Genomic DNA, 56,225 nt, shown 5'->3' on the forward strand with positions numbered 1-56,225 from the left:
CGGCGGCCAGGCCCGCGCGCTCGCGCGCCAGGACCTGCGCGAAATGATCTTTCAACCCATCACCCTGCCAGCCGCCTTCATCACGGTCATTCTGCCCCGCGCTGGACGAATTCGTCCAGTTTGAGCGCCGCCGGTGGCGTGCGAAATCCTCGGAACAGTTGATACGGTCTGCCTGAACCCATGGCATACAACTCCGCCGAAACCCGTAGGCGCCTGCTCGAAGCGGCCATCGAGGAGTTCAGCGCGCATGGGATCGCCGGCGCACGTGTCGAGACGATCGCTCGCCGGGCACGCGCGAACAAGCAGGCGATCTACCAGTACTTCGGCAGCAAGGAGCGGCTCTTCCTCGCGGCGTTCGAGGACCGGATGCTCGCCCTCCAGCAGACCATCCATTTCGACGAGTCGGACCTGGCGGAATACGCCGGGCGGGTGTTCGACGCGTACGCCGATTCACCCCAGACCTGGCGGATCACTTTCTGGGCGCAGCTCGAGCGGGGCCTGAACCATCTGCACATCCCGGCCCTGGACGCCGCCTCCCAGGAACACGCCGCGCGCATCCTGCAGGCCCAGCAGGTGGGCAGGATCACCCGCCGGTACACGCCGGAGACGATCCTCGCGTTGAGCCGCAGCCTGGCCCTCACCTGGCAGGTGCACCCCGCAGAGCGCGACGCGATCACGGCGCAGGAACGCGGGAAGCGTCGCGAGGTGGTCGTCGCCTCGATGCGGGCGCTGCTCGACGACGACGCCCACGACTGAAGCGGGTGGCCGTCGGCGCGGACCCGCCTTGACATCCACGCTCCCGGGTCGCTTGGCTTGATCTCGAAATCATCCATCCGGATGTTTTCGTATCGGCACGACGAAGGACGGGATCGATGAGCGACGAGAAGATGGAACCGGCGGCGGAGATGCCCCGGATGGGCGACGGAATGACGCCGCACATGGACGGCTCGGAGCACGCCATGGGCGAGCACACCATGGAGGAACACGCCATGGGCGAGCACGGCATGGACGAGCACGCCATGGGCACTGACGACATGGCGATGGGCGGCAAGGCCGAGAAGCCGGACGCCGAGGAACTGCCCGACTGACCCGCCGGGTCTGCGGCGACCGGCGCGCGAGCGCGCTCGACCCGGTCGCCGCGGGTGGCGACTACCGCTCGAGCTCGATGGCCGTCATACCCCGCAGGCTGAGCCAGGTTCTGCCGTCTCCGCGCACGACCGTGGCGAGCACCTCGTGGCAGGCCCGGCATCGCGCCACCCAGCCGGCCGCGTCCGGATAGACGAGAGCCATGGCGAGTGCGGCGACGTCGCCGCAGTTCGCGCACCGCGACCTGGCCGTGGTGGGCTCCACCGTGAGCAGTTCGCTGAGCACGCCCGACATCGCATTGCCGTCGATGTGGGTCATCTTCATCCTCCGTACCGCTCGGCGCGCAGGCGCTTCGGGTCGTGCCCGAGCTCGAGCGCCCAATTCAGGACCCCCTCGACGAAGGGGGTCGCACCGCAGACGTAGACCGTCGGTTCCTGCTCGGCGGGGGTCAGCGCCGCAGCGAACCGCTCCCGCGTGATCCGTCCGGCCGGCGTGGTCGAGCCGGGAGGCGCCTCGCGCGTGTAGACGTACTCGGTGCTCAGCAGGCCGGCGGATTCCGCCGCGGCCAGCTCCTCGCGGAAGAAGACGTCGGCCGGGCTGCGGATCGAGTACAGCATCCGGAACGGCGCGGCGTCGCCCGCCTGCACGTGGGTGCGGATGATCGACACCATCGGCACGACGCCCGAGCCGCCGGCGATGAGCTGGACGGGCCGCACCGGTTCGGCGGACGCCGAGGGCTGCCAGACGAACCACCCGCCGAGGGGGCCGTGCACCTCCACCTCATCACCCACCGCCAGGACGTCGTTCAGGTACGGCGACACCTCCCCGTCCGGGAGGCGATCGACGGCGAGCTGGATGACGCCGCCCTCGCCGGCGGACGCCAGCGAGTACGACCGGCTGGCCTGATAGCCGTCATCGGCCGTGAGTCGCACGTCGACATGCTGGCCACCTAGGCTGCCGGGCCATCCGGGCACGTCGAGGGTGATCCGGCGAGAACGGGGCGTCTCCTGCTGCACGCCGACGACGGTGCCGACCCGCCAGGCGACGCGCCGCTCGGTCGCCGGGCTGGAGGTGAGGCTCACCAGTACCGCTCTTCCTTCCACGGGTCGCCGTGGATGCTGTACCCGTTGCTCTCCCAGAACCCGGGCTGCTCGCGCTCCATCATCCGCAGACCCCGCACCCACTTGGCGCTCTTCCAGAAGTACAGGTGCGGCACCAGAAGCCGGGCCGGGCCGCCGTGCTCGGCGGTCAGCGGCCGGCCGTCGGCTTCGAACGCGATCCACGCCCGCCCGTCCAGGAGCTCGTCGAGCGGGATGTTGGTCGTGTAGCCGCCGTAGCTGTGGGCCATCACGTAGTCGGATGACGTCGTGACCTGCGCGAAGATCTTGTCGAGCGAGACGCCGCGCCAGTTCATTCCGAGCCGAGACCAGTGCGTGACGCAGTGGATGTCGATCTCGATGTCGTCGACCCCGAGCGCGTGCATCTCGTCCCAGCTCCATCGGGACGTCTGCCCCTTCTCGGTCTCGACGCTGAACTCCCACTCGTCCGGCTGCACCGGGGGTGTGGGGCCGGCCGTCAGCACGGGCCAACCGGACACGAGCGTCTGGCCGGGGGGAAGCCGCGAGTCGGCGCCGCCGCGCGGGCGGCCCGCGAATCCTCGATTGACCGGAGCCATGAACGATCCTTCCGGTGTCGGTCCGGCTGTTTCAACCAGACGGGTGAATTCGAGGCTACCGGGCGCGACCGCACGGCTCAACCGCGCGCGCAGGGGTGGCGACCGCGACGTCGCGACCGCTCATCCGCCGGCCGTCACGCCCTCGGGCGCGTCGGCCGGACCTGATCCGATGGCGATGGCCGGCCCCGCCTCGGGGTGGTGCAGGTCGAACGCCGGCGACTCGGACCGGATCCGCGGGATCGAGGTGAAGTTGTGCCGCGGCGGCGGGCACGACGTCGCCCACTCCAGCGAACGCGCATTGCCCCACGGGTCGTCCACGTTGACCTTCGGCGCCCGGCGGGCGGTGATCCACACGTTCAGCAGGAACGGCAGCATGGAGATGCCGAGGATCACGGCCCCGACCGTGGAGATCTGGTTCAACCAGGTGAAGCCGTCGCTGGGGAGGTACGAGGCATACCGGCGCGGCATGCCGAGCACGCCGAGCCAGTGCTGGATGAGGAACGTGGTGTGGAAGCCGATGAACAGCAGCCAGAAGTGGATCTTGCCCAGGCGCTCGTTCAGCATCTTGCCGGTCCACTTGGGCCACCAGAAGTAGAAGCCCGAGAACATCGCGAACACCACCGTGCCGAACACCACGTAGTGGATGTGCGCGACGACGAAGTACGAGTCGGACAGGTGGAAATCCAGCGGCGGCGAGGCCTGGATGACGCCCGTGAGCCCACCGAAGGTGAAGGTGATGAGGAAGCCGATCGCCCAGATCATGGGCGTCTCGAACGTGACGGAGCCGCGCCACATCGTGCCGATCCAGTTGAAGATCTTCACGCCCGTCGGCACCGCGATCAGCATCGTCATGAGCGAGAAGAACGGCAGCAGCACCGACCCCGTGACGTACATGTGGTGCGCCCACACCGTGACCGAGAGGGCGACGATCGCGATGGTGGCGTAGACGAGTGTCTTGTACCCGAAGATCGGCTTGCGGCTGAAGACCGGGAACACCTCGCTGACGATGCCGAAGAACGGGACGGCGATGATGTAGACCTCGGGATGCCCGAAGAACCAGAACAGGTGCTGCCACATGATCGCTCCCCCGTTGGCGGCGTTGAAGATGTGGGCGCCGAAGACCCGGTCGGCGCCGAGCGCCAGGAGCGCTGCGGCCAGAACCGGGAAGGCGACGAGGACGAGGATCGACGTCACGAGCACGTTCCAGCTCATGATCGGCATCCGGAACATGGTCATGCCCGGCGCCCGCATCGTGATGATCGTCGTGATGAAGTTCACCGCACCGAGGATCGTGCCGAAACCGCTCATCGCCAGGCCGAAGACCCACAGGTTGCCGCCGAGACCCGGCGTGAAGGTCGTCTCGTTGAGGGGGGCGTACGCCGTCCAGCCGAAATCGGCGGCGCCCTGCGGCGTGAAGAAGCCGGCGACGACCAGCAGCGAGCCGAAGAAGTAGAGCCAGTAGGCCAGCGCGTTCAGCCGCGGGAACGCGACATCCGGGGCGCCGATCTGCAGCGGCATGATCGCGTTCGCGAAGCCCGCGAACAGCGGCGTCGCGAACATCAGCAGCATGATCGTGCCGTGCATCGTGAAGAGCTGGTTGTACTGCTCGTTCGACTGCACGACATCCAGGCCCGGCGTGAACAGCTCCGTGCGGATGACCAGCGCAAGCACCCCGCCGACGCAGAAGTACAGGAACGACGTGACGAGATAGAGATTGCCGATCGTCTTGTGATCGGTCGTCGTCAGCCAGGACAGCAACCGCCCGCGCGACGGCTGCGCGCTCGCGTCGGGGCCCGGCTCCGGCGCGAGCGCCCGCGACGGAGCCGGTGCCGACGTGATCCGGGTCGTCATCGGAACCGCCGGGTCGGTTCAGTCCCCGGCGCTCTCGACCAGGTCGCCGTTCAGCCCGGCGGGGTAGAAGCCCCCCTGGGTGGCGCGCTCCGGCGTCAGATAGACGATGTTGAGGATGTGCTGGGGCGTGCGCCCGAAGGCGCCACCGTTGCCGTCGGTGGGGATGAGGTTGAGCGTGTCGGCGTCGCCGATGCTCTGGTCGTCGTCGCCGACGTGGTCGACCGCGTTGCGCACGTCCGAGATTTTCTGCACGGCGCCGAAGACCGCCTCGTCGATGACGCCCTGGTTGTAGAGCGAGAGCCGGACGATGCCCGCGTGGTACGCCTCCGTGGCGAGGAGACCGGCCGCCGCATCGAGATAGGTCTTGTTCGCGATGAACGGGGCGGCGCCCTTGAAGGCCGTCACGCCGACATCCTCGAACAGGTAGGCCGCGAACAGGAAGTTGAGCTCGTTCTCGTATGGATCGAAGGTGTCGGCTTCGCCGATCAGGCCGGCCGCGCGCGCCGCGGCCGTGAAGCTCTGGTCGAGCGAGATCGCCGGACGCGACACCGCGGCACTCCCGAGAGCGCCGCGCAGGAAGGTGACGTGCTGCTTCTCGTCGGAGGCGATCTCCTGGGCGAACTTGCGCACGACCGGGTTCTGGAACGGCACCGGCTTGCCGCCCGACACCTCGCCGCGTGTGCCGGTGCCCGTCGTGAGCTCGTCCGGCAGGGCGCTGCCCGTGGCGCGCAGATAGAACTCGGCCTCGAGGTACTCCAGGTTCAGCGCGAAGTTCAGGATCGACGCGTCGCTGGGCGCCTCGCTCGGACTCGGGGCCGGTCCGCCGCCGGCGGCGTCGACCATCTCCCCGAGCCTCTGCGTGTCCTGCGCGGTCTCGCCACTGCGATGCACCGCGTTCGAGATGAAGTCGTTCCCAGCCATGAGCTTCTCCGATCAGCGTCCAACCAGACGGATGTTTTCATCCACCTTCGCCGCGGTTCATCGCGGTGTCAAACGACCCCGGCGCGTCTCGCTCAGCGTCACCGAGACGCAGCGCCGCCCTGCCGTGCGCTGGCGGCATCCCGAGCGGCCGCGACCCCCGCCTCGAGAGACGCGACGTCGTACGCGCCGTAATGCCGGCGGCCGTCGATGAAGAACGTCGGGGTCCCGGGGACGCCGCTCACGTCCGCCGACTCGACGTCGGCGGCGATCCGTGCGGCATATCGATGCCGGGTGAGGTCGCGGTCGAACTGGTCGAGATCCAGCTCGAGCTGCTCGGCGTAGCGCCGGATGTCGTCGGGCTCCAGTGCGCTCTGGTGCTGCAGCAGGAGGTCGTGCATCGGCCAGAACCGGCCCTGCGCGCCGGCCGCCTCCGCCGCCTGCGCCGCGAGCTGCGCGTGCGGATGCACGTCCGGCAGAGGCAGGTGCCGCCACACGAAGCGCACACTCACGTCGGTCAGCAGCCGGCGGACATGGGTTTCGGCCCGGCCGCAGTACGGGCATTCGAAATCGCCGTATTCGACCACGGTCACCAACGCGTCGTCGGGCCCTCGGATGTGGTCGCGATCCGGATCGACATCCGGCGAGAGGTCGGTCAGCCCGCGCACCGTGCCGAGGAGCGCCTGGGCGCGCCGCTGCGGCGGCAGTGCCGCGGTGATCCGGAACAGGGCCCACGTCAGCACGGCCGACACGGCGGCGGCGGTCAGGATCCCCAGCTTGGCCTGGGCGAGCTCCGTCCCCCGGAACGCCAGCGACGCCACGAGCACGGCGACCGTGAAGCCGACTCCCGCGATGAGCCCGCTGCCGGCGACCGCCGCCCAACCGACCGGCGGGCGGAGCCGACCGCGCGTGACCGCCGCGATGAGCCGGGAGATCCCGAACACGGCGACCGGTTTGCCCACGACGTAGCCGAGGACGATGCCGATCGTGATCGGCGAGGTGTACGCGGTGGCGAGGAAGGCGGGAGCGATCGGGATGCCGGCGTTGGCCAGGGCGAACAACGGCACGATGACGAACGACGCGACGGGCAGGTACAGCGTCTGGAGACGCTCGTTCGGCGAGATCGTGTTGAGGAGGCCGGCGCCCGCGCTGCGCGCGAGCTGCGAGGTCGGCTGCTCGCGGAAGCGACGCACCAGCCGCGTCGCCGTCTCGAGGCTGTCGGGGCCCGGTGAGTACGCCGGTCCGGTCAGTCCGATGGCGAGCCCGGCGACCACCGGATCCACGCCGCCGTAGTAGAGGCCGCCCCAGCAGACCACCCCGACCACCACGTACGCCAGCGCCGGCCAGTTCGGCCCGAGTCGCACCATGATCGGGATGACGGCCCAGGCGAGCACCGCGACCACGAGCGGGATCCAGTGGATGTCGTGGCTGTACACGACCGCGATCACGACGAGCGCGACGAGGTCGTCGACGATGAAGACGGTGACGACGAATCCGCGCAGCCTCTCCGGCAGCCGCGTGCCCAGGATGGCGAGCAACCCGAGGGCGAGGGCGGTGTCCGTCGACATCGCCACGCCCCAGCCGTGGGCGGCCGGCCCCCCCGCGTTGGCGACGAGGAAGATCGCGACCGGAAGGGCCATGCCGGCGATGCCGGCCGCGAGCGGCATCAGCAGCTGACGTCGATCGCGCAGCTCACCGAGGTCGAACTCGCGGCGCGCCTCGAGCCCGACGACGAGGAAGAAGAACGTCATCAGGCCCTCGCTGATCCAGTCGCGCAGCGGCATGCCGAGCCGGACGTCGCCGACCTGCACCGACAGCGGGAGGCGCCAGACTCCGCTGTACGACCCGAGGTCGACGCTCGCCCAGACCACGGCGGCGACGATTGCGGCCAGCAGGATGCCGGAGCTGGCGGATTCGGCGCGCAGGAACCGGCCGAGCTGCGAGGCGATGCTCCGCGCCCAGATGGTGTGCTGCACCGCTGCAGGGTCCGGGGCGACCGCGTCGCCGGGATCGCCCGCGATCGCGCGCCGCTCGTGTTCTGAGGTCATGGTCCCTGTCGCCGGCCGCCGAGTGTCCTGCTGCCACCGCCGTGCGCGTGCTTTCGGGGGGCGCTGCCGATGGTACGTCGCCGGCTCGCCGAAAAGGGGGCAAGCTGGATGTACTGGACTCGATAGTCCTGTCGCGGAGGAGGACCACATGTCGATCACGGCGGAGCAGACCGAGCGAGAGCAGACCAACGCCGAACTGGTCGCGGCTCTTCGCGACGCGGGTGATGATCCGGACGCCTCGGCGTGGGAGCTCGACGTCATCAACGACAGCGAGCACGGGCGCTGGGAGGCGTACGTCAACGAGGAGGTGGTCGCCGAGTTCACCTACCGGTACGTCGGCGGCCGCGTCGTGCTGCTGAGCATGTGGGTGGACCACGGCTTCCGCAAGCGCCGGGTCGCCACCGAGTTGATCGCGCGCGTGCTCGACGAGGTGCAGGCCGCCGGCGACACGATCACCGTCATCTGCCCGGTCGTCGGCGAGTTCCTGGCGCGGCACCCCGGATACGCGGGCCTGGTGGACCCGGTGCACCCGGGCTCCGGCGCCTTCCCGCGCCCGGCCGGCGCCGCGCCGGGCGATTACGACGAGCAGCTGACGTCGTTCGAACGCGACCTCAACTGACCCCGCCTCCCCTTTTATCGACACTTCTCAGGAGACACCATGACCAACCCACCCGCTGACGTCCGCGACGGCGACGCCGTCACCGCGGAGCAGATCCCGGAGGCCGTGGCAGGCGCCTCGCTGCTGTACGAGGACGGCGCCACCCAGACCTTCGAGGCCGACGGGACGACCACGTACGTCGAGCACGGCGGCCCCACCGCCGGCAGCTGGTACGTGGATGCCGACGGCCGTTTCGGCTCTTTCTGGCCGCCGAGCTACCGCGCGAGCTACGACCTCACCTGGGTCGTCGAGCACGGCGCGGTGACCGGGCTGCGGTTCGATGACGGCCGGTCGGTCTCGGTCGGGCGCTACCAGCGCTGACGAGCCGGCCTGCGCGCGTCCGCGATCAGCGCGGCGCGACCCGCTCGGCGAGTCGCCGTAGCCGGTCGCCGATGGCCTCGGGCGCCTCGGCCGCGGCGAAGTGGCCGCCCTCGGGCAATCGCTCGAACTCGAGAAGGTTCTCGTAGAAGTCCCGCGCACAGGACTCGGGATAGTCGTGCTCGTGCCGCTGGATGTGCACGCTCGCCGGCACGGTCACCCGCGGTACCGGCGGGGCGTCGCCCTCGTCGAAGTACGGGCGGAACGAGGTGGCGATGCTCTGCGTCGTCCAGTAGATCGTCGCCTCGGTGAGGATCCGCTCGACCGAGAGACGGCGGTGCACCGCGCGCGGATCGTCGCGCGGGGTGTCGCTCCACTCGATCAGCTTCTCGGCGATCCACGCCAGGAGACCCGCGGGAGAGTCGTTGAGCGCGGTGGCGAGCGTGTCGGGGCGCGTGCCCTGCTCGTGCGCGTAGCCGGAGAAGTCGCGGCTCGACGCGGCGAGGCCCTCGAAGAAGCGGGCGGCATCCGGATCGGTGAGCGCCGCGCGCTCCTCCTGCGTGGGGAAGTGCGCGTGGGTGACCAGGATGCCGGCGGCCGCGTCGGGGCGCGAGGCGGCGATCAGATCGCTGACGTTGGCCGTCACGTCCTCGCCGTACGTCAGGAAGCGCTCGTAGCCGAGGACGTCCGACATCAGCGCGACCATCGTGCGCGCCAGCCGAGCCTCCGTCATCCGGCCGCGATAGGCGCCCGAGTAGGCGAAGCCCGGAAGGCTCGGCACGACGAACCCGAACTCCGGGACGGCCTCCACGAGCGCGAGCTGGAGCGCGAAGGTGTGCGGCCAGCCGTGCATGAGCAGCACGACGGGCGCATCGGAAGTCGGCGGCGGACGGTGCACGAAGTGCAGTCGAGCGGTGTCGATCTCCGCGGTGAACTGCGGGAAGGAGTTGAGCCACCCCTCCCGCGCCGTCCAGTCGAAACGGCGCCACGAATCCACCAGGTCGGCGAGATGATCGGCGCGGAGGGCCGACCACGGACGGTTCGGCGACTCGGGCAGCAGGCGCGTTTGCGCGAGACGTTCCCCAAGATCCTCGATCACGCCGGGGGATGTCGCGATGCGGAAGGGCTGCGGCGCTGCGTCCGTCATGGCGACACGATGCCAGCCGCCACCGACGCCTCACGGCGAGCGGGCCATCTCGGTGCGCCCGAAGGGATTCGAACCCCCAACCTTCTGATCCGTAGTCAGATGCTCTATCCGTTGAGCTACGGGCGCGGGTCGGCGTTGGCCAACCCGACGACTATACCAGCGGGTACCGGGCCGCTCAGCCGCGGGCGGGTGGGTACGCGGCGACGTACTGGGCGAGCACCGACTCGAAGTCGGGCTCCGGCTCGAGGCCCAGCGACGACGCGCGCGGGGTGATGACGCGCGCCGGCCAGGTGTCGACGATGGCGCGGATCGTCGGGTCCTCGACCCAGTCGATGAGGGCGACCGTCTCGGGGCCCGCCACCCGCTCCAGGGCATCGGTCATCTCGCGCGGGGTCGTCGTGAGGGCGGGCAGCGTGACGGCGGTCGTGCTGCCCCAGGTCTCGTCCGACGCCGTCGCGGCCAGCAGGATGCCGTCGAGCGTCTTGGCGGGCGACGAGATCGCGAAGGGGGTGTCGGGCGGCACGGGGCAGACCGCCCTCACGCCGGCGAGCGGCTCGCGGATGATGCTCGACATGAAGCTCGACGCGGCGGCGTTCGCCTTGCCGGGACGCACCGCCACCGTGATGAGCCGCACGCTGCGGCCCCGCACGAAGCCCTTGCGCGTGTAGTCGGCGACCAGCTGCTCGCCGATGAACTTCTGGATGCCGTAGCTGGTCTGCGGCCGCGGGAGCGTGTCGTCGTCGACCGTCTCCTGCGGTCCGATCGCGGGGTCGGCGCCGAACACCGCGAGCGAGCTCGTGAAGACGAGCACCGGCGGGGTCGGCAGCGAGCGGGCGTGCTCGAGGATGGCGCGGAATCCGTCGAGGTTGGTCCGCATCCCGAGGTCGAAGTCCGCCTCCGCCGCGCCGCTGACGACGCCGGCGAGGTGGAAGATCGCGTCGAGGTCGCCCAGGCGGTCCGCGGCATCGTCGATGTCGCCGACGAGCGCGGTCACGCGCGGGTCGTCGGCCAGATCGGCGGGCGGCGGGAACAGGTCGACGAGCAGCAGCTCGTCCACCTTGGCTGGGGCTGCTCCCCCCGCGGCGAGGCTGCCCGCCTGCAGGATCCGGCGGGCCAGGCTGACGCCCAGGAACCCCGCTCCTCCGGTGATCGCGATCCTCATCGTGCTCCGTTCCCTTCACCCAGCGCGCCGACGACGTCGACGAGCGTCTCCGCGCCGCCCACGTTGCCCGGCACGACGACCTGCACCCCGTGCCGGTCGCCCGCGCCGAGGTCCCACACCGAGATCCCCGCGGCCACCTGCCCGCGCACCCGAGCGCGGCTCGCGGCGAACGCGACGCGCGCGACCTCCGCCGACGTGATGCCGCCCTTCGAGACGACCGCGCCCACCTCGCCGACCAGCGGCGTCGTCGCGGCCATGAGCGCGCGCATGACGAGCTCGCCGTGGGCGAGCGTGTCGTCGGCGGTGCGGCGCACGCGTTCGGTGCTTACGACGACGACCGGATGCCGTGCCAGCAGCTCGCGGGCGGCCTGTGCTGCGGCGGCGCCCGCGGCATCCGGGTCGGCGAACGCGTCGTCGGTCGCGATCACGACCGGGTCGTACCCGAGCGAGTCGGTCAGCCGAGCGAGCTGTGCCGACGCGGCGCCGGTGTGCGAGCCGCAGACGACGAGAACCCCGCCGGCCTCGACCCGGATCGGTCGCGACAGGTAGCCGGTGCTGAGCCGGCCGGCGCAGAGAGCCGCCAGGGTCGCGGCCGACCGCACGACGACGTGCGCGCCGTCGGCGAGCGCGCGCTGCAGCCCCGCATGCACGAGCCGGATGTCGTCGTCGGTCTGCACGTCGGGCACGACGAGCAGGCGCGGCCCCGCCGCCGCGAGCGCCTCCGCGACCGCGCCACCTGCGGTGGAGCGCAGAGCCTCGAGCGGCACGGGGATCGCGCGCCGGCCGCCGCGCTCTCGCGTCCACTCGACGAGGTCGGAGCTGCGGTATCCGAACACCGGATCGGCGGCGAACTCCGTCTCACCCACCGGGGTGTCGACGCCGTCGATCACGACCCGGTGCACCGAGCCGATCGTCGTCCGGCCGCCCTGCGGGAACGCCGGAACGAAGAGGACGCGGCCGTCGTCGCCGGCGAACACGTCCGCCTCGGCGAACACGTGCCCGCGCAGGGTCGAGTCGCCGCGCAGCAGGACGAGGATCTCCCGGCCGAGCCGGCGCGACACCTCGCCCAGCTCGCCGCGGATCCGCTCGGCGAGCGCCGTCGCCGCGGCCTCGTCGATCGCGCGCGAGTTCGTCTGCAGGTAGACCGACCCCTCCGACGCGAGCACCTCGGCGATCGCGTCGACGTCCCAGCGCAGCAGCACCGTGACATCCGTCGCCGACTGGGTGCCGGTCGGGTCGTCGTCGAGGACGACGGTGAGCGACGGTCCGGTCACGACACCTCGCCGTTGCGCGCGCCGCGCCACATGTCGACGTCGACCGCGCCATCCACGAGCTCGTCGATGCGGGCCAGCTCGTCGGCCGCGAAGTCGAGCCGGGCGAGCGCGCCGACGTTCTGATCGAGCTGCTCGGGCGATGAGGCGCCGATGACGAGCGAGGTGACGCGCTCGTCGCGCAGCGCCCACGCCAGCGCGAGCTGGGCCAGCGACTGGTCGCGCGCGGCGGCGATCTCGTTGAGCGCGCGCAGCCGGCGCACGATGTCGTCGGTCACCCACGCGCCGTTGAACGACGCGCGCGACGCACGCGCCTCGTGGGTGTCGCCGAGGTACTTGCTCGTGAGCAGGCCCTGGGCGAGCGCGGTGAACCCGATGACGCCGGCGCCGACCTCGGCTGTCGCGTCGAGCAGGCCCTCGGTCTCGATCCAGCGGTTGAGCAGGGAGTACGAGGGCTGGTGGATGAGCAGGGGCGTGCCGAGCTCGCGCAGCAGCTCCGCCATCTTCCGCGTGTGGTCCGCGTCGTACGAGGAGATCCCGATGTAGAGCGCCTTGCCGCTGGTGACGGCGGTCGCGAGCGCCGCCGCGGTCTCCTCGAGCGGCGTGGACGAGTCGAAGCGGTGCGAGTAGAAGATGTCGACGTAGTCGAGACCCATGCGCTGCAGCGATTGATCGAGCGACGCGAGCACGTACTTGCGCGAGCCGCCGCCCTGCCCGTACGGGCCGGGCCACATGTCCCAGCCCGCCTTGGTCGAGATGACGAGCTCATCGCGATACGGCGCGAAGTCCTCCCGCATGAGCCGGCCGAAGTTGACCTCCGCAGCGCCGTAGGGCGGTCCGTAGTTGTTCGCGAGGTCGTGGTGCGTGATGCCGAGGTCGAACGCCCGCCGGCTGATCGCGCGCTGCCGCTCGAAGGGCAGATCGTCGCCGAAGTTGTGCCAGTAACCGAGCGACAGCAGCGGCAGGTCGAGGCCGGAGCGGCCGGTGCGGCGGTAGATCATGGAGCCGTCGTAGCGGGCCGGATCGGCGATGTAGGTCATGTCACCAGCCTGGCACCGATCGAGTGCGCGCCCGATCACCCGCAGCCTCGCCGCCGAGGGGGCGCGGCATCCGGGCTCAGCGGGCGCGGGAGCCGGGGCCGAGGATGACGCCCCACACCCAGGCCGCGGCCGTCTCGGGTGAGGGCAGCGGGTCGCGCGTGAGCCACGCGCCGATGATCCCCAGCACCGAGCCGGTGATGCCGGCCGCCACGACGTCGAGCGGCAGGTCGGGGAAGTCGGCGGAGCGGCCGACCTCGTCGCGCACGATGCGCTCCACCCGGGCCCGCAGCCGCGCCGTCGCGACCGCCGATCCGTGGTCGCCGAGGACCCGCCGATACAGCTCGGCGTGATCGGCGATGTGGGCGAAGTAGGTCGAGACGGCGAGAGGCGGCGCGTCGGCCATGTCGACCGCCTCGGGCAGGTTGGCCTCCGCCTCGTCGGCCGCCGCGTCGAGCGCGTCGGCCAGGAGGATCTCCTTGTCGGCGTAGTGCTGGTAGAAGCTCGAGCGGTTGACGCCCGCGCGCTCCGCGATGTCGCCCACCGGGATGTCGTCGAGCGGCCGCTCCCGCGCGAGTTCGAACAGCGCCTCCTGCAGGCTGCGGCGCGTGCGGGCGATCCGAGGATCCATCCCGCCGATTCTGCCAGTCCGGCCGCTCCCGGCGTTCTGTCAGCAACATATGTCGTTTTTCCGACATTTGTCGATTACGCTCGCCGACGGCTCGACGATGCGCCTCTCGCACCGCGACCCGAAAGGCGCTCCCATGGCCGCACTCCTCGACCGGCTCGGTCGGTTCTCCGCCCGGCACCGCTGGAGCGTCGTCGGCGCCTGGGTGCTGCTGCTCGCCATCGCGGGCGGAGCCTTCGCGCTGTTCGGCGGGACGCTCTCGTCGACCTTCGACATCCCCGGTACGGCGACCGACAAGGTCACCACGCAACTCGAGCGCGAGCTCGGCAAAGTCGGCGGGGCGACCGGCACGATCGTGTTCCGCAGCGCGGACGGCACCGCCTTGAGCTCGGCACAGCAGAAGGACATTGCCGGCCTGCTCGACCGGATCGATCGGAAGAAGGGGGTCTCCTCGACGATCGATCCGTACGACACACGGGCGCAGCAGCAGGCGAACGCGGCGAAGCTCGTCGCCGCGCAGGAGCAGCTGACCGCGGCACGCGCGCAGCTCGCCGCCGCGAAGGCGCAGGGCGCCGACATCTCCGCCCAGCTCGGCGAGCTCGACGCCCGGGCGGCGCAGCTCGACGCGGGCACGCGCCTGCTCTCGGCCTCGAAGGACCTGCGGATGGTCTCCGCCGACGGCAGCACCGCGATCGGCGTCGTGCAGTTCCGCGACACCCTGCTCGAGCTGCCCGCGAGCCAGAAGGCCGGTGTCGCGTCGGTCATCGACGCCGCGCACATCCCCGGCGTGCGGATCGACTCCTCCAGCGAGTTCTCCGACCAGGTCGACGGCATCGTCGGTCCGGGTGAGATCACGGGCGTCATCATCGCCGCGCTCGTGCTGGTCGTGATGTTCGGGGCCGTGCTGCCCGCCGTCATGCCGCTCGTGTCGTCCCTGGTCGGCGTGGGGGTCGGGGTCGCCGGTGCACTCGCCTTCTCCGGCACGATCGAGATGGGATCCGTCACGCCGGTGCTCGGCCTCATGCTGGGCCTCGCGGTGGGCATCGACTACTCGCTCTTCATCATCAACCGGCACCGGCGGCAGCTGAAGGAGGGGATGCCGCCGGCCGCGTCGATCGGACTGGCCAACGGCACCTCGGGCGGCGCCGTCGTGTTCGCCGGCTCGACCGTGCTGATCGCGCTGCTCGCGCTGGTCGTGACGGGCATCCCGTTCCTGACCCTCATGGGCGTCGTCGGCGCCGCGTGCGTGCTCGTCGCCGTGCTCGTGGCGATCACGCTGACCCCGGCGCTGTTGTCCCTGCTCGGGATGCGCGTGCTGAGCAGACGCGCACGCGCCCGCATCGGCCACCCCGGTCACGCGCAGACGACCCCGCGCCCGATCCGCACGCGACGCGCCGTGCTCGGCGGCGCCCTCGCGATCGTCGCGCTGCTCGCCATCGCGGTGCCCGCGCTCTCGATGCGGCTCGGGCTGCCCGACGGCTCCGCCCAGGCGCAGGACTCGTCGTCGTACCGCGCGTACGAGACCGTGGCGCAGGAGTTCGGGGCCGGACGCAACGGGGCCCTGCTCGTCACGGCATCCCTGCCGCACGCCGCGTCGAAGGCCGACCTCACCACGACCGAGGCCGGCATCGTCGACACGCTCATGGCGCAGGATCACGTCGCGGGCGTCGCGCCGATCGGCGTGAACGGCGCGCGCGACTTCATCGCGTTCCAGGTGGTGCCGACGGGGGGACCGTCGAGCGTCTCGACCGAGCAGCTCGTGCACACCCTGCGCGACGACGTGTCGCTCGGCTCCGGGGTCGGCGTCGACGTCGCAGGCCAGGCGAGCGGCAACATCGACATCTCGGAGAAGCTGGCCAGCATCCTGCCGACCTATCTCGCGGTCGTGGTCGGGCTCTCGCTGATCATCATGCTCGTCGTGTTCCGGTCGCTGCTCGTGCCGGTCATGGCCACGGCCGGGTTCGTGCTGTCGTTCCTCGCCGCGCTCGGCGCCATGACGGCGGTGTATCAGTGGGGCTGGCTCGGCGGCGTCTTCGGCGTGCACGACCCCGGACCGGTGCTCAACTTCGCGCCGGTGATCATCGTGGGCGTGCTGTTCGGGCTCGCGATGGACTACCAGCTGTTCCTGGTCTCCGGGATGCGGGAGGCGTACGTGCACGGCGTCCCAGCGCGGGCGGCGGTCGCCTCCGGCCTGCGCCACGGGCGCGCCGTCGTCACGGCCGCCGCGATCATCATGATCTCGGTCTTCGGCGGGTTCGTCTTCTCGCACCTCACCGCCATCAAGCCGCTCGGATTCGGGCTCGCGGCGGGGGTGCTGTTCGACGCCTTCGTGGTGCGCATGGTGCTGATCCCGTCACTCATGCACCTGGCCGGGCGCGCCGCCTGGTGGCTGCCGCGCTGGCTCGACCGGATGCTGCCGCACGTCGACATCGAGGGCTCGGCTCTCGAGCGTCCGCAACCGCATCCGGGTGCGACGGAGCACCGCCCGCCGGCGCGCCGCCCGCGGGTGCGCACCGGTGGCCGGATGCTGCCTCAGCCCGCCGTCGAACGCCGGTAGGTCGTCACCGTCACGCCCGAGCCGAGGGGCCGCACCTCGCCGCGCTCGAATCGCGAGAGCGGGAACCCGTCGGCGAACAGGCGCTTGCCGGTGCCGAGCACGATGGGGTAGACCGCGAGCCGGTACTCGTCGACGAGGTCGTGCGCGGCGAGGATCGCCACGAGCCGCGAGCTGCCCCAGACCCGGATCTCGCCATCACGATGCTCCGCCCGGAGCCGGGCGACCTCGCCCGGCACGTCGCGGAGCACACGGGTGTTGCGCCAGGTGGGATCGGTCAGCGTTGTCGAGGCGACGTACTTGGGGATGCGGTTGTAGCGGCGGGTCTGCTCGCCGAGGAACCCCTCCGCGTCCTCGCTCCACACCGCCCACGCGCCCAGCCAGATGTCGTAGGTCCGTCGCCCGAGCAGGAGGGCGCCGGTCCGGCTCTCCCAGTCCTGGATGATCGCGTCCAGTTCGGGGTCGTCGTCGCGGTGACGGGACTGCCAGCCGCCCAGCGCGAAGCCGCCGTCGCGGTCCTCCTCGAACATCCCGGGCCCCTGGATGACGCCGTCGAGCGTCACGAACTCCTGCACGACGATCTCGCTCATCGGTCCTCTCCCCAGGCGGGCCGCACCATGCGGGGCGTGATGTCCGCCACGCTCGCGGCGCCGAGTCCGGCGATCGTGACGGCCGTCTCCTCGGCGAGGGTCGCGAGCATCGTCTCGAGGGCTTCCCGGCCGCCCGCGGCGAGCGCCCACAGCACCGGGCGGCCGATGCCCACCGCCGCCGCCCCGAGCGCGAGCGCCCGCACCACGTCGGCACCGGAGCGGATGCCGCCGTCGACGATCACGGGCGCCCGCCGGTCGACGGCCTCGACGATCTCGCGCAGCACCGCCGCGACCGGCACGACGCCGGCGAGCTGCCGCCGGCCGTGGTTGGACACGATGACGCCCGCGGCGCCGGCGTCGAGAGCTCGGAGGGCGTCATCCGGAGTCAGCACGCCCTTCGCCCAGACCGGCAGGCCGGCGCTCGCGACGAGCTCGGCGAGGTCGTCGGGCGTGATCGAGGTGTCGGCCGCGAAGCCCGCCCCGGCGCCGGTCAGCGGCACGTTCCCGCGCACCGCGACCGCGCCCGTGAGCGGCACGCGCCGGAACGCGGCGTCGGCCAGGATGCCGGGCACGTCCACCGTGAGCACGAGCGCGGACGCGCCGGCCGCCGCGCAGCGGGCCACGTAGTCGGTCGTGGCCGAGCGATCATGCTGCAGATAGATCTGCGCCCACCACGGCGACGTCGCGGCGGCACCGAAGCGCTCGACGTCGACGGTCGCGTTGTTCGAGTAGCTCATGAGCATGCCGGCGGCACCCGCGGCGGCGGCGGTCGCGAGCTCGCCGTCGGGGTGCGCGCCGCCCTGCGACGCGCTCGCGGCGAGCATGATCGGCGAGGCGAACCGGTGGCCGCCGAGCTCGACCGTGGTGTCGATCGCGGTGAGCCCGGTCATGACGCGGGGCACGAGATCCCAGCGGTCCCAGGCGCGGGCGTCCCGCTCGGCATCGAACCGGCCGTCGGCCGTGCCCTGGTAGAACGACCAGGCGTCGGCGGGCAGGGTCGCCTCGGCAGCGGCGCGCAGCGGTGCGAAGTCCATCAGCTGTGCCCGTCGCCGACGGCGGAGCCGGACGTGTCGTTCGAGGCGGTGCGGGTGCGCATGTCTTCAGCGTAGGAGGGCGGATGGGGCAGGGAGCGTCTGGCACCATGTTGCCGGTGACGACCGTGCTGCTCCTCGACGACGGGTGGGAGCTGCACGAGGCGCTCGGCGAGACGTGGCGGTGGCGCGTCGGCATCCCGGCGGCGGGCCTGAACAGCGTGAGCGCGTCGGCCGCCGGCCGCGGCGGGTGGTTCCCCGCGCGCGTGCCGGGGTCCGTGCTCGACGACCTCGTCGGCGACGGGCAGGCGCCCGACCCGCGGCACGGGCGGGACAGCCGCGCGGGCGAGTGGGCCGCGACCCGCTCGTGGGTCTACCGGCGGGTCGTCGACGTGCCCCGACTCGAGCCGGACGACCGTGTCGTGCTGGAGCTGGACGGCCTCGACCCCGGCGGCACGGTCTACTGGGACGGGGAGGACGTCGGGTCGGTCGACGGCATGTTCACGGCATCCCGGATCGCGCTGCCCGCCGAGCCCGGACGGCACCAGCTGGCCATCGTGGTCGCGCCCGCTCCCGACGCCGAGCCGCAGGTCGGTAGAACCGAGCGCGTGACCCGGCTCGCCCCGCGGATGACGGCGGGCTGGGACTTCTGCCCCCGGATGCCGCACCAGGGCCTGTGGCGCCCCGTGCGGCTGCGGATCGGTCGGGCGCAGCTCGCCCGCGTGAGCGCCGACGCGCGGGTCGCCGACGGGCGCGGCACCGTCGAGGTGGGCATCGTGCTCGATGCGGCCGGGCGGACCGCCGTCGTCGCGGAGTTGACGGCCGGCGGCACGGTGCGTGCGCGGGTCGAGGCGACCGCCGCGCCGGGCCACAACCGCCTCGAGCTGGCTGTCGACGATCCGGAGCTCTGGTGGCCCGCCCGACTCGGCGCGCCGACGCTGTACGAGCTGCGGGTCAGCGCCGGGGACGAGACGCGCGTCCTGCCGATCGGGTTCCGCACGATCGAGTGGCACCCGAACCCCGGGGCGCCGGAGGGCGCCCACGACTACGCGCTCGCGGTCAACGGCACCGAGGTGCCGCTCGTGGGATGGAACTGGGTGCCCGTCGACGCGCGCTACGGCACGATCGACGGGGCGCGCATCCGGCACCTGGTCGGCCTTGCGGCGGGCTCCGGCGCGCGGCTGCTGCGGGTCTGGGGCGGCGGGCTGCTCGAGTCGGAGGAATTCTATCGCGCGTGCGACGAGGCCGGGCTGCTGGTCTGGCAGGAGTTCCCGCAGTCGAGCTCCGGCATGCAGAGCGCACCGTCGCGCGATCCGGTGTTCGTCGCCGGTGCCGTCGCGGTCGCCCAGGAGGTGGTGCCCGGGCTGACCCACCACCCGAGCCTCGTGCTGTTCGGCGGCGGCAACGAGCTCGAGGACGAGCGCGGGCCGCTCGAGGACGATCGCTCCCCCGTGCTCGCCGCGATGCACGACGCGGTCGAGCGGCTCGCACCCCGCCGCGGCTGGCTGCCGACGTCGCCGACCGGGCCCGTCTTCCACAACCGGATGGATCGCATCCGGGAGGCGCCGCTCGACCAGCACGACGTGCACGGCCCGTGGGAGCACCAGGGGCTCGTCGCGCACTACACGCTGTACAACGCGGGCACCTCGCTCGCCCACACCGAGTTCGGCGTCGAGGGCATGACGAACCGGCGGGCGCTCGACGCGCTCATCCCCGCGGAGCAGCAGTGGCCCGCGGGCCGCGACAACCCGGTCTACCGGCACCTCGGCGAGTGGTGGGACAACGAGACCCTCGTGCAGGAGGTCTTCGGCCAGCGGCTCACCGACGTCGACCGCCTGCTGCGGGCGAGCCAGCTGCTGCAGGCGGCCGGGCTGCAGTACGCGGTGGAGGCCGACCGGCGCCGTGCTCCGCGCTGCAGCATGGTGCTGCCGTGGCAGCTGCACGAGAGCTTCCCCAACGCGTGGTGCACCTCGAGCGTCGACTACCACGGCGAGCCGAAGCCTGCGTATCACGCCGTGGCGCGGGCGTTCGCGGCGGACCGGGTGACGCTGCGGATCGAGCGCGCGGCCGCCGCGGGCGAACCGCTCCGCGCCGAGGCGTGGGTCGGCAGCGAGGCCGGTCTCGACGCGGGTTCGACGCTCGCGCTGCGGCTGCGGGATGCGGCGGGCGCCCTCCTCGCGGAGACCTCGGCCGCGACGGAGGGTCCGGTCACTGCGCCGCGGCGGGTCACCGCGCTGACCGCCGACGCCCTCCCCGGGGACGCCGTCGTGATCTGGGAGGCCGAGTGGCGCAGCCGCGAGGGCCGCGTGCTCGACATCGAGCGCACGATCGTCTCGACCGGCGCCGACCTGACGCCCCTGCTCGACCTGCCCGATGCCGAGGTGGAGGTGCACGCGGAGATCGACGGCGACGTCTGGACGGTCGGCATCCGGCACGTCGGCGGCCCCGCGGCGATCGCGCTCGCACTCCATGACGCGCGCCCGATCGAGGCGCCCGGCTGGCCGGTCGCCGACGGCGACCCGCGGCCCCTGCTGCCCGGCGAGACGCGCGAGCTGCATGTCAGGTGGCGCGACGACGACCCGGCCGGGCGCGCACTCGTGCTCGACGGCTGGAACGTGCCGGCGCAGCCGATCGACCCGCACTGATCCGCGAGCGCGGGCAGCAGGTCCTAGAGCGCCCCGAGTGTGCGGCGGGCCTCGTCGATCGAATCGAGCACGTCGATCGCGGTCGACAGCGGGTGCAGCGGCGAATCGACCCGGCCCCCGGCGATGTACTCGGCGACCGCCGACGCCTGCCAGGCGAGCCCGTCTCGGAAGACGAATCCCGAGTCGTCCGCGTAGCGCAGGCGCCGCCCCTCGGGGCCGACGACCGTGAGCCCGCCCGGCGCGAGGAACATCGGATCGACCTCGATCCGCGCGTCGGTACCGCAGACCAGGGCCCCGCTCGGCGAGGCGAACAGCAGCGAGGTGCCGAGCATCGCCTGCGCGCCGTTCGCGTACTCCAGCAGCAGGGACGCCTGGTCGTCCACCCCGGTCGGGGCCAGCGAGCCGGCGACCGTCATGCGCTCGGGCGCGCCGAGGAGGAGGTGCGCGAACCACAGCACGTACACGCCGAGGTCGAGGAGAGCCCCGCCGCCGAGCGCCGGATCCCAGGCACGGCCGGACGGGTCGAAGCGGGAACGCCCCGAGAAGTCGGCGGTCACGAGGCGGAGCTCGCCGAGCCCGCCGTCCGCGACGAGGCGCACGAGCACGTCGGTCTGCGGCTGGTAGCGCGACCACATGGCCTCCCCCGCGAACACGCCCGCGGCGGCGGCCGCATCGCGGATGTCGCGCGCCTCGGCCGCCGTGACCGCGATCGGCTTCTCGATGAGCACGTGCTTGCCCGCGGCGATCGCGAGCAGGGCGTTCTCCCGGTGCTCGCTGTGCGGCGTGGCGATGTAGACGACGTCGACCTCGGGGTCGGAGACGAGCTGCTCGTAGTCGCCGTGCACGCGGATGATGCCGCGAGGCTCGGCGAACGCCCGCGCCCGTTCGGCGGAGCGGGAGCCGACCGCGACGACCCGCTGGTCGGTGTAGGCATGGACGGCGTCGGTGAAGTCGGCCGCGATCCTGCCGGGGCCGAGGACGCCCCAGCGTACGACGGGGCCGCCGCGCAGCGGCGTGACCCGGGGGTCGGGGAGGGCGGAGGGGAACGGGCTCATGAGCCCAATGTAGGAACATGGGCGCGGAAGGGAGCGTCATGGAGCTGCTGATCGGCACCTACACCGAGCGGAAGGCGTTCGTCGACGGGCACGCGCCGGGCCTGCTCGCGGCGACGTGGGAGGCCCCGGCATCCGGTGAACGACGGATCGGCGAGGCACGGCTCGCCGCGAAGTCCGTGAACCCGTCCTGGGTCGCGCGCACCCGCGACGGTGCTCGCGTCTACTGCACCGCGGAGCTCGAGAACGGCCGGGTCGTCGGCTTCGCGCGCGGCGACGCGGGCACGCTCACGGCGCTCGGCGAGCAGGACAGCCACGGCGCCGATCCCGCGCACCTCGGCCTCGACGCCGACGAGCGGCTGCTCGCGGTCGCGAACTACTCCGGCGGCACGATCGCGATCCTGCCGCTGGATGCCGACGGCCGGCCCGGCGCCGCGACGAGCGTGCACACCCAACCCGCCCCCGTCGTGCCGACCGGGCGCGCCGAGCAGGAGTCGGCCCACCCGCACCACGTGGAGTTCGACCCCGTCACGGGGCAGCTGCTCGTCGCCGACCTCGGCCTCGACAGGGTCTGCGTGTTCGACGTGACCGGCGACGGGGTGCTCGAGCCGCGCCCGGAGCGCGATGTCGTGCTGCCGCCCGGCACCGGACCGAGGCAGCTCGCCTTCGACGAGACGCAGTCGCGCCTGTTCGTGATCGGCGAGCTCGGCAACACCGTGCACGAGCTGCGCCGCACGGCGGGCGGCTTCCAGGTGCACGGCGGGATCGGCACCCTCCCGCCCGGCGAGGCGGGCGACGGCGACTCGGGGGCCGCGCTGCTGTACTCCGCCGCCCACTCGCGGCTGTACGCGACGACCCGCGGCCGCGACACCGTGACGATCATCGACACGAGCGGGCCCGAGCTGGCGCGGGTGGCCGTCATCCCGAGCGGCGGGCGCACGCCGCGCGGCGCGACCCTGACGCCGGACGGCCGGCTGATCGTGGCGCACCAGGACGACGACGCCGTGGTCGTCTTCGACCTCGACCCCGACGGGATGCCGGTACCGGCGGACCGGACGACGATCGCGAGTCCGGTCTGCCTCGTCGGCTTTTATTGACGCTAGAGTCAATCAAAAGCCCGCGAAGGAGCCGACGATGACCCCGACCCACCCGCTCTCCCCGCTCTCGGCCGCCGAGATCGACCGCGCGCGGGAGGTGCTCGCCGCCGCCGGCTACGTCTCCGACGCGACGCGGTTCGGGTACGTCATGCTGCGCGAGCCCGACAAGGCCGACGTGCTCGCCGGCACCGCGGAGCTGCCGCGCGAGGTCGGCGCGCTGCTGCTCGACGTCGAGACCGGCGCCGTCGTCGAGACGATCACCGACGTGACGAGCGGCACCGTCGTGCGGGCGCGTCCGCTCGGGACGCACGAGGGCACGGCGCCCGTGCTCGACGAGGAGATCGAGCTGCTCGATGAGATCGTCAAGGCCGACGCCGACTTCGTCGCGGCGCTGGCCAGGCGCGGCGTGACCGACCTGAGCAAGGTGCGCACGCTGCCGCTGACCGCGGGCGTCTTCGGGTACGACGACGAGGTGGGCAAGCGGATGTTCCGCGTGCTCGCGCTGTACATGGAGGACGAGCGCGACATCCCGTGGGCGCACCCGATCGACGGCGTCGTGGCGCACGTCGACGTCATCTCGAAGCGCTGCCTGCGGGTCATCGAGACGGCGTTCGAGCACATCCCGCAGGAGTCGGGCGACTACCTCGATCCGGCGCTCACCGGACCGATGCGCACCGACCTCAAGCCCATCTCGATCACCCAGCCCGAGGGCGTGAGCTTCACCCTCGAGGACGACGTGCTCAGCTGGCAGAACTGGCGCGTGCGCGTCGGGTTCAACGGGCGCGAGGGCCTGACGCTGCACCAGGTGAGCTTCACCGACCGCGGCGATGAGCGGTCGGTGCTGTACCGCGCCTCCATCTCGGAGATGGTCGTCAACTACGCCGACCCGAGCCCCACCCACGGCTGGAACAACTACTTCGACGCGGGCGAGTACCAGTTCGGCCGCCTCGCCAACTCGCTCGAGCTCGGCTGCGACTGCCTCGGCGAGATCACCTATCTCGACGCCGTGATCGCCGACGACTTCGGCACGCCGCAGACCATCCGCAACGCGATCTGCATCCACGAGGAGGACTACGGCATCCTCTGGAAGCACACCGACGAGTTCACCCTCACCTCGGCCACCCGGCGGCAGCGCCGGCTCGTCGTCTCGTTCTTCACCACGGTCGGCAACTACGACTACGGCTTCTACTTCTATTTCTACCTCGACGGCACGTTCGAGGTGGAGGCCAAGGCCACCGGCATCGTCTTCGTCGGGGCGCACGACGGCGGCGACTACCCGTACGCGACGGAGCTCGCGCCCGGGCTCGGCGCACCCGTGCACCAGCACCTGTTCTGCGCGCGGTTGGACATGACGGTGGACGGCATCCGGAACGCGGTCGACGAGGTCGACATCACGCGCGTCGAGCTCGGCGACGACAACCCGTGGGGCGCGGCCATCGCTCGCACGGCCACCCGCCTGCGCACCGAGACCGAGGGGGTGCGGGATGCCGACGGCACCGTGGGCCGGGTGTGGCGCGTCAGCAGCGCCGAGCGCACCAATCGTCTCGGGCATCCCACCTCGTACGTGCTGTACCCGGAGGGCAAGGCGCCGCTCGCGAACCACGCCGAGTCGTTCTCGCGCAAGCGCGCCGGCTTCGCGGGCCACCACCTCTGGGTCACCCGCTACGAGCGCGACGAGCTGTGGGCCGCGGGCTACGCCGTCAACATGCACCCGGGCGGCGCGGGCCTGCCCGCGTACATCGCCGGGGACCGCGACATCGACGGGCAGGACGTCGTGCTCTGGCACACGTTCGGGCTCACGCACTTCCCGCGCACCGAGGACTGGCCGATCATGCCGGTGGACTACACCGGGTTCGTGATGAAGCCCGAGGGGTTCTTCGACCGCAACCCGACGCTCGACGTGCCGGCGCTCGGCCGCGGCGGCCACGCGTGCGCGTGCGAGGGCGGCGCCTGCCACTGCTGAGCCGTCAGCGGCCGCCGGCCCAGGCGCGCAGGCGGCGGCGCGCCTGCTCGGTGGCGGCCCACGGCCGCAGGCACAGCTCCACGGCGGCACGGTGGTCCTCGCTCTCGCGATCGCCCGCGTCGGCGACCGCGATGACCTGCTCGCCCGCGTAGACCGAGTCGAGCAGGCGCACCAGGCTCCGGATCGGCGTGGCCGCCGCGAGCTCGCCGTCGTCGACCGCCTCCCGCAGCGCCGTCGTCGTCAGCGCCTCGAACTCCGGCACGCGTCCCAGCCGGAGCCCCGGACTCGCGAGCGGCTCGGCCGTGCCCCAGAACGCGACGACGACCTGCGCCTCGGCGCGCGTCGTGGCATCCAGCGGCAGCACCTCCTCGGCGATGCCGAGCAGCGCCTCGAGCCCGCGCTGGCCGGCGGTGCGCCCGGCGATCCGCTCGATCGTGCGCAGTACGCCGCGGCGGGCGGCCGCCTCGGCGATCTGCTCGACGCTGGCGAAGTAGTGCCAGAGCGTGCCGGGGGTGAGGCCGAGCTCCGCCGCCACCGTGCGCCCGGTCGTGCCGGTCGCACCCGCGCGGCCGAGCACCGCGAGGTAGGCGTCGACGATCTCGCGCCGGCGCGCCTCGTGGTCGACGATCTTCGGCACACCGTCATTCTCGCGTGCCGGCGTCGGCCGAGCGCGGGTGGCGCCTTCCGAAATGCAGGAGATGAGACGTCACCACGCCGGACGGATGCCGTGTCCGCGGCGATGCACCGCCCACCACTCCTGCATTTCGGGTCGAAATGGGCACCGGGGTCAGAGCCGCTCGCCGTCGAGGTACGTCGCGACGACGTTGGCGAGGTCGAGACCCTCGCCGCTCGAGATGTCGCGGTCGAGGATCACGACATCGGCCGCGAAGCCGGGCGCCAGTGTGCCGGTCTCGTTCTCGAGCCGGCCGACCCAAGCCGCGGCGCCGGTGTAGGCGTCGAGGCCGGCGCCGACCGCGATGGCCTCCCCCGGCAGCATCGGCTCGGTGAGCGAGGTGGGCGTGGCGTGCGGATCGGTCGAGGGGGCGAGCCGGGTCGCGCCGGTGTGGATCGCCCACAGCGGGTTCGGGTCGGAGACCGGCCAGTCGCTCCCGCCGGCCAGCCGCGCCCCGTGAGCCAGGAGCGACCCGAACGGGAAGTGCGAGCGGGCCGCACCGGCACGGATCCCCGGCAGCTTGCGCTCGACGACCTCGGCATCCAGGCGCGCCCACAGCATCTGCACGTTGGCCGTCACGTCGAGCGCGGCGAAGCGCGGCAGGTCGCCGGGGGCGACGATGTCGACGTGCGCGATCTGGTGCCGTCCGCCGGTCGGGCCGTTGACCTCGCGCGCGTGCTGCACGGCGTCGAGGCACTCGCGCACCGCCCGGTCGCCCACGGCGTGCAGGTGCACGTCGAACCCGCGCGCGTCGAGGGCCGCCACGAGCTCGTTCAGCCGCGCGGGCTCGATGAACGATTCGCCGCGGTTGCCGGGGTCGTCGCGGTACGGCTCGAGCATCGCCGCGGTGCGGTTCTCGATCACGCCGTCCTGCATGACCTTGACGATGCGTGCGCGGAGGCGCCGCGTGCCGCGCACCCGCTCGCGGCGCTCCTCGAACCCGGCGATCTGCTCGAGGCCCCGTTCGCGGTCCCACCACTGGCACAGCGCCACCCGCGTGCGCAGCTCGCCGCTCGCGTCGAGCGCCAGGTAGGCGTCGAACGAGTCGGGCCCGAGCTCGCTCGGCCCGACCGCCGCGTCGTGCCAGCTCGTGATGCCCACGGCGTGCAGGCGCTCCTGCGCCGCCCGGATGCCGTCCTCCACCAGTCCCGCCCGCGCCGTCGGCCGGATGCCCGCGATCGCCGCCTGCGCCGCGTCGAGCAGCAGTCCGGTCAGCCTCCCGCGCTCGTCGCGCACGAAGCGCCCGCCCGCCGGGTCCGGGACGTCGTCGGCCACGCCCGCCGCGGCGAGCGCCGCGGAGTTGACCCACACCCCGTGCGCGTCGTGGCTCGTCAGGATCGCCGGACGGTCGGGCACGAGCTCGTCGAGCATCCACCGTGTCGGCGTGCCGCCGGGGTAGACGTCGCCGTACCAGCCCGACCCCTCGATCACCTCGAGCTCGGGATGCGCGGCCGCGTATGCGCGGATCAGCCGGTGGTACGCGTCCGCGTCGTGCACGGGGGTCAGGTCGATCCCGAGCAGCGCGATCCCTCCGAGCACAGGGTGGGTGTGGGTGTCGTGGAAGCCGGGCAGCACCGAGGCTCCCCGGGCATCCACGATCTCTGTCGCGTCGTCGCACAGCTGCGCGATCGCGCCGTCGACCCCGCGCGCCGCGATCCGGCCGTCGCGCACGAACAGGCTCCCGCTCTCCCAGCGCCCGGCGCCGAGGTAGAGGCGGGCGTTGCGGATGCAGGTGCCGGTCATCGCGCGGCGAACACGTCGATCGCGGTCCAGGTGAGCGCGGTCGCCGCGTCGGTCAGCGCCTGCTCGGCGACCGGGCCGACGCACGCCGCGGCGAACTCGGGCTGGTGGTTGGAGGCGGTCGTCGGCCCCACCCCGACGTAGGGATGGATCGCCGGGACCAATTGCGACACGTTGCCCATGTCGGTGGACGCACGGCGCATCGGCACGTCGTCGTCGGGCCCGGCGAACTCGCGGCCGAGCGCGGTCGCGTTCGCGACGTACGCGGCGAGCGCCGCGGCGTCGGTGCGGAACTCCGAGTACGGCCTGCTCTCCGGCGTGATCGACAACGTGGTGCCGGTCGCCAATGCGCCCGCCTCGAAGCACCTCCGCACCCGCTCGTCGAGCACCTCCAGCTCGGCGAGCGTGGTCGCCCGCACGTACCAGCGGCCCTCCGTGCGGTCCGGGATGGCGTTGGGCGCCTGCCCGCCGACCGTCTGGATCCCGTGCACCCGCGTTCCGCTCGGCAGCTGCTGCCGCAGCAGCCCGATCGCCACCTGCGCGATGACGAACGCGTCGTTCGCGTTGACGCCGCGATCGGGGTAGGCGCCCGCGTGGGCGGCGACGCCGTCGTAGGCGATGTGCGAGTGCGAGACGGCGAACGGCTCGGCTTCGGCGACATCGCGCGGCGCGGGATGCGCCATCATCGCGAGATCGAGGCCGGCGAACGCGCCGCGCTCGAGCATCTCGATCTTGCCCCCGCCGCCCTCCTCGGCCGGCGTGCCGTACACCTCGACGGTGAGGTCGAGCTCGTCGGCGACCTCTGCGAGCGCGAGTGCGGCGCCGACGCCGATCGCCGCGATGAGGTTGTGCCCGCAAGCGTGGCCGAGGCCGGGCAGGGCGTCGTACTCGGCGACGAGGCCGACCCGGCGCGATCCCATGCCGCGCACGGCATGCACCGCGGTGGGCAGCCCGTAGGCGCCGGTCTCGACGTCGAAGCCGGCGGCGGTCAGCTCCTCGGCGACCCAGCCCGCCGCGCTGTGCTCGTTCCAGCCGAGCTCGGGGTTCGCGTGGATGCGGTCGGCGAGCGCGACGAGCCGGTCGCGATCGCGCGCCACGGCATCCTGAACCGCCGCCTTCAGCGCGGCGACCTCAGCGGTCGTCACCCGGCACCCCGTACCCCGGCGACCGGGCCGGGTCCTCGGCCCGCAGGATGTAGTCGTCGCGCTGCGGCAGCCACTGCTCGACGAGCTCGCGCATCGCGGCGAGCGGGTCGTCGCTCCAGTCCACCCGCAGGTCGGTGGTGCGCCAGCCGTGCCCGCTCACGACGGTGATCGCGGCGCTGTGCACGGGCCCGGCCTCGCCGCCTGCCGCCATGGCGGCCTCGAACGCCGCGAGCAGCCGCGCCTCGACGGGGCCGGTCGCGTCGTTCCATGCCTGCACCAGCACGCGGGGCACCTCGGCGCTCGCGAGCAGGTTGCCCGCCGCCGCGGCGCCCGGCGCCTCGTGCTCGCCGACGGTGCCGAGCGCGTTCGGTCCGGAGTGGATGGCCGTGTGCCCCTCGGCGTCGACGGCGACCAGCTGCCGGAACGGCGCGGTCGCATCGGTCGCGACCACGCGATCCATCGCCTCGGGCGCGGGGGTGCCGCCTTCGAGCAGGTCGAGCAGCCGCGCGCCGAGCCGCGGGTCGGTGATGTTCTGCGAGTGCACCGCGCCGGCGCCGTCGCGCAGGTGCACGCAGCGGGCCCCCACCGCGGGCGACGACGAGCAGATGAGCGACCCGAACGCGCCGCCGTCGCGCACCGCGAGGGAGAACGTCACGACAGCACCGCGGTGGCGTCGATCTCGACCAGCCACTCCGGGCGAGCCAGCGCCGACACGACGATGCCTGTCGAGACCGGGTAGACGCCCTTCAGCCAGCGTCCCATCGTCCGGTACACGACCTCGCGGTAGCGGATGTCGACGAGGTAGACGGTGACCTTGACGATGTGCTCGAGGGTGCCGCCGGCCTCCTCGACGAGCATCTTGATGTTCGCCATCGCCTTCTCGGCCTGCGCCTCGACGTCGCCGATGCCGATCGACTCGCGCGTGTCGAGGTCCTGGCCGATCTGGCCGCGGATGTAGACGACCCCGTTCGCGACGACCGCCTGGCAGAGGTCGTTGTCGAGGTTCTGCTCGGGGTAGGTGTCCCTGGTGTTGAACGGGCGGATCCGGGTGTGGATCATCGGGATGCTCCTCCTGCCGCGACCGCGGCGTGACCGTCGTACGCGGCATAGCCGCGCTGGATCTGGATGGCGTCGGCCAGGTACTGCGCATCGTGCCAGACGCCCCAGATGAAGCTCGACCCGCGGCGCGACTGCCAGGGAAGGCCGAGGAAGTAGACACCCGGCTCGGACGAGACACCGCGCTGGTGCTGCGGCCGCCCGCGCTCGTCGAAGGCGTCGACCTGCAGCCACCCGTAGTCGCCGGTGTAGCCCGTGGCCCAGACGATCGACGCGACGCCCGCGGCGGCCAGGTCGAGCTCGGCGAGCGGATGCACGACCGACTCGGGGTCGGGTCCGAGCAGCTTCGCCTCCGGCTCCTCCGGCAGGTCGGCGCCGTTGCGCTGCACCCACGCGTCGGCCTCCTCGAGCAGGCCGAGGTGGTTGGCGTCGCCGCGGTGGATGTTGTCGGCCAGGTCGGGCGCGAAGGTCACGACCCCGTCGTGGTAGGCCTGCGTGCGCCCGACGAGGGTGATGCCCTCGTCGGCGAGGTCACGGAAGTCGACGGTGCGCCCGCCGTCGGCGCCGCTCACCGCGATCGTGACGTGCTCGGCGCCCTGCGGGGGCGTGGATCGCTCCCAGAGCCCGAGCACCCCGAGCCACCAGACGAAGTCGCGACCGCGGTAGCGCCGAGGCGGCCGGTCGTGCGGGCCGACCGAGAGGTAGACCTGGCGACCGGAGCGCTGGATCTCGGCCGCGATCTGCACGCCCGACGACCCGGCACCGACCACGAGCACGGCCCCCGGCGGCAGCTGGGCGGGGTTGTGATAGGCGCTCGAGTGCAGCTGCACGAGTCCGGCGTCGGCCGGGACGAGAGGCGGGATGACGGGCTTCTGGAACGCCCCCGTCGCGGCGACGACGTAGCGCGCGTCGTACTCGCCACCGCTCGTCCGTACCCGGAATCCGGGACGCCCGTCGTGACGGCGCACCGACAGCACCTCGACCCCCGTGCGCACCGGCGCCCCGATCTGCTCGGCGTAGGCGGCGAAGTAGTCGGCGACCTGGTCCTTGCCCGGGAACGCGTCGTCGTCGAGGTCGAAGGCCCGCCCCGGGAAGCGGTCGTGCCAGGCCGGCCCGTTGGCGACGAGGGAGTCCCACCGTTCGGTGCGCCAGCGCTCGGCGATGCGGTGCCGCTCCAGCACGACGTGGTCGATGCCGCGGGCGGTGAGGTGCTCGCTCATCGCGATGCCGGCCTGCCCGGCTCCGACGACCAGCACCTCGACGTTCTCGGCCATGAGCGCGTCCTTTCCCCTGTCCCGGCAAGTCTCGGACGGCCCCCGGGATCGAGCAAATAGTGCGGTGTGACCATCTGCATCTATTCGGGTGATGCCGACGTATCTGCGACGAGATCAGCCGCCAGCAGATCGAGGTGGAGCGCTGCGGGCGCAGCCGGCGAGTCTCACGCCCGAGGAGGCCGGCTCACTGCCTGGCTCCTCGTCGTTGCGGTCCTCGGCATTGCCGCCCTCACGCTCACGCCACAGGGGTTCCCAAACGCGTCGATCACCTGCAGCTGGGAGCAAGCAAGCATTCATGCTTGCAAGTATTAATGGTGTCCGCTAATGAGAGGACTTGTCGTGTTCTGTCGGCGCGGAGTAAACAGAGCCCACATGGTTCAACGTTGAAACTAAGGGGATCGAACATGCAGGGGAAAACGCGGGCAATGGTCGCGCTGATCACGACCTCCGCGCTCATCGCAACGGGCACGATCGTTGGAGGGTCCACAGCGGCGGCGGCGCCGCGTCAAGCCAAGGTCGACGTCGGTCCGACTGGAACCGACGTGGTGCAGCGAGCGATTCCGTTCGACCATCCGACTTCGCTCGGCAGTGCCGCGAAGATCGCGAGCAGCATGCGGAATGCAATCGCTGTCACGTTTGAGGCGGGCGGCATTCAGGGGCAGTGGGCGACAACCGGCTCCATCAGCGTCAAGGACTTCCTGGCTCGCGAGGCGAGCGTCTACGGGGCGGTGCCTCGAGCCACGAGCATCGTCGTGACAGACACCGCGGAGAACTTGGCCAAGGACGAGAACGCGCAGGCACCCATCGCCACGGGCAAGCCGGCCTTCGTGGGTCAGGACGCCACCAAGGTGCCCGCCCATTCTGTGGCCGAGCTCCAGTCGAACGAGACCTCCATCAAGAGCAAGAGCAAGAGCAAGAGCAGCCTCGCTTCGCCCAATATCAACAACCCGAGCGCTCTCAACTGGGCTCCCGAGGATGCCTTCATCAACGTCACCCAGGATGGCTCGCTGATCGACTTCAACGAGACCTATCAGTGGTACGGCGCGGTCAACAACGGGAACGATCCGCGGTACACGTACTCCGACTTCGGCCTGGAGTTCGGACTCGACGCCTACACGAACAACGTCAACTACCAGGGCGGCACCCGCGACTTCTGCAACTCGGGCTTTAAGGATCAGCCCTTCGCCAAGGACTACGGCTGGTCGTACACCGTTCAGACGGTGGTACCTGGGGGAGAGGACGTGGAGTCGGCGCCGGCCGGTGTGAAGCCGTATGCCGACTACAACGACCTGGGCGACTCTTGCAACCGGAACTCGATCGCGATCGGGCTGGAGTATCCGCAGCAGATTCCGATCGCGGACTACGGCTGGTCTGCACTCATCGTGGATGTGCTCGCACCGCGCGGAGTCGACTCGTCTGGCCTGATGGGCGGGAGCGTGCAGGCGGTGGACAACCGCTTCTGCATCGGGAATCCGAGCCTGGCTCTCACTGACTGCATGGGAGTGGATCAGGAGTCGTACCCCAGCGGCAACGGCAACCGTCTGACTCTCAACACGTCGCACGGTTGGAACGGGCCGAATACGTGCTGGTACAGCGCCGACACCGGCACCACGGCGCCACAGCTCGAAGAGTGCTAGCGGCGCCGCGCCCGTCTGAGGGCCGTCAAGAGCAAGGCGGCGAGCACGAGTAGGGCGCCGGCGATAGATATCACGGTCGGGAGGGCACCATGAGTGAAAAGGTGCTCTCCCGACTGGTCGGTGCCCGGTGTCGACCAGCTGCATTCAACGCCGAGGGGGGTCAGCGAGTATCCGCCGGACACTGTGCTGCCGTCTGGAATCGCGATCCCCGATGTCGGATTCTGCAAAGCGTGGACGCACTGACTCATCGGCGATCCGATGCCGTCGACGGTGAGGCCCCAGACCAGCCCGCAGACGAGCAGCAGGATCCCGAGAGCGAATCCCCCAACCAACAGCCCTCGCATCGTCCCTCCCCGGTCGACCTTAGACCGATCGGGGCCGTGCGGCCCCTCGCGGCGCCGCTCATCGCGTCGCCCCGCGGGTGAGGGTGTCCACGACACAGCACCACGTCGTCGTCGGGAACGGGCACGGCTTGGGTGCTGGCGAGCGTCCGCCCCTGGGTGATGTAGCGCGCGATCGCTTCGAGCCGCGCCGTGATCTTGCGCGTCGCGTCGGCGGCCGACGTCGTGGGAACCGTCATCGTGATCGCTTCGACCTCGCCCATCACTGGCAGCTCTCGCACTGGAGGTCGTCCATCGGGTCGACCCGCACGTCATAGCCGCCTACATGCTCGAAAACGTCCCCGGGATTCATCATCTGCTCCATTCGTCGCACCAACCGTTTTCCTTGGCCTTCCGGCATGGGGATCGATTGAGAGCGGGAGCGATGGAGTGCCGGGACCGTGGAATACCGGAGGGAGCGCAGCGAGCGAGGACATGCCGCGGAAGCCCGGAACGAAGGCGCGGAGCGAACTACGATCGCGCAGCGGGAAAGGTCAAGGACCCCTCGTTGACACGTACGTGTCAACGCCTCTAGGTCAGCGGAGTATCCAGCTCACGAACGCCGTCAGGTCGTCCGTCAGGCGAGCGCGGTCGACGCAGTAACGGACGCTGCGACCCTTGCGGTGGGCGGCGTCGACGTCGGCGGTGACGTAACCGAGTTCTTCCAGCTCATCGAGCGCGGCGCGCGCGGCGCCGGGACTGATGCTGAGCGCCGCAACGACGGCCGAGCGCGGCGACTGAGGGTGATCCAGGAGGTACCCCGTCGCGGATCACCGCGGCCGACGTCCTGATCCCGGACGCGATCACGCACCCACTCCCGGGCTCGTGGACCGGGTGGCGGCTCCAGGGACGCGACGTCGACGGCGAGCAGTACGTGATCGACGTGCGGCCGCTGTCGGACGGCTCGTGGGCCGTCGTCGGGCTCTACGCCTGACGTGACCCACAATCGCCGCTACGAGGCGATCTACGACGAGATCGGCCGGCGGCAGATCGAGGAGATGGCGCTGCGGCCGCAGCCGCTCAGCCTCACGCCCGAGGAGGCCGGCTTGGCCGAGCATCTGCTGTTCCGGCCGGCTGAGCCGATCCGGGTCCGGGCGTGGGTGCGGTACCCCGAGCTGGTGGTCTACGTCCTCGCTGACGCGTCCGGCTGGAACGACCGCAGCGTGGAGCTGCGCTGGCGCGCCCCGGACGGCAGCGGCCGCGAGGCCCTGGTGTGCGCGAGCGCCGTCCGTCGGCTCGGCCCGGTGCCGCGGGAGGCTCGCGATCGCGACCTGGCGCCCTGGTACGGCCACCGGGCGAGCGACGCCGACCCGCAGCCCCCGGGGCCTCGCTAGGAGTCGACGGCGTGGCGGTGAACGCAGACCCGCAAGACGGGCTCGACGCGGCCACCCGAGCGCGCTCCGGCTATGCCGGGGCGTGGCATCCGATCCTCGCCGCGGTCGAGCAGGGACCCGGCGAATGGGGGATGACCGCGCAGTACGAGCGCCCCTACGCGATCGTGCGGCTCCTGCGCGTCGGCGGGGAGCTGGGCTACCGCACCGTCACATACGCCGAGCGCAGCGAGGACCGCGAGCTGATCGGCTACTTCCGCACGCTCCGCGCCGCAACCTACTGGGCGCACCGGCACTGGCTCCGCACCCTTGCGAAGCCGGGTGGCATCAACGGAGCATAACTGAGTAACGCTCTCTAGCATCGTTTCCGTGCCCAGCTTCGGCCGCCATCTCTATGCTCGGCTCATGAGTTGGCCTCGGAACCTCTACACCGGCCCGGGTGGCGGGCTCTACACGGGTGCCGGCGGCGGCATGTCTACGTCGCGAGGCGGCGGAGCCTCCACACTCCGCGACGGGGGCCTGTCGACCCTCCGGGGCGGCGGCCTGTCCACCTTGCGAGACGGTGGCCTCTCCACGCTTCGAGAGGGCGGCTTGTCGACGCTTCGAGGAGGAGGCCTATCCACCCTGCGGGGTGGCGGGCTGTCCACCTTGCGGGGTGGCGGGCTGTCAACGCTGCGCGCCGGCGGCCTTTGGAACGGTCCGGACGACGAGCCCTACATGAGCAACGTCCCGCCGTGGCCCATCTACGTGCAGGAACTCCGCAAGCGCGGGTTGGACTATTACGCGGACCTCATTTCAGAGGCCCGCGGACTCCGGTAAGTCAGCCCACGGAGCCAACGAGTTCGGACTCGCCGAGCACGCCCACCCTGAACGGGTCGCCCCCGACTGCCGATCGGGAGATTCCCCTTGTGCCGAAAACGATCGTTTTCGGCACGAGTGCCGACGCTTGCGTCGACTACCGGGACACGCCGAGCGCGCCGTGCCGAAACTCTGTACCGAAATCGAACCGTGCCGCCGCATCCGGCACGAGGAATCCCGACCGGGAGCCGGCACTGCACGGGCGATGACCCGCGCGCTCGCCGAGAGGGCTCAGGCCGGCAGCGCCTCCGCAACCACCTCACTCGCGACCTCGGCGACGGCGCGCGCCCGCGCGGTCGTGCGGATCGAGCGCATCGAGGCGAGCACGATCGGCAGCGCCGGAACGTCGTCGGCGATCCGCAGCGCGACGACGCGCTCCCCGTCGTAGCTGAGGTCGTGCCGCGGGCGCTGGTTGAGGATCGAGAATCCGTGCCCGTGCGCGACGAACGCCCGCACGGTCTCGTAGTTCATGGTCCGGTGCCGGATCTCGGGCTGCAGCCCGACCGACGCCAGGATGCCGAGGAAGTAGTCGCGGCTGTGCGGCAGGTCGAGCAGGATCATCGGTTCGCGCGAGAGCTCCCGCAGGTGCACGCGCTTCTTCGCGCTGAGGGGATGCTCGGCCGCGATGAGCACGTGCGGCGGCGCCTCGGCGAGCACGGTGCGCCGGATGTCGTTGCCGAGCGCGAAGTCGTAGCCGATCAGCAGCTCCACCCGGCCGCTGCGCAGCGCCTCGCGGGCCTCGTCGGCATCCACCTCGTCGACCTCGATGTCGAGGTAGGGGTGCGCGGCCCGCACCCGCGCGACGATCGCCGGCAGCACGAACGGCGCGAGCGTCACGAAGCAGCCGATCCGGATCGTGCCGCGCACCTGGTTGTCGATGCCGCGCGCCGTGTCGAGCGCCTCATCGAGGTTGAGAAGGAGCGCCCGGGCGTCGCCGAGGAACTGCTGGCCGGCGGCGGTGAGCGCGAGACCCTTCGAGCGCTGCCGCACGAACAGCTGGGCGCCCATCTGCTTCTCGAGCTGCGAGATCGCCGACGACACCGCCGACTGCGCGACGAACAGCTGCTCCGCCGCGGCCGTCATCGAGAGCGTGTTGGCCGCCTCGATGAAGTAACGCAGCTGGGCGAGCGTGACGTCCGGCTTACGCGCCATGACTCCTCCATCCGCCGGTGTGTTTCGGCATCATCCCAAGTGATGCAGTGATTCGCCCAACCTTATTTGTCTGATGCCGCTGACAGGACGACGCTATAGGGCATCCGGACGGCACCGGCGCCGTCTCCCGCGTTGAGGAGCGCACATGAGCACCGAGACCCGAACGGCGGCGCCCGTCGCCGAAGTCCGCACCATCGATTACATCCCCGAGAACGAGCGCCACGGCAAGTCGCGCAACCTGTTCACGATCTGGTTCGGCAGCAACATCATGATGCTGACGATCGCGACGGGCGTTCTCTCCACCGTCGTGTACGGACTGCCGATCTGGGCGGCGATCCTCGCCATGGCGATCGGCAACGTCCTCGGCGGCATCGTCATGGCGCTGCATGCCGCGCAGGGTCCGCAGATGGGCATCCCGCAGATGCTGCAGACCCGGGCGCAGTTCGGCGTGTGGGGAAGCCTGCTGGTCGTCGTGATCGTCGTGGTCATGTACGTCGCGTTCTTCGCCTCGAACGCGGTGCTCGGCGGGCAGGCCCTCGACGGCCTCCTGCACCTCGGCACCTTCTGGTCGACCGTCATCATCGGCCTCATCAGCGTCGTCGGCGTCGTGTTCGGCTACCGCCTCATCCACGCGTTCGGCACCGGCATGAGCATCGTCGCCGGCCTCGTACTCGTCGCGTGCTTCGTCTACGTCATCGTCGCGCACACGGTCCCCGCCGCCGCCTTCTCGAGCGGTACGCTCACGGCGGCCGGATTCATGGGCACGGTCTCGCTCGCCGCGCTGTGGCAGATCGCGTACGCGCCGTACGTGTCGGACTACACGCGCTACATGCCGAAGGACACCGGCGTGCGCCCGGCCTTCTGGGCGACCTTCGCCGGATGCGTGCTCGGCTCGCTCATCACCATGGCGTTCGGTGCGCTGCTGGGCGCCGCGTTCCCGAAGATCGAGAACACGTCGACGGCGCTGCAGCATCTGGTGCCGGGGATCAGCTGGCTCGCCCTCCTCGCGTTCGGGGTCGGCATCGCGATCACCAACGCGATGAACCTGTACTGCGGCAGCCTCGCCATCATCACCATCGGCCAGACGCTCGTGCCCAAGTGGATCCCCCGAGCGTGGACGCGCAGCATCATCGCCGTGATCCTGTTCGTCATCGCGCTGTTGATCGGGTTCGCCGCCTCGGCCGACTTCCTGACGAACCTGACCTCGCTGCTGCTGCTGCTGCTCATCGTCCTGATCCCGTGGACCGCCGTGAACCTCGTCGACTACTACGTCGTGCGGCACGGCAACTACGACATCACGTCGCTGTTCCGGCCGGACGGCGGCATCTACGGGCGCATCAACCGCAACGCGGTGATCTGCTACTTCGTCGGCATCGTCGTCCAGCTGCCGTTCGTCAACACGCCCTTCTTCGAGGGGCCGGTGGCGAAGGCGCTCGGCGGCGTCGACATCTCGTGGATCGTCGGCCTCGTCATCGTCTGCCCGCTGTACTACGTGCTCATGCGGACCTCGCGCCGGCAGCTCGTGCCGACGCACGAGATGGCGGCCGGCGACATCACCTCCGTGGGAGCCGAGTGACGACGGCTCCCTCCCCCGCCCTCGACCGCGGCCACTGGGCGGCGATCGCCGAGGGCCTCACCCCTCGGGCCGACGCCTTCATCGACGGCCGGTTCACCCCGGCCGTCGATGGGGCGCGACGGGCCGACCTCGATCCCGCGACGGGCGCGACGCTCGCCATGGTCGCCGACGGCGGCGAGGCGGATGCCGACCTCGCCGTCGCGGCGGCCCGCCGGGCGTTCGACGACGGCCGGTGGTCGCGGCGCTCCGCCCGCGAGCGGCAGGAGGTGCTGCTGCGGCTGGCGCAGCTGATCCTCGACAACGCCGCCGAGCTCGCCGTGCTCGAGACCCTGGACGCCGGCAAGCTCATCGCCGACACGTCGGCCTTCGACATCCCGGGCTCCGCGGCGATCCTGAAGTGGTACGCGGAGATCATCGACAAGATCCCCGGCGAGATCCCGCCGACCGGCGAGGGCGACCTCGCCCTGGTGACCCGCGAGCCGCTCGGCGTCGTCGGCGCGATCGTGCCGTGGAACTACCCGCTCGAGACGGCGATCTGGAAGCTCGCGCCGGCCCTCGTGACCGGCAACTCGGTCGTGCTCAAGCCGGCCGAGGACTCACCGCTCACCGCGCTCCGCCTCGCCGAGCTCGCGATTCAGGCCGGCCTGCCCGACGGCGTGCTCAACGTCGTGCCGGGCCCCGGGCCGGTGGTCGGCCGGGCGCTGGGCCGGCATCCCGACGTCGATGCGATCACCTTCACGGGCTCGACCGCGGTCGGCCGGCTGTTCATGACCTACGCGGGCGAGTCGACGCTCAAGCCGGTGTGGCTGGAGTGCGGCGGCAAGAGCGCGAACGTCGTGTTCGCCGACGCCGCCGACCTCGACCGCGTCGCCGACGGCGTCATCGCCGGCATCTTCACCAACCAGGGGCAGGTGTGCTCCGCGAACTCGCGCCTGCTGGTGCAGCGCGCCGTCCAGGACGCGCTGCTCGAGCGGGTGCTCGACCGCGTCCGCGGCATTCGGCCGGGTGATCCGCTCGACCCGGCGACCGCGATGGGCCCGCTCGTCAGCGTGAAGCAGGCCGAGCGGGTGCGCGGCTTCATCGAGACCGGACGCGGCGAGGGCACGCTGCTCGCCGGCGGCTCCGAGGTGGCCGGCTCGCCCACGGCGGCCTACGTGCCGCCGACCGTGTTCGGCGACGTGGCCCCGGATGCCGTGATCGCCCAGGAGGAGATCTTCGGCCCGGTGCTCGCCGTCACGCCCTTCGACACCGAGGAGGAGGCGATCCGGATCGCCAACGGCTCCCGCTACGGTCTCGCCGCCTCGCTCTGGTCGGACAGCCTCGCGCGCGTGCACCGGGTGGCGCCGCGTCTGCGCGCCGGCACGGTCTCGGTCAACCGGGTCGACGCGATCGACGTCGCCGTGCCGTTCGGCGGGTTCGGGCAGTCGGGCTTCGGGCGCGACCTGTCGGCGCACGCGCTCGACCAGTACACCGGCCTGAAGACCACGTGGATCGATTACCGATGACCACCGGCGCCTCCGACCCGGAGCGGGTCGACCTCGAGGTCGACTACCTCGTGATCGGGGGCGGCACCGCGGGCGGAGTGGTGGCCGCCCGCCTCACCGAGGATCCCGGCGTGAGCGTCGGGGTCCTCGAGTGGGGTCCGGACGACCGCGGCGAGGACCGCGCGCGGTACCTGCGGCGCTGGGCCGAGATGGTCGAGAGCGAGTACGACCTCGACTACCGCAGCGTGCCGCAGACGCGAGGCAACTCCGGCATCCGGCAGACCCGCGCCCGGCTGCTCGGCGGCTGCTCGACCACCAACACGATGATCTCCTGGCGCCCGCTGCGCGCCGACCTCGACGAGTGGGCGGAGCTCGGTGCCGCGGGGTGGGACGCCGACACGTTCCAGCCGTACTTCGACCGGCTCGCCATCCCGATCCATCCGGTGGCCACGGCCGACCGCAACCCGGTGCTCGCCGACATCGTGCAGGCCGCGTCGACGGCGCTCGGGCTGCCGGTGCAGGAGCGCTGGAACGACGGGCGCACCGACGTCGACGCGCACGGCACCGGATTCTTCGAGCTCGGCTACGACCCCGCGACCAACGTGCGCGGCTCGACGTCGATCTGGTACCTGCATCCGATCCTCGATGCGCGGGAGAACCTGACGCTCGTGACCGGCGCCCGGGTGACCCGGTTGCTGCTGGAGGGCGGCCGCGCGATCGGTGCCGAGTACCGGGATGCCGAGGGCGTCGTGCATGTGGCGCGCGCCCGGCGGGAGATCGTCGTGGCCGCGGGGGCGATCGACACGCCCCGGCTGCTGCTGCTGTCGGGGATCGGGCCGCGCGCCGTACTCGAGGCGGCGGGGGTGCCGGTCGCGGTCGAGCTTCCCGGCGTCGGCGAGAACCTGCAGGACCACGCCGAGGGCCTGGTCGTGTGGGAGACCGTCGAGGATCCGCCGGACATCAGCGCGAGCGGCTGGGACGCGGGCGCCATGCTGCAGGTCGATGCCGGCCGCCCCGAGCGACCCGACGTCATGATGCACTTCCCCGTCGAGGCGTGGGTGGAGCACCCGAAGAACCACGGCATCGTCTTCCCGGAGCACATCGTCGCGATCGCCCCGAACGTCGCGAAGCCGTCGAGCCGCGGCCGGGTCTGGATCGCCTCCCCCGATCCGGATGCCGCCCCCCTCATCGACTACCGCTATTTCACCGACCCGGAGGGCCACGACGAGCGGATGCTGCTCGCCGGCGTGCGCGCCGCGCGGGCGATCGGCGAGGCCGAGCCGTTCCGCAGCCGCATCGTGCGCGAGGTGTTCCCCGGCGCCGACGTGCAGTCCGATGAGGAGCTGAGCGCGGTCGAGCGCGCGATCCACCAGACCGTGTACCACGTGAGCGGCACCTGCCGGATCGGCGCGGACGACGACGAGCTCGCCGTCGTCGATCGCCGGCTCCGGGTGCGCGGCGTCGAAGGTCTGCGGATCGCCGACGCCTCCGTCTTCCCGACCGTGCCCTCGGTGAACCCGGTCATCACGGTGCTCATGGTCGGCGAGCGCGCCGCCGACCTCATCCGCGCCGACGCCGCCGGGCGGGCCGAGTAGCCGCTACTCGATCCGCTCGAGGTCAGACGCGAAGGCGTGCAGTCCCTCGGGCGCGATCGTGAAGCGCACGCCGTCGCCGACCCGCAGGGCCTCGGCCTCCTGCGAGAGCATCGTCACCGGCACGGTGAGCTCGCCCGCCGTGATCTCGGCGCGGGCGAACGGGCCGAAGAAGCTCAGCGACGCGAGCGTACCGGGGAAGGCGTCGGCCGACCCATCGCCCACGATCCGCACGCTCTCGGCCATGACGAGCACGTCGACAGCCGCGCCGTCGGCGAGGTCGTCCTGCGCCGCGCGCACCGAGAGCGATCCGACCTCGACGCGCGGGGCACCGCCGGATGCGCGGACGACGCCCCTGCCGAGCAGCTGCCCGCCGAGGAACTGCGCGACGAACCGGTTGCCCGGCTCCCGGTACATGGCCTCGGGGCTGTCGTCCTGCTGCACGGCGCCGCGGTCGAGCATCATGACCTGATCGCCGAGGTCCATGGCCTCCTCCTGGTCATGGGTGACCATGACCGTCGTGAGGCCCGTCTCGCGGTGGATCCGCTTGAGTTCGCGCTGCATCTCGCCCCGGATCTTGCGGTCCAGGGCGCTCAGCGGCTCGTCGAGCAGCAGCAGCTCGGGGCTTGTGACGAGCGCGCGGGCGAGCGCGACGCGCTGCTGCTGGCCGCCGGAGAGTTGCGCGGGCGATCGGGTCTCGAAGCCGGCCAGACCGACGAGGCCCAGCATCTCCTCGGCCTTGCGTTTCGCGCCGGCGCGCGGCGCGCGCCGGGCGCGCAGCCCGTACATGACGTTCGACAGCACGCTGAGGTGCGGGAACAGGGCGTAGTTCTGAAAGACGAACCCGATGTTGCGCTTCTCGACCGGCAGCTTCGAGACGTCGCGGGCGCCGATCCGGATGCTGCCCGTGTCGGGCTCCTCGAGCCCGGCGATGATGCGCAGCAGCGTCGACTTCCCGGACCCCGACGACCCCAGCATGATGCAGAACGTGCCGTCGGCGACGCTCAGGTCGAGCGGCAGCAGGGCGGCCGCTCCGTTGAAGGTCTTCGCGACCTGGGTGACGGTGAGTTCGGACATCAGCGACCCCTGTTCGTGGCGGTGAAGATCTTGGCGGCGTTGCCGGTGATCCAGTTGATGACGACGACCAGCACGATCGTCGCGAGGATGATGATCGTCGCGAGCGCGTCGACGTCGGGCGTGACGCCGAGCCGCACCATCGAGTAGATCTGCACGGGCAGGGTCGAGATGCCGATCGGCGCGAGGAAGAGCTGGATCGCGAAGTTGTTGAAGGTGATGACGAACGCGAGCATCGCCCCCGCCACGATCGACGGCGCGATGAGCGGCACGGTGATCGTGAAGAACACCCGCAGCGGCCCCGCGCCGAGCGATCGCGCCGCCTCGGCATAGGACCCCTGCAGCTCGCGCAGCCGGCCGCTCACGATGAGCACGACGAACGGCATCGAGGTCACGACCGACGCGACGATGAGCCCGACGGATCCGGAGCCGAGGCCGAACCAGCCGAAGACGATCACGAACCCGGCGGCCAGGATCAGCGCGGGCACCGTGAGGAGAGAGAGCAGCAGACCGTTGACCGGCAGGTTCACGAACCGACCGGATCGCACCATCCCGATCGAGAGGAGCGTGCCGACGATGACCGCGAAGATCGTCGCCTGGGTCGCGAGGTTGAGGCTCGTGGCGAGCGCATCGACGAGCGCCTGGTCGTTGCCGAGCGCCGCGTACCACTCGAGCGAGAACTGGAACGGGAACGTGCCGTAACGCGAGTGGTTGAGGCCGAGCGCGATCATGCTGAGCAGCGGCAGCGCCAGCACGACGAGCATGATCACGAGCCAGACCTTCAGCAGCCGGGGCAGCACGGGCTTCACCTGGCCACCCCCGAGATCGCGCGACGCGACCAGCCGAGCAGTCCCGTCACGATGCCGACGATGGCGAGGCTTGCGACCAGCAGCACCAGCGAGATCGCGACGGAGAACTGCTGGTGCACGCCGGTCGAGAGCTGGGAGGAGATGACGTTGCCGAGCATCTGACCGCTCGGGCCGCCGAGGATCGCGGGTTCGGCGAACGCACCGACGGTCTGCACGAAGGTGATCGCGAAGTTGACGCCGATCATCGCCGACGACAACGGCCAGATGACTCGGGTGAAGACGAAGCCCTTCCCGGCCCCGAGGGTGCGCGAGGCCTCGAGCACCGAGCGATCGATCTGCTCGGACGCCGAGTACATGACGAGGATCGCGGTCGGCAGGCTCTCCTGCACCATCACGAGGATCGCCGCGAGCGGGGTGTACATGATCGAGCTCTGCGGGCTGGTCAAGCCGATCGCCGACAGCAGCGACATGATCGGTCCGCCGGCCTGGATGAGGGTGACGAAGCCGTAGATCAGCAGCAGCTGCGACGTGATGTAGGGGATGATGACGAACCCGAGGATGAGCGGCTTCGTCGTGGGGCGCGTGTACCGGGCGAGGGCCCAGGCGGCCGGCCAGCCGAGTGCGATCGCGATCACCGTCACGGCGAACGCGATGAGCAGGGTGCGGCCGAGCAGCATCAGATAGGTCGGCGTGCCGAGCATCTCTGCGAAGTTGTCGAGCGTGAAGGCACCGGCATCGGTCGTGAAGCCGACGACGAGCAGCGCCCCGAGCGGGAGCACGGCGAACAGGATCAGCAGGATCCCGCCCGGGGTGAGCAGCGCTCCGGTGCCCAGAGCCCCCCGGACCCGCCGCGCCGAAGGGCGACGGGTCTGGAGGGCGATGGTGTCGGACATCAGGAGCCGGCCTTGACCTTCGTCCAGGCGTCGATCCACGACTGCAGCACGTCGGCCGGCTCGGGAAGTTGCAAGGAGTAGCTGCTGACCTTGTCGGGGTTGGCCTGCAGCCGTTCGACGGTCTCCGGATTGAGCGAATCGACGACGGCCTTGTTGGCGGGCGCAGGCGAGGCGTCTGCCGGGTTCTCGGCCCACGTCTTCAGGAAGGCGCTGCTGGTCATGTAGTTGAGCCACTTGTATGCCAAGTCGAGCTTCTTCGTCTTGGCCGCGATGGCCCAGTTGTCGATCCAGCCCACGGCGCCCTGCTTGGCGATCACGTACGTGAAGTTCTGCGCACCCGTCACGCCGCCGGTGATGAGCCCGCCGATGGCATCCGAGTTGCCGACGCCCGCGACGACGGAGCCGGACGAGATGGCCTTGGCGAGATCGTCGGTGCTGGAGTACAGCACCTTCGAGTTGTCCTTCAGGGCCTGCAGGGCCGGCGCGACCTTGGTCATGTCGGGCTTCTGCGGGTCCTCACCGAGGTACATCGCCGTGATCGGGATCAGAACGGTCGGGTCGTCGATCAGCGCGATCTCCCCCTTGTACTCGGGGTCCCACAAGACGTCGAGCGAGTCCTGGCCGGAGGTCACCTTCGTCTTGTCGTAGAACAAGCCGGTGCTGCCGTAGGTCCACGGGATGCCGTAGAGCTTGCCACCCTGCCGGATCTCCTTGCGACCGGAGAATGCCGGGAAGATGTCCTTGTAGTTGGTCAGCTTCGACGTGTCGAGCGCGTGGAAGTCGCCCTCGGCGATCCCGGGCCCGATGTACTGGATGTTCGGCAGCGCGACGTCGATGCCGCCGTTCGCCTTCTTCACCAGTTGGAGCTGGTTCGCCTCGGAGTCGATGTACTGGAACTTGAGGGTGGCACCGGTCTCCTTCTTGAAGTCCTTGGCGACGAACGGCAGGTCTGCTCCGTAGCCCTTCCAGATGGCGACCGTGAGGGTCTTGCTGTCGTCGCTGCCGCCGCCGCTGGGCGAGAGCGAGCAGCCGGTGAGTGCGAGCGCGGCGGTGGCGACCGTCGCGGTCGCCACCGCGAGGCGACGTGCGAGGGAACGGCGTCGTTGCCCGGTGAAGCTCCGCGAGAATGTCACTTCGGTTCTCCTTTGTCCGTACGTGGTGCGATGTGGGGTGGGATCCACTCCTGGTGGGTGGTCTGTCAGAGCAGGCCCTGCGTGGCGTGCTCGAGATACTCGCGCGCGGCGACGAGCTGCGCGACGGGGTCGGAGGCGGTGTCGAGCTCGAGGAGGATGCCGCCCTCGTACCCGATGCCGGCGAGCGTCGCGGCGAAGGCGCGCCAGTCGACCACGCCCTCCCCTGCCGGCCGGAAGTACGGCTTGTGCCGCCCGAAGACCTGGTCGTCGACGAGCACGTGCTCACGGAAGGGTCCGGTCGCGTCCTTCCAGTGCGCCATGACCACACGCTCGCGATGCCGCGAGACGAGCTGCACCGGGTCGCCGCCGCCGAGCACGATGTGGCCGGTGTCGGGGCAGAACGCGACGAGGAACGGGTCGGTCAGCAGCAGGAACAGGTCAACGTCGCGAGGGGTCCAGAACACCGAGTGGCTCTCCGGGTGCAGGGCGAGGGTGATGCCGTGCCGCTGCGCGACCGCGCCGACCTCGTTCGCGATGTCGGCGATGGGCGCCGCTGTCGCCAGGTCGACGGGGGCGAGCCCGTCGCCGCGCTCGTTGTTGCGTCGCATCGGCAGTCCTGCGACGAGGAACGACGCCCCGATCGACGCGAGGAACGCCGACTCGGCCTCCGCGGCCTCGAGGATCGCGGCACGCGTGGCCGGATCGGTCACATCGGCGGCGTGCTCGATGTCGCCGAAATAGCCGCTGACCACGTGCAGCTCGCGACGCTGCAGTTCGGCGACGAAGGCCTCGGCCGAGCCATAGGCGGCGAGCGCCGTCAGTCGGTCCGCGGGCGGGAACGTCATCTCGAGCTCCGAGACCCCCGCCTCCAGCAGGGCGCCGAGCATCGTGTCCCACACGCGCCGCGGCTCGCGGCGCGCGAATTCCTGCAGGTCGCCGCGCTCGCCGAGGCCCCAGAAGCCGGGGTCGAAGAACGTGATGAGGTCGACGCCGAAGGCGCGGGTCGTGGTGGCGGTGTCGGTCACGGTCATGCAGTCCAGGTCTCCTTCGCCGGCGCGGGGCGATCGGTGGTCGTGGTCAGGGCGACGGCCCCGTCGCGCGTCCCGTTCGCGATGTGGTCGAGCACCTCGATCACATGCAGCGCGAAGTCGGCGCCGACGCGCAGCGGCTCGCCCGCGAGGGCGTGAGCGAGGTCGGCGACGCCCGGCCCGCGCAGCGGGAGCTGGTCGGTGTCGACGCTCGCAGTGAATCCCCGGATGACGGGCGGCAGTTCGCGCCACTCGCTCTCGCCGTTCAGGCGGACGCTCACCGCCCCGTCGTAATCGTTCGGGTCCGGCACGCTCAGGGTGCCCTTCGATCCGTACAGCTCGATGAAGGGCAGTCGGTGCTCCCACACGTCGAAGCTCATCTGCACGGTCGCGATCGCACCGGAGGCGAAGGTCAGCACGGCGCCGCTATGGGTCGGGATGGCGACGTCGACCGACTCGATCCGGCGGCCCGGTGTGCTGACCGGCCGCACCGTGCTGCCGATCCGCACCGCGGCGTAGAGGGAGGCGACCGGGCCGAGCAGGTTCACGAGAGCCGACACGTAGTACGGGCCCATGTCGAGCGCGGGGCCGCCGCCGCGGATGAAGAGGAACGTCGGGTCCGGATGCCAGAGCTCGGCCCGGCTGTGGGTCACGAACGCCGTGGCGCCGATCACGTCGCCGATGAGACCGTCGTCCACGGCGGCGCGCGCCGTCTGGCCCGCTGCCCCGAGGAACGTATCGGGCGCGGAGCCGAAGAGCACGCCCCGCTCGCGCGCCTCATCGACGAGCGTCGCGGCGCTCGCGAACGACGCGGTCAGCGGCTTCTCGGTGAAGACGCTCTTGTCCGAGGCGATGAGCGCCCTTGTCACCGTCTCGTGAGCGAGGGGCGGCGTGAGGTTGATGAGGATCTGCACGTCGGGGTCCGCGGCGAGCGCCTCGGACGAATCGAAGACGGGCACGCTGTAGCGCTTGCCGGCGGCGGTCGCGAGCCCACGATCCAGATCGGTACAACCCACGATGTGTAGGCCGTCGAAGCGGTCGAGTCCCCGGAAGTACGCGCCGGAGATGTTCCCGCAGCCGACGATTCCCACGCCGACCGAACCGCTGCCCGATGCCACGTTCCCTCTTCTCCTTCGAAGCCGTCTCGACCCGTGAGCGAAGCAGCTCCGGGCGTTGATCGGGAACGCTAGCAATTATGCGCGGTGATAGCAAAACATTTTGCGCGGCGATAGCAGAATCGTTATCGGGTCGCCTACGATGATCGGGTCTGGAGGATGACGATGGATCACGTCGCGATGCGACAGCAGAACGCCGCGCAGACGCTGGCGATCTTGTTCCGGACAGGCCCGATGAAGATGGCGGCCCTCCAGCGCGAATCGGGGCTCTCCCGCCGCACGCTCGAGCTCATCCTGGATGACCTCATCGCCAGCGGCTGGGTGACCGAGATCAACTCGACGCCGGTGCGCACGGTCGGCCGGCCGGCCCGCAGCTTCGGCTTCCGCTACGGCGCCGCCCACCTCGTCGCACTGCAGCTCGAGGCGGGACAGATCCAGGCGACGGTCGCCGATCTCGCCGCCGAGGTGCTGGGCGAGCGCCGAATGACCCTGCCCATCGCCACCTCGCGGCATGAGCGCCTCGCGTTGCTCGACCGGTGCGTCGCCGGCCTCCTGGGCGCGGCGGGCGTTGAGCGCTCGAGCGTCGTCGCGGTCACCGTCTCGACACCCGGCATCGTGCAAGACGACGGCACCATCGATCTGCCCATGACCATGCCTGACTGGACCGGCTTCTCACTCTCCGACGCCGTCGGCCAGCTCTTCGACTGCCCCGTCCGCGTCGAGAACGACGCCAAGTTGGCCGCGCTCGGTGAGAAGTGGTCGCGCGACGGCGAAGTGCGGGATTTCGTCTATGTCTTCGCCGACGAGGCGCGCATCGGCATCGGGCTCGTCGTGCAGAACGAGCTCTACCGGGGCCGCGACGGCGGCGCGGGCGAGATCACCTGGGCCCCCCAGCTGGGGCTGCACGCCCTGTCGAGCCCGGCGCTGGACGGCCTCGACGATGAGGACGCCCCCGCCCACGCGACCGCCCAGGCGATCGTCGACGCGGCCCGCGCGGGCGAGACCGAAGCGCTCGCGGAGATCCGGAAGGTCGCCGAAGCTCTGGTGCCCGCGATCACGGCGATCGCGTGGCTGATCGCGCCGGAGGAGATCATCCTGGGGGGCACCCTCGGCACGATCCAGGATCTGCTGCTTCCTGCATTGGAGACGGCCCTCGAGGGCAACGACCGCCCGATCTGGTCGAAGCTGCGGGGGTCGCAGTTCGGTGAGCGCAGCGTGCTGACCGGTTGCCTGCGCATGTGCGTCGAGTCCCTCAGCGAAGATCTGTTCGTCCCGTCCCGGGTCGGAGCCATCAGGCCCGACGGCATCCTGGGGCCGGGCGAGCTGTATGCGGATGCGTCCACGGGGTAGCGCATCAGTTGCGCCGATGCAGCGCTTCTGCTCTGCCTGCTGGCCAGATGGGGTGCTCGCACGCCAGGATGCTCGCAACGGACACCCGAGCGAGGAGATCGACGATGATTCCCCAGGACACCGCGACGGCCGATGAGGCCGTCCCCGCCGTGAGCGCGATCCGGCTCTTCAAGTCGCTGCGACGGGCCGACATCGTCTTCTTCATCGTCGCCGTCGTCATCAGCGTCGACGCGATCACCGCGCTCGGTCAGGGCGGCCCGCAGGGGCTGATCTGGACGACGATCCTCGCGGTCGTCTTCATGATCCCGAACGCGATGATCTTCGCCGAGTCGGCCGCGGCGTTCCCGCAGGAGGGCGGGCCGTACACCTGGGTCAAGCGCGCGTTCGGCGGACGCTGGGCCGGCATCTCGAGCATCCTGTACTGGGTCACCAACCCGATCTGGCTGGGCGGCTCGCTCGCCTTCATCACCGAGGAGGCGTGGTCGGGCTTCGTCTTCCCGATCGCGGACGGCAGCTGGGGCGACTACCTCTTCAAGTTCCTGTTCATCTGGGTCGCGATCTTCGTCGCGGTCGTCAGCCTGCGCCGCGGCAAGGTGCTGCTCAACATCGGTGCGGCGCTCAAGCTCATCGTGCTCCTGGTGCTCGTCGTGACGGCGGTCATCTACGTCATCTCGCACGGCGTCGCCCGCATCGACGCCGGAGACTTCATGCCGACGGCCGCCGGGTTCCTCGCGATCGTGCCGATCGCCCTGTTCGCGGTCACCGGTTTCGAGGCGCCGAGCGCGGCATCCGGCGAGATGCTCGACGCGCAGCGCGACACCCCGATCGCGATCGCGCGCGGTGGCGTCATCACGGGGCTCGCCTACGTGCTGCCGATCCTCGCGATCGTGCTCATGACGCCGACGAAGCAGCTCGAGAACGCGGGCGTGCTGCCGACGATCAAGTCGGCGTTCGACATCTTCGGGCCGGCGGCGGGGCCGCTGGTGGCGATCCTCGCGATCTTCTTCACGATCGGCCTGCTCGCGCAGGGCGCCGGATGGATGGTCGCGACCGACCGCATCCAGGCGGTCGCCTCGGCCGACGGCACCTTCTTCAACGGATTCTTCGGCAAGTTCAGCGAGCGCCTCGGCACCCCGGTGCGCATGAACATCCTCTCCGGCGTGATCTCGACGATCTTCTTCGTCGCCGCGATGACGCTCGTGAAGGGCACGGCCGGCAACATCTTCCAGGTCGTGCTGACCTGCGCCGTGTCGACGCTGCTGCTGAGCTACCTCATCATCGTGCCGGCGCTGATCCGGCTGAAGGTGACCCGGCCCGACGTGCCGCGGCCGTATCGCGTGCCGGGCGGTACGGCAGGGTTCATCGTGCTCGCCAGCATCCAGCTGTTCTTCGTGCTCGTGGGCAGCATCGGCGCCGTCTTCCCGGGCGTGATCGAGCACCTGCTCGGGTTCACCTACTCGTTCGAGGACGAGTGGGGCGTCTCCCAGCTGAACTACGAGCTCTTCACGGTCGGCACCATCGCGGTCGTCGTGATCATCGGGCTCATCGGCTACGCGGCGGCCGGCGGCGTGCGGCGGCGGGTCGCCGCGGCGGAGACGACTCCGCACGCACAGACAGCGCAGAACCGCGCCGAATGACGACGATCGGCATCGCGCAGTGGCTCGCCGCGGTCGGCGAACCGGACCGCAACCTGCGCGACGCCCTGACGCTCGTCGACGAGCTCGCCCGGCGTGGGTGCGACCTCATCGTCCTGCCCGAGCTGTGGCCGTGCGGCTACGACCCGGCGACCCTGGCGCGCGATGCCCGGGATGCCGCCGAGCCGCTCGATGGGCCGCGCGGCCGGGCGCTCGCGGCGGCCGCGCTCGCGCACGAGGTCTGGCTGTTCGCGGGCACCGTGCCCGAGCTCGACGGCAACCGTCTTTACAACACCGCCCTCGTCTACGGCCCCGACGGCGCCCTCCGGGCGACGCACCGCAAGACGCACCTCTACTTCCCGCTCGGCGAGGACACGGTGTTCGCCGCCGGTGACGGCCCCACGGTGCTCGAGATCGACGGCCTCGGCACGGTGGGCCTCAGCACCTGCTTCGACGGCGACCATCCGGATTTCGCCCGCACGCTGCACGACCGCGGCGCGCGGATCGTCGTCTCGCCCTGCGCGTACGAGGTCGGCGCCGAGTCGTGGTGGGACCTGCTGTACCCGGCCAACGCCCTCGCCAACGGGCAGTGGTGGATCATGGCGAACCAGCGCGGCGGCGACCTGCTCGGCGCGAGCCGGGTGATCGCGCCGGACGGGTCGATCCTCGCGGAACTGCCGCGGCTCGGCGACGACGCGCGGCCCCCGGCGCCCGAGACGCTGGTGGTGAGCGTCGACCTGCAGGAGGGGATCGATCGCGCGCAGCGGGAGGCCGGCGCCCTCTGGGCGCACGGCCGGTGAGACGACCGCTGCGCGCGATCCCGGCTAGGCCTCGCGCTGCTTCGGCGACGACTCGTGCGTGCGAGCGGGGTCACGCTCGACCACGTCGCCCAGCACCTCGTCGATCTGCGCCAGCACGGAGGGCTCGAGCGTGACTCCTGCCGCCGCGGCGGCCTCGGTGACCTGCTCCGGACGCGAGGCGCCGATGATCGCGCCGGCCACGTTGTCGTTCTGCAGCACCCACGCGACGGCGAGCTGCGCCGGCGTGAGCCCGGCATCCGCGGCGATCGGCAGCAACTGCTGCACGCGCTCGAGCACGTCGTCGCGCATCCAGCGCTTGATCATGTTGGCGCCGCCCTTGTCGTCGGCGGCACGGCTGCCCTCGGGCACACCGGCGCCCGGCTTGTACTTGCCGGTGAGCACGCCCTGCGCGATGGGCGACCAGACGATCTGCGAGATCCCGGCCTCCTTCGACGCCGGCACGACCTCCGCCTCGATGACCCGCCACAGCGCCGAGTACTGCGGCTGGTTCGAGACCAGCGGCACGTGCAGCTCCTTCGCAAGCCTCGCCGCGTCGGCGATCTGCGCCGCGGTCCACTCGCTCACGCCGACGTAGAGCACCTTGCCGGCGCGCACGACGTCGGCGAACGCGAGCATCGTCTCCTCGAGCGGAGTCGCGTAGTCGTAGCGGTGGGCCTGATAGAGGTCGACGTAGTCGGTCTGCAGGCGGCGCAGCGACCCGTCGATGCCCTCGCGGATGTGCTTGCGCGAGAGGCCCGTGTCGTTGTGGCCTTTGGGCCCGATCGGCCCGAACACCTTGGTGAGGATCTCCAGCGACTCCCGTCGCTGGCCCTTGAGGGCCTCGCCCAGCACCGTCTCGGCAGCCGTGTTGGCGTAGACGTCGGCCGTGTCGAAGCTGCTGATGCCGGCGTCGAGCGCCGCATGCACGCAGGCCGTCGCTGTCTCGTTCTCGATCTGCGAGCCGTGGGTCAGCCAGTTGCCGTAGATGATCTCCGAGACCTTTACGCCGGACGCGCCGAGGTGGCGGTAGTGCATGGTGATGCCTTTCGCGATGGGGATGAGGCGGGGCCGCACGAGGGGCGCCCATCTCGATCATCCTCCTGCCGCGCCAGCGTTCTCACCGGCAGCGTCCAGGTTCACTCCGCCGACCTGCGGCTCGAGCACATCGATGCCCGCTGCGATCGCGACCTCGCGGTACGCCGCGGTGATCGAGGCGAGCGTCGCGTGCGCGTTGAGCCCGCTCGGATTCGGAACGATCCACACGGGGACGTCGGCGATCCGGTCGGGCTGCTCGCCGAGCACGGCGCGGGGGCGTCGGAAGGCGATCCGGTAGGCGGTGACGCCGAGCATTGCGATCTTCCGCGGCGGCTGTCGCGCCATCCGGGCCGTGAACGCCTCGGCGCCGGCGATCAGCTCGGCCGCGGTCAGCTCCGCCGCCCGCGCCGTCGCGCCGGCCACGAGACTCGTGATGCCGATCCCGCGGGCGAGCACGTGGGCGCGGTCCTCCGAGCGCCAGCCGTTCGTCGTCACGATGTCGCGGTCGAGGATGCCCGAGCGGAAGAGCGCCGGCCAGAAGCGGTTGCTGCGCAGCGCGAACGGCGCCTGTACGGCCGCCGACCGGAGCCCGGGGTTGACGCCGACGAAGAGCAGTCGGGTGCCGGGCGCCACGGTCTCGGCGAGCCCCGTGCCCCGGACCGCGTCGAGCTGGGCACGGGTCAGGGGCACGGGAGCACGATATCCGGACGACTACCTCGCGATGAAGGGGAGCAGCACGGCGTTGACCTCGTCGGCGTGCGTCCACAGCATCCCGTGCGGGGCGCCCTCGATCTCGTGGTACTCGGCCTCGGGGAAGGCGGCGTGGAAGGCGCGGCCCGTGGGGTCGATCGGCAGGATGCGGTCGGCGGTGCCGTGCCCGATGAGCGCGGGCTTGCCGCTCGAGCGGACCGCCGCGACGTCGGCCGTGAAGTCCTCGATCCAGCTCGGCACGACCGCGTAGGCGGCGACCGGGGCGCTGCCGACGGCGACGTTCCAGCTCGCCGTCACGGCCTCCTGGGAGATGCGCGAACCGAGGTTCTCGTCGAGGTTGTAGAAGTTGTCGTAGAAGGCGGTGAACCACGCGAACCGATCGGCCTTCGCGGTCGCGGCGATGCCGTCGAACGTCTCGCGCGGCACGCCCTGTCCGAGCATGCCGGGCTCGACCGAGGCGAGGAACGCGAACTTGGCGACCCGCTCGGTGCCGAACAGCTTCGCGTAGCGGCCGAGCTCGCCCGTGCCCATCGAGAAGCCGACGAGGGTCACGTCGGTCAGGTCGAGCGTCGTCAGCACCGCGTCGAGGTCGGCGGCGAAGGTGTCGTAGTCGTAACCGGTCTCGACCTTCGAGGACCGACCGAACCCGCGGCGGTCGTAGGTGATCACCCGGTGGCCGGCGGCACGGAGCTCGCGGGACTGGCGCTCCCATGACGATCCGTCGAGGGGGTAACCGTGGATGAGCACGACCGGCTGACCCGATCCGTGGTCCTCGTAGTACAGCTCGATCGGCGTCGAGTTCTCTTGGCCGACGGTGATGTAGCCCATGGTTTCTGCTCCTATCGCGGTGGAGAACGTGCGTTCTCAGGTGTCGTGAGCTACTGTAGAGAACGATCGTTCTCAGCGCAAGTCCAGGAGGTGCCGCGCATGTCGGAGGTCGCGACCGAGCACAACCGCATCGTGGATGCAGCGGCCCGGCTCTTCTACGAGCGCGGCATCCACGCGGTGGGCATGGACGCCATCCGCACCGAGGCGGGCGTCTCGCTCAAGCGCCTATACGGCGAATTCGCGTCGAAGGACGAGCTCATCGCCGAGGTGCTGCGGCGGCGCACCGAGATCTGGGACGCGGGCATCGCGGCCGCCGCTGCCTCCGCCGCCACGCCGCGCGAGCGGCTGCTCGCGATCTACGACTTCCTCGACGGCTGGTTCCGCACCGACGACTTCCGGGGCTGCGGCTTCATCAACGCGTTCGGCGAGCTGGGCGCCGGGTCGCCCGCGGTGGCCGAGATCGCGCGCGCGCAGAAGGAGCGCTTCCAGCGTTACGTCGGCCGACTGGTGCGCGAGCTCGGCGCGCCCGAGCAGCTGGGCGACCAGCTCGCGCTGCTGGCCGAGGGCGCGCAGACCACCGCCGCGATCAGCGGTCGCCCGGATGCCGCGAGCCACGCCCGCGCCGCCGCGGTCACGCTCATCGACGTCGCCCTCGCCGCCTGACTCACTCTGCTAGCTTCCGGACATGACCGCACCCGATGTGGATGCCGCCACGATCGGCGAGGCCTGGCTCGGGATCGCCGACCGGATCCTGCGCGACGGTGGGGTGGACGCTTACGACGGCCTCCCGATCGTCGAGCTCGAGAACGTGACGATCCGCGTGGCGGCCCCGCGCGCCGACGACGCCATCGTCGCCGAGCTCGGCGACCCCGAGCGGCTCGCCTGGATGCACGCGAACTTCACCGACTTCGCGCGGGTGCCCGCGCTCGGCGACGCCCGCAGCTACGCGAGCCGGCTCTACGCGTACGGCGAGACCGACCGCGATCAGGTGCGCTGGGTGATCGAGCGTCTGCGGCGCGATCCGGCATCCCGGTCGGCCACGATCACGACGTTCGAGCCGCTGCTCGACGACTCCTATATCCCCTGCGTGAGCCTGCTCGACTTCTGGATCCGCGACGGCGCGCTCTGCCAGGTGGTCTACGCGCATTCGATCGACTTCGGCGCGAAGGGCTACGGCAACCTCGTCGAGCTCGCGTTCCTGCAGGAGACGGTCGCCGCGGCGCTCGGCCTGCCGGTCGGCGACCTGACATTCGTCATCAAGTCGGCGCACGTCTACGACACCGAGGCCGCGTACATGACCGGAGTGCTGGCCGAGACCACGGCGGCCACCGTGAAGTCGAAGTAGGTGTCGGGGTAGGGCTCCTCGAGCAGCGAGTAGTGCCACCACTCGCGCTCATACGGGCGGAAGCCGCTGAGCTCCATGATCGTGCGCAGGCTCCGGCGGCCCGCCCGCTCGAGGGGCGAGACGCCGGTCGATCCGTGGTGCGAGAGCGCATCCATCAGATCGTGGCCGCCCCCCATCGGCACGAGGTCGCGGCCGTCGAGCTCGAAGAGCGTGAGGTCGATCGCGCTGCCGCGGCTGTGGCCGGACCGCGCATGGATGTACCCGCGCTCGAACATCTCGGCGCGGTCGATGCGGGGGTAGTGCCGCGCCTTCGTGAGGCGGTCCTCCGGCTGCGCCGACCAGCGCCGGAACTGCTCCGTCGCCCGCTGCGGTCGGTAGCCGTCCCAGAGGAGCAGCCCGTAGCCGAGCGAGCCGGCCCTCTCCTGTGCGCGCGCCAGGGCACGGCCGAGCGCCGTCGTGCCGACGACCCGGTTCGCGTCGTAGCCGTCGACCGGCCGCCCGGTGAAGTTGTCCCAGGTCGCGTACTTGGCATCCCACCGCACCCCCGGCACGACCTCGTCGATCACGACGAAGTCGTCGATCATCGGCCAGGGCCCTCCAGGGCCAGGTTCACCAGGGCGTCGACGACGTCGCCGAGCGACAGGCCGGCGGCGGCCATCATGCGCGGGTAGCGGCTGTACGAGGTCAGACCCGGCAGGGTGTTGACCTCGTTGAGGAGCACGGTGCCGTCGTCGCGCAGGAAGAGGTCGACGCGGGCGAGCCCGCGGCATCCCAGCGCGCGGTAGACGGTCCGCGCGGTCTCCCGCACCCGCTCGCGCGCGTCTGCCGGGATGTCGGCGGGCACGATGAACGAGGCGTTCTCCGAGCCGGCCTCCGGGTCGCTCTCCTGGTGGATCCGGAAGAAGCCGTGCGAGAGCGCCACGCGGTCGAGTTCGCCGAGCACCAGCTCGCCCTCGTTGCCGAGGATCGCGCACCCGACCTCACGCGCGACGACGGCCTGCTCGATCAGCACCTTGCTGTCGAACGCCCGAGCAGTGGCGAGCGCCTCGGCCAGCCCGTCCGGCTCGGTCACCTTCGTGACGCCGAACGACGAGCCCGATCTCGCCGGCTTCACGAAGACCGGATAGTCGAGCTCTCCCGGCGCCACGACCTCGCCTGCCGCAACCGTCCGGAACCGGGGCGTGCCGACTCCGGCCTCCCGCACGACGGTGTAGGCGAGCGCCTTGTCCATCGCGAGCGCCGAGCCGGCGATGTCGCATCCGATGTACGGCACGCCGGACAATTCCAGCAGACCCTGCACCGCGCCGTCCTCCCCCCATCGCCCGTGCAGCACCGGGAAGACGATGTCGAGGCCGACGACCTCGCGGTCGCCGTCGAGGAGGAGCACGCCGCCGACCGCCGGGTCGGGCGAGATCGCGACGGGCCGTCCGTTGCCCTCGTCCGGATCCTGCTCCGGGCCATCGCAGAGCCGCCACGTCCCCTGCGTCGAGATGCCGATCCAGAAGGGCTCGTACCGCTCCGGATCGAGGCTCGCGGCGACCTCGCGCGCCGACTTCACGGAGATGGCGTGCTCCTCCGATCGGCCCCCGTAGAGGATCCCGATCCGCGTTTTGGTCATTCGCGCAGTCCCTTCTCGAACCTGAGGCAGTTGATGAGGCTGTTGACGACGGTGTCGATCAGCGCGTGGTCGGTGTAGAACCCGATGTGCGGGGTGAGCACGACGTCCGAGCGCCGGAGCAGCCGCACGAGCACCGGGTCGTCGACCGGTCGCCGGCGGCGATCCAGGTAGAAGACGCCGTCCTCCCCCTCGACGACGTCGAGCGCCGCCCCGGACAGCCGCC

52 protein-coding genes, 1 tRNA gene and 1 pseudogene (2 of these 54 only partly in view) are annotated in these 56,225 nt (G+C 71.1%); 19 read left to right on the forward strand and 35 right to left on the reverse strand.

What is annotated here, in order from left to right; all coding sequences use genetic code 11:
• Nucleotides 1-187: the 5' portion of a hypothetical protein gene (locus ABD285_RS02620; protein WP_344200034.1), read on the reverse strand. Its footprint begins 467 nt before the window's first position; only the first 187 of its 654 coding nucleotides appear in the window; the start codon lies at nt 185-187; the stop codon falls past the left edge of the window.
• Here ABD285_RS02620 and ABD285_RS02625 point away from each other — a divergent pair.
• Together ABD285_RS02625 and ABD285_RS02630 are read left to right on the forward strand one after the other, a co-directional pair.
• Complete coding sequence (locus ABD285_RS02625; protein WP_284253737.1) at nt 181-756, forward strand: TetR/AcrR family transcriptional regulator; 576 nt, start codon at nt 181-183, stop codon at nt 754-756. The genes ABD285_RS02620 and ABD285_RS02625 overlap by 7 nt on opposite strands.
• Nucleotides 757-872: 116 nt before the next feature.
• Nucleotides 873-1,088: a hypothetical protein gene (locus ABD285_RS02630; protein ID WP_284253738.1), complete on the forward strand. Its 216-nt coding sequence runs from the start codon at nt 873-875 to the stop codon at nt 1,086-1,088.
• A 61-nt stretch (nt 1,089-1,149) separates the two neighbouring features.
• Here the strand turns inward: ABD285_RS02630 and ABD285_RS02635 are convergent, their stop codons facing one another.
• The 6 genes from ABD285_RS02635 to ABD285_RS02660 form a co-directional block, all read right to left on the reverse strand.
• Nucleotides 1,150-1,404: a DUF6510 family protein gene (locus ABD285_RS02635; protein WP_284253739.1), complete on the reverse strand. Its 255-nt coding sequence runs from the start codon at nt 1,402-1,404 to the stop codon at nt 1,150-1,152.
• A 2-nt stretch (nt 1,405-1,406) separates the two neighbouring features.
• Nucleotides 1,407-2,168 (reverse strand): FAD-binding oxidoreductase, encoded by a 762-nt coding sequence (locus tag ABD285_RS02640; RefSeq protein WP_344200039.1) that lies wholly within the window; start codon nt 2,166-2,168, stop codon nt 1,407-1,409.
• Nucleotides 2,165-2,761, reverse strand: a complete 597-nt coding sequence (locus ABD285_RS02645; RefSeq protein WP_344200042.1) for a molybdopterin-dependent oxidoreductase — start codon at nt 2,759-2,761, stop codon at nt 2,165-2,167. Before ABD285_RS02645 ends, ABD285_RS02640 begins: the two co-directional genes overlap by 4 nt.
• Nucleotides 2,762-2,881: 120 nt before the next feature.
• On the reverse strand, nt 2,882-4,612 hold the full coding sequence (ctaD, locus tag ABD285_RS02650) for an aa3-type cytochrome oxidase subunit I (protein ID WP_344200045.1): 1,731 nt from the start codon (nt 4,610-4,612) through the stop codon (nt 2,882-2,884).
• An 18-nt stretch (nt 4,613-4,630) separates the two neighbouring features.
• A complete protein-coding gene (locus tag ABD285_RS02655; RefSeq protein ID WP_344200048.1) occupies nt 4,631-5,533 on the reverse strand; it encodes a ferritin-like domain-containing protein in 903 nt (300 codons plus the stop codon).
• 98 nt (nt 5,534-5,631) lie between these two features.
• Entirely contained in the window at nt 5,632-7,578 is a 1,947-nt protein-coding gene (locus ABD285_RS02660) for a Na+/H+ antiporter NhaA (RefSeq protein ID WP_344200051.1), read from the reverse strand.
• A 148-nt stretch (nt 7,579-7,726) separates the two neighbouring features.
• Between ABD285_RS02660 and ABD285_RS02665 the strand changes: the two genes are divergently transcribed.
• Together ABD285_RS02665 and ABD285_RS02670 are read left to right on the forward strand one after the other, a co-directional pair.
• Entirely contained in the window at nt 7,727-8,197 is a 471-nt protein-coding gene (locus ABD285_RS02665; RefSeq protein WP_284253745.1) for a GNAT family N-acetyltransferase, read from the forward strand.
• A 39-nt stretch (nt 8,198-8,236) separates the two neighbouring features.
• Entirely contained in the window at nt 8,237-8,557 is a 321-nt protein-coding gene (locus ABD285_RS02670) for a hypothetical protein (protein WP_284253746.1), read from the forward strand.
• A 25-nt stretch (nt 8,558-8,582) separates the two neighbouring features.
• Here ABD285_RS02670 and ABD285_RS02675 read toward each other — a convergent pair whose 3' ends face one another.
• From ABD285_RS02675 to ABD285_RS02700, 6 genes are all read right to left on the reverse strand, one after another.
• Nucleotides 8,583-9,701, reverse strand: a complete 1,119-nt coding sequence (locus tag ABD285_RS02675) for an epoxide hydrolase family protein (protein WP_284253747.1) — start codon at nt 9,699-9,701, stop codon at nt 8,583-8,585.
• Between the two features lie 53 nt (nt 9,702-9,754).
• Nucleotides 9,755-9,827, reverse strand: a tRNA-Arg gene (locus tag ABD285_RS02680).
• A 49-nt stretch (nt 9,828-9,876) separates the two neighbouring features.
• On the reverse strand, nt 9,877-10,863 hold the full coding sequence (gene denD / locus ABD285_RS02685; RefSeq protein ID WP_344200056.1) for a D-erythronate dehydrogenase: 987 nt from the start codon (nt 10,861-10,863) through the stop codon (nt 9,877-9,879).
• On the reverse strand, nt 10,860-12,137 hold the full coding sequence (locus ABD285_RS02690; protein WP_284253750.1) for a four-carbon acid sugar kinase family protein: 1,278 nt from the start codon (nt 12,135-12,137) through the stop codon (nt 10,860-10,862). Before ABD285_RS02690 ends, denD begins: the two co-directional genes overlap by 4 nt.
• Nucleotides 12,134-13,174 carry an L-glyceraldehyde 3-phosphate reductase gene (gene mgrA / locus ABD285_RS02695; RefSeq protein ID WP_284253751.1) on the reverse strand — a complete coding sequence of 347 codons (1,041 nt, stop codon included), beginning with the start codon at nt 13,172-13,174 and terminating at the stop codon, nt 12,134-12,136. The genes ABD285_RS02690 and mgrA overlap by 4 nt, the downstream gene beginning before the upstream one ends.
• A 76-nt stretch (nt 13,175-13,250) precedes the next feature.
• A complete protein-coding gene (locus ABD285_RS02700; protein WP_284253752.1) occupies nt 13,251-13,802 on the reverse strand; it encodes a TetR/AcrR family transcriptional regulator in 552 nt (183 codons plus the stop codon).
• 133 nt (nt 13,803-13,935) lie between these two features.
• On the opposite strand from ABD285_RS02700, the gene ABD285_RS02705 reads away from it, so the two are divergent.
• Nucleotides 13,936-16,356, forward strand: a complete 2,421-nt coding sequence (locus ABD285_RS02705) for an MMPL family transporter (RefSeq protein ID WP_344200062.1) — start codon at nt 13,936-13,938, stop codon at nt 16,354-16,356.
• On the opposite strand, the gene ABD285_RS02710 is transcribed toward ABD285_RS02705, so the two are convergent.
• Both ABD285_RS02710 and ABD285_RS02715 read right to left on the reverse strand, forming a co-directional pair.
• A complete protein-coding gene (locus ABD285_RS02710; RefSeq protein WP_284253753.1) occupies nt 16,332-16,943 on the reverse strand; it encodes a dihydrofolate reductase family protein in 612 nt (203 codons plus the stop codon). The genes ABD285_RS02705 and ABD285_RS02710 overlap by 25 nt on opposite strands.
• Entirely contained in the window at nt 16,940-17,977 is a 1,038-nt protein-coding gene (locus tag ABD285_RS02715) for an alpha-hydroxy acid oxidase (protein WP_284253754.1), read from the reverse strand. The genes ABD285_RS02710 and ABD285_RS02715 overlap by 4 nt, the downstream gene beginning before the upstream one ends.
• A gap of 116 nt (nt 17,978-18,093) precedes the next feature.
• Between ABD285_RS02715 and ABD285_RS02720 the strand changes: the two genes are divergently transcribed.
• Entirely contained in the window at nt 18,094-20,619 is a 2,526-nt protein-coding gene (locus tag ABD285_RS02720) for a glycosyl hydrolase 2 galactose-binding domain-containing protein (protein WP_425564926.1), read from the forward strand.
• Between the two features lie 23 nt (nt 20,620-20,642).
• On the opposite strand, the gene ABD285_RS02725 is transcribed toward ABD285_RS02720, so the two are convergent.
• On the reverse strand, nt 20,643-21,674 hold the full coding sequence (locus ABD285_RS02725; RefSeq protein WP_344200068.1) for a Gfo/Idh/MocA family protein: 1,032 nt from the start codon (nt 21,672-21,674) through the stop codon (nt 20,643-20,645).
• A gap of 38 nt (nt 21,675-21,712) precedes the next feature.
• On the opposite strand from ABD285_RS02725, the gene ABD285_RS02730 reads away from it, so the two are divergent.
• The gene (locus ABD285_RS02730; RefSeq protein WP_284253758.1) at nt 21,713-22,768 is read left to right on the forward strand and encodes a lactonase family protein; all 1,056 of its coding nucleotides are present in this window, start codon (nt 21,713-21,715) and stop codon (nt 22,766-22,768) included.
• A 37-nt stretch (nt 22,769-22,805) separates the two neighbouring features.
• Nucleotides 22,806-24,731: a primary-amine oxidase gene (locus ABD285_RS02735; RefSeq protein ID WP_344200072.1), complete on the forward strand. Its 1,926-nt coding sequence runs from the start codon at nt 22,806-22,808 to the stop codon at nt 24,729-24,731.
• Between the two features lie 4 nt (nt 24,732-24,735).
• On the opposite strand, the gene ABD285_RS02740 is transcribed toward ABD285_RS02735, so the two are convergent.
• The 6 genes from ABD285_RS02740 to ABD285_RS02765 all read right to left on the reverse strand — a co-directional run bounded on the left by ABD285_RS02740 (nt 24,736) and on the right by ABD285_RS02765 (nt 30,619).
• Nucleotides 24,736-25,368, reverse strand: coding sequence for a TetR/AcrR family transcriptional regulator (locus tag ABD285_RS02740; RefSeq protein ID WP_284253761.1), 633 nt, complete (start codon nt 25,366-25,368; stop codon nt 24,736-24,738).
• Nucleotides 25,369-25,518: 150 nt separating this feature from the next.
• The gene (locus ABD285_RS02745; RefSeq protein WP_344200075.1) at nt 25,519-27,147 is read right to left on the reverse strand and encodes an amidohydrolase; all 1,629 of its coding nucleotides are present in this window, start codon (nt 27,145-27,147) and stop codon (nt 25,519-25,521) included.
• The gene (locus ABD285_RS02750) at nt 27,144-28,289 is read right to left on the reverse strand and encodes a M20 family metallopeptidase (RefSeq protein ID WP_344200078.1); all 1,146 of its coding nucleotides are present in this window, start codon (nt 28,287-28,289) and stop codon (nt 27,144-27,146) included. The genes ABD285_RS02745 and ABD285_RS02750 overlap by 4 nt, the downstream gene beginning before the upstream one ends.
• Nucleotides 28,276-28,944 (reverse strand): DUF1028 domain-containing protein, encoded by a 669-nt coding sequence (locus ABD285_RS02755; RefSeq protein ID WP_344200081.1) that lies wholly within the window; start codon nt 28,942-28,944, stop codon nt 28,276-28,278. The genes ABD285_RS02750 and ABD285_RS02755 overlap by 14 nt, the downstream gene beginning before the upstream one ends.
• On the reverse strand, nt 28,941-29,348 hold the full coding sequence (locus ABD285_RS02760; protein ID WP_284253764.1) for a RidA family protein: 408 nt from the start codon (nt 29,346-29,348) through the stop codon (nt 28,941-28,943). Before ABD285_RS02760 ends, ABD285_RS02755 begins: the two co-directional genes overlap by 4 nt.
• Nucleotides 29,345-30,619, reverse strand: coding sequence for a flavin-containing monooxygenase (locus ABD285_RS02765; RefSeq protein WP_284253765.1), 1,275 nt, complete (start codon nt 30,617-30,619; stop codon nt 29,345-29,347). The genes ABD285_RS02760 and ABD285_RS02765 overlap by 4 nt, the downstream gene beginning before the upstream one ends.
• A 425-nt stretch (nt 30,620-31,044) precedes the next feature.
• Here ABD285_RS02765 and ABD285_RS02770 point away from each other — a divergent pair, with 425 nt between their 5' ends.
• The 3 genes from ABD285_RS02770 (at nt 31,045) to ABD285_RS02780 (ending at nt 34,308) form a co-directional block, all read left to right on the forward strand.
• On the forward strand, nt 31,045-32,256 hold the full coding sequence (locus ABD285_RS02770; RefSeq protein ID WP_344200085.1) for a hypothetical protein: 1,212 nt from the start codon (nt 31,045-31,047) through the stop codon (nt 32,254-32,256).
• A 1,315-nt stretch (nt 32,257-33,571) separates the two neighbouring features.
• Nucleotides 33,572-33,970, forward strand: a complete 399-nt coding sequence (locus ABD285_RS02775; protein WP_284253768.1) for a hypothetical protein — start codon at nt 33,572-33,574, stop codon at nt 33,968-33,970.
• Between the two features lie 11 nt (nt 33,971-33,981).
• Nucleotides 33,982-34,308 carry a hypothetical protein gene (locus ABD285_RS02780; RefSeq protein WP_284253769.1) on the forward strand — a complete coding sequence of 109 codons (327 nt, stop codon included), beginning with the start codon at nt 33,982-33,984 and terminating at the stop codon, nt 34,306-34,308.
• Between the two features lie 748 nt (nt 34,309-35,056).
• On the opposite strand, the gene ABD285_RS02785 is transcribed toward ABD285_RS02780, so the two are convergent.
• Nucleotides 35,057-35,977 carry a LysR substrate-binding domain-containing protein gene (locus ABD285_RS02785; protein ID WP_284253770.1) on the reverse strand — a complete coding sequence of 307 codons (921 nt, stop codon included), beginning with the start codon at nt 35,975-35,977 and terminating at the stop codon, nt 35,057-35,059.
• Nucleotides 35,978-36,122: 145 nt separating this feature from the next.
• On the opposite strand from ABD285_RS02785, the gene ABD285_RS02790 reads away from it, so the two are divergent.
• The 3 genes from ABD285_RS02790 to ABD285_RS02800 are packed head-to-tail and all read left to right on the forward strand — an operon-like array spanning nt 36,123 to nt 40,632.
• Nucleotides 36,123-37,553 carry a purine-cytosine permease family protein gene (locus ABD285_RS02790; RefSeq protein WP_284253771.1) on the forward strand — a complete coding sequence of 477 codons (1,431 nt, stop codon included), beginning with the start codon at nt 36,123-36,125 and terminating at the stop codon, nt 37,551-37,553.
• The gene (locus ABD285_RS02795; protein ID WP_344200093.1) at nt 37,550-39,058 is read left to right on the forward strand and encodes an aldehyde dehydrogenase family protein; all 1,509 of its coding nucleotides are present in this window, start codon (nt 37,550-37,552) and stop codon (nt 39,056-39,058) included. Before ABD285_RS02790 ends, ABD285_RS02795 begins: the two co-directional genes overlap by 4 nt.
• Entirely contained in the window at nt 39,055-40,632 is a 1,578-nt protein-coding gene (locus ABD285_RS02800; protein WP_344200096.1) for a GMC family oxidoreductase, read from the forward strand. Before ABD285_RS02795 ends, ABD285_RS02800 begins: the two co-directional genes overlap by 4 nt.
• Before the next feature lie 3 nt (nt 40,633-40,635).
• Here the strand turns inward: ABD285_RS02800 and ABD285_RS02805 are convergent.
• The 6 genes and pseudogenes from ABD285_RS02805 to ABD285_RS02830 all read right to left on the reverse strand — a co-directional run.
• Nucleotides 40,636-41,601, reverse strand: a pseudogene (locus tag ABD285_RS02805) (ABC transporter ATP-binding protein); the annotation flags it as partial.
• A gap of 104 nt (nt 41,602-41,705) precedes the next feature.
• Nucleotides 41,706-42,512 (reverse strand): ABC transporter permease, encoded by an 807-nt coding sequence (locus ABD285_RS02810; protein ID WP_344200099.1) that lies wholly within the window; start codon nt 42,510-42,512, stop codon nt 41,706-41,708.
• Nucleotides 42,509-43,405 carry an ABC transporter permease gene (locus ABD285_RS02815; RefSeq protein ID WP_344200102.1) on the reverse strand — a complete coding sequence of 299 codons (897 nt, stop codon included), beginning with the start codon at nt 43,403-43,405 and terminating at the stop codon, nt 42,509-42,511. Before ABD285_RS02815 ends, ABD285_RS02810 begins: the two co-directional genes overlap by 4 nt.
• Nucleotides 43,405-44,538, reverse strand: coding sequence for an ABC transporter substrate-binding protein (locus ABD285_RS02820; RefSeq protein WP_344200105.1), 1,134 nt, complete (start codon nt 44,536-44,538; stop codon nt 43,405-43,407). The genes ABD285_RS02815 and ABD285_RS02820 overlap by 1 nt, the downstream gene beginning before the upstream one ends.
• Before the next feature lie 65 nt (nt 44,539-44,603).
• On the reverse strand, nt 44,604-45,569 hold the full coding sequence (locus ABD285_RS02825) for a sugar phosphate isomerase/epimerase family protein (RefSeq protein ID WP_284253781.1): 966 nt from the start codon (nt 45,567-45,569) through the stop codon (nt 44,604-44,606).
• Complete coding sequence (locus ABD285_RS02830; RefSeq protein WP_344200108.1) at nt 45,566-46,684, reverse strand: Gfo/Idh/MocA family protein; 1,119 nt, start codon at nt 46,682-46,684, stop codon at nt 45,566-45,568. Before ABD285_RS02830 ends, ABD285_RS02825 begins: the two co-directional genes overlap by 4 nt.
• Nucleotides 46,685-46,846: 162 nt before the next feature.
• Between ABD285_RS02830 and ABD285_RS02835 the strand changes: the two genes are divergently transcribed.
• The 3 genes from ABD285_RS02835 (at nt 46,847) to ABD285_RS02845 (ending at nt 50,465) form a co-directional block, all read left to right on the forward strand.
• Nucleotides 46,847-48,031 carry an ROK family protein gene (locus ABD285_RS02835; protein WP_344200111.1) on the forward strand — a complete coding sequence of 395 codons (1,185 nt, stop codon included), beginning with the start codon at nt 46,847-46,849 and terminating at the stop codon, nt 48,029-48,031.
• Nucleotides 48,032-48,135: 104 nt separating this feature from the next.
• Nucleotides 48,136-49,668, forward strand: coding sequence for an APC family permease (locus ABD285_RS02840; RefSeq protein WP_284253786.1), 1,533 nt, complete (start codon nt 48,136-48,138; stop codon nt 49,666-49,668).
• Nucleotides 49,665-50,465 carry a carbon-nitrogen hydrolase family protein gene (locus ABD285_RS02845; protein WP_344200114.1) on the forward strand — a complete coding sequence of 267 codons (801 nt, stop codon included), beginning with the start codon at nt 49,665-49,667 and terminating at the stop codon, nt 50,463-50,465. Before ABD285_RS02840 ends, ABD285_RS02845 begins: the two co-directional genes overlap by 4 nt.
• Before the next feature lie 24 nt (nt 50,466-50,489).
• On the opposite strand, the gene ABD285_RS02850 is transcribed toward ABD285_RS02845, so the two are convergent.
• Genes ABD285_RS02850 through ABD285_RS02860 form a run of 3 tightly spaced genes read right to left on the reverse strand, consistent with a single transcriptional unit; the run spans nt 50,490 to nt 53,039 of the window.
• Nucleotides 50,490-51,500 carry an aldo/keto reductase family protein gene (locus tag ABD285_RS02850; RefSeq protein ID WP_284255651.1) on the reverse strand — a complete coding sequence of 337 codons (1,011 nt, stop codon included), beginning with the start codon at nt 51,498-51,500 and terminating at the stop codon, nt 50,490-50,492.
• 57 nt (nt 51,501-51,557) lie between these two features.
• Complete coding sequence (locus ABD285_RS02855) at nt 51,558-52,190, reverse strand: mismatch-specific DNA-glycosylase (protein WP_284253788.1); 633 nt, start codon at nt 52,188-52,190, stop codon at nt 51,558-51,560.
• Nucleotides 52,191-52,211: 21 nt separating this feature from the next.
• Nucleotides 52,212-53,039, reverse strand: coding sequence for an alpha/beta fold hydrolase (locus ABD285_RS02860; RefSeq protein ID WP_284253789.1), 828 nt, complete (start codon nt 53,037-53,039; stop codon nt 52,212-52,214).
• 99 nt (nt 53,040-53,138) lie between these two features.
• Here ABD285_RS02860 and ABD285_RS02865 point away from each other — a divergent pair, with 99 nt between their 5' ends.
• Nucleotides 53,139-53,702: a TetR/AcrR family transcriptional regulator gene (locus ABD285_RS02865; protein WP_284253790.1), complete on the forward strand. Its 564-nt coding sequence runs from the start codon at nt 53,139-53,141 to the stop codon at nt 53,700-53,702.
• Between the two features lie 22 nt (nt 53,703-53,724).
• The gene (locus tag ABD285_RS02870; RefSeq protein ID WP_284253791.1) at nt 53,725-54,384 is read left to right on the forward strand and encodes a thymidylate synthase; all 660 of its coding nucleotides are present in this window, start codon (nt 53,725-53,727) and stop codon (nt 54,382-54,384) included.
• On the opposite strand, the gene vanX is transcribed toward ABD285_RS02870, so the two are convergent.
• The 3 genes in view from vanX to ABD285_RS02885 are tightly spaced (each overlapping or abutting the next) and all read right to left on the reverse strand, a layout consistent with a single transcriptional unit that may run on beyond the window.
• Complete coding sequence (gene vanX, locus ABD285_RS02875) at nt 54,312-54,968, reverse strand: D-Ala-D-Ala dipeptidase VanX (protein ID WP_344200119.1); 657 nt, start codon at nt 54,966-54,968, stop codon at nt 54,312-54,314. The genes ABD285_RS02870 and vanX overlap by 73 nt on opposite strands.
• Entirely contained in the window at nt 54,965-56,002 is a 1,038-nt protein-coding gene (locus ABD285_RS02880) for a D-alanine--D-alanine ligase family protein (RefSeq protein ID WP_344200122.1), read from the reverse strand. Before ABD285_RS02880 ends, vanX begins: the two co-directional genes overlap by 4 nt.
• Nucleotides 55,999-56,225: the final stretch of an NAD(P)-dependent oxidoreductase gene (locus ABD285_RS02885; protein WP_344200125.1), read on the reverse strand. Its footprint extends 730 nt past the window's final position; 227 of the gene's 957 nt are visible here — the last part of the coding sequence; its start codon lies off the right edge, out of view — the gene reads right to left on this strand; it ends in the stop codon at nt 55,999-56,001. Before ABD285_RS02885 ends, ABD285_RS02880 begins: the two co-directional genes overlap by 4 nt.

This window comes from Pseudolysinimonas kribbensis (genome assembly GCF_039531715.1).
GTDB lineage: Bacteria > Actinomycetota > Actinomycetes > Actinomycetales > Microbacteriaceae > Pseudolysinimonas > Pseudolysinimonas kribbensis.

Excerpts from the sequence above, each read along its gene's own strand:
- ABD285_RS02790 (WP_284253771.1), top strand. The coding sequence starts at position 36,123 with ATGAGCACCGAGACCCGAACGGCGGCGCCCGTCGCCGAAGTCCGCACC.
- ABD285_RS02645 (WP_344200042.1), bottom strand. The coding sequence starts at position 2,761 with ATGGCTCCGGTCAATCGAGGATTCGCGGGCCGCCCGCGCGGCGGCGCC.
- ABD285_RS02860 (WP_284253789.1), bottom strand. The coding sequence starts at position 53,039 with ATGGGCTACATCACCGTCGGCCAAGAGAACTCGACGCCGATCGAGCTG.
- ABD285_RS02815 (WP_344200102.1), bottom strand. The coding sequence starts at position 43,405 with ATGTCCGACACCATCGCCCTCCAGACCCGTCGCCCTTCGGCGCGGCGG.
- ABD285_RS02785 (WP_284253770.1), bottom strand. The coding sequence starts at position 35,977 with ATGGCGCGTAAGCCGGACGTCACGCTCGCCCAGCTGCGTTACTTCATC.
- ABD285_RS02625 (WP_284253737.1), top strand. The coding sequence starts at position 181 with ATGGCATACAACTCCGCCGAAACCCGTAGGCGCCTGCTCGAAGCGGCC.
- ABD285_RS02835 (WP_344200111.1), top strand. The coding sequence starts at position 46,847 with ATGGATCACGTCGCGATGCGACAGCAGAACGCCGCGCAGACGCTGGCG.
- ABD285_RS02800 (WP_344200096.1), top strand. The coding sequence starts at position 39,055 with ATGACCACCGGCGCCTCCGACCCGGAGCGGGTCGACCTCGAGGTCGAC.
- ABD285_RS02760 (WP_284253764.1), bottom strand. The coding sequence starts at position 29,348 with ATGATCCACACCCGGATCCGCCCGTTCAACACCAGGGACACCTACCCC.
- ABD285_RS02850 (WP_284255651.1), bottom strand. The coding sequence starts at position 51,500 with ATGCACTACCGCCACCTCGGCGCGTCCGGCGTAAAGGTCTCGGAGATC.
- ABD285_RS02840 (WP_284253786.1), top strand. The coding sequence starts at position 48,136 with ATGATTCCCCAGGACACCGCGACGGCCGATGAGGCCGTCCCCGCCGTG.
- ABD285_RS02660 (WP_344200051.1), bottom strand. The coding sequence starts at position 7,578 with ATGACCTCAGAACACGAGCGGCGCGCGATCGCGGGCGATCCCGGCGAC.
- ABD285_RS02715 (WP_284253754.1), bottom strand. The coding sequence starts at position 17,977 with ATGGACTTCGCACCGCTGCGCGCCGCTGCCGAGGCGACCCTGCCCGCC.
- ABD285_RS02675 (WP_284253747.1), bottom strand. The coding sequence starts at position 9,701 with ATGACGGACGCAGCGCCGCAGCCCTTCCGCATCGCGACATCCCCCGGC.
- ABD285_RS02765 (WP_284253765.1), bottom strand. The coding sequence starts at position 30,619 with ATGGCCGAGAACGTCGAGGTGCTGGTCGTCGGAGCCGGGCAGGCCGGC.
- ABD285_RS02745 (WP_344200075.1), bottom strand. The coding sequence starts at position 27,147 with ATGACCGGCACCTGCATCCGCAACGCCCGCCTCTACCTCGGCGCCGGG.
- ABD285_RS02635 (WP_284253739.1), bottom strand. The coding sequence starts at position 1,404 with ATGACCCACATCGACGGCAATGCGATGTCGGGCGTGCTCAGCGAACTG.
- ABD285_RS02880 (WP_344200122.1), bottom strand. The coding sequence starts at position 56,002 with ATGACCAAAACGCGGATCGGGATCCTCTACGGGGGCCGATCGGAGGAG.
- ABD285_RS02670 (WP_284253746.1), top strand. The coding sequence starts at position 8,237 with ATGACCAACCCACCCGCTGACGTCCGCGACGGCGACGCCGTCACCGCG.
- ABD285_RS02700 (WP_284253752.1), bottom strand. The coding sequence starts at position 13,802 with ATGGATCCTCGGATCGCCCGCACGCGCCGCAGCCTGCAGGAGGCGCTG.
- ABD285_RS02665 (WP_284253745.1), top strand. The coding sequence starts at position 7,727 with ATGTCGATCACGGCGGAGCAGACCGAGCGAGAGCAGACCAACGCCGAA.
- ABD285_RS02865 (WP_284253790.1), top strand. The coding sequence starts at position 53,139 with ATGTCGGAGGTCGCGACCGAGCACAACCGCATCGTGGATGCAGCGGCC.
- ABD285_RS02845 (WP_344200114.1), top strand. The coding sequence starts at position 49,665 with ATGACGACGATCGGCATCGCGCAGTGGCTCGCCGCGGTCGGCGAACCG.
- ABD285_RS02825 (WP_284253781.1), bottom strand. The coding sequence starts at position 45,569 with ATGACCGTGACCGACACCGCCACCACGACCCGCGCCTTCGGCGTCGAC.
- ABD285_RS02730 (WP_284253758.1), top strand. The coding sequence starts at position 21,713 with ATGGAGCTGCTGATCGGCACCTACACCGAGCGGAAGGCGTTCGTCGAC.
- ABD285_RS02735 (WP_344200072.1), top strand. The coding sequence starts at position 22,806 with ATGACCCCGACCCACCCGCTCTCCCCGCTCTCGGCCGCCGAGATCGAC.
- ABD285_RS02770 (WP_344200085.1), top strand. The coding sequence starts at position 31,045 with ATGGTCGCGCTGATCACGACCTCCGCGCTCATCGCAACGGGCACGATC.
- ABD285_RS02655 (WP_344200048.1), bottom strand. The coding sequence starts at position 5,533 with ATGGCTGGGAACGACTTCATCTCGAACGCGGTGCATCGCAGTGGCGAG.
- ctaD (WP_344200045.1), bottom strand. The coding sequence starts at position 4,612 with ATGACGACCCGGATCACGTCGGCACCGGCTCCGTCGCGGGCGCTCGCG.
- ABD285_RS02710 (WP_284253753.1), bottom strand. The coding sequence starts at position 16,943 with ATGAGCGAGATCGTCGTGCAGGAGTTCGTGACGCTCGACGGCGTCATC.
- denD (WP_344200056.1), bottom strand. The coding sequence starts at position 10,863 with ATGAGGATCGCGATCACCGGAGGAGCGGGGTTCCTGGGCGTCAGCCTG.
- ABD285_RS02705 (WP_344200062.1), top strand. The coding sequence starts at position 13,936 with ATGGCCGCACTCCTCGACCGGCTCGGTCGGTTCTCCGCCCGGCACCGC.
- vanX (WP_344200119.1), bottom strand. The coding sequence starts at position 54,968 with ATGATCGACGACTTCGTCGTGATCGACGAGGTCGTGCCGGGGGTGCGG.
- ABD285_RS02630 (WP_284253738.1), top strand. The coding sequence starts at position 873 with ATGAGCGACGAGAAGATGGAACCGGCGGCGGAGATGCCCCGGATGGGC.
- ABD285_RS02725 (WP_344200068.1), bottom strand. The coding sequence starts at position 21,674 with ATGAGCCCGTTCCCCTCCGCCCTCCCCGACCCCCGGGTCACGCCGCTG.
- ABD285_RS02870 (WP_284253791.1), top strand. The coding sequence starts at position 53,725 with ATGACCGCACCCGATGTGGATGCCGCCACGATCGGCGAGGCCTGGCTC.
- mgrA (WP_284253751.1), bottom strand. The coding sequence starts at position 13,174 with ATGACCTACATCGCCGATCCGGCCCGCTACGACGGCTCCATGATCTAC.